Below are 56,738 nucleotides of genomic sequence, written 5' to 3'. Positions count from 1 at the left end.
AATCTTCTTTTTGGGGACAAAAGTTAAGTTTACCTCTAGTTGTATTTGCGCTAGCAATTGAAGGAATTGCCTCTTCGGTAATTTGTTCATTTATCTTAATGCAGTACTACAAAAACTATAAAGTTCCGAATAATAGCATGATTGTTTAATCACAGGGCAGTAGCCAAGGGTTTTATTCCATAAGGTCTTTGCCTCTAAAAACTTAAAATAGTTTTCTTTAAATATCTGGAAGGTTTATCTCGAAGTAACCTATTAGTTTTTTGGTAAAAATACCTCAGCCATCATGCAACGAGCACTTCCACCACCACAGGTTTCAATAGTTTGTAATGAACTATGTACTATTTTTGTGTGTTTTTCTAAGCTTTTTAATTGCTGATTTGTCAACGATTCGTAGGCAGAAGTGCTCATTATTAAATAACGTTCGTCATTATTTCCTCTAACTTGTAACATATTTCCTGCAAACCGAGTTACTTGTTGTTCTGAAATAGCAATAACTTCTTTTCCGTCTGACTTCAAATGTTTTAAAAGATTTTTCTTTTCCTTTTTATCATCTATCGAATCTAAACACACCACCGCAAAAGTTTCTGCCACACACATCATTACATTAGTGTGATAAATAGCTTCTCTTTGTCCATCAACCGTTTGGTTAGCTTCAAATAGTACAGGAGTAAATTCAAAATCTTCACAAAATTCAATAAATAGTTCTTCATCTGCACGAGGAGACAAAGCACAATAAGCTTTTCTGTTGTACCTATCTAAAATCATACTCCCAGTTCCTTCTAAGAAAATCCCTTCTTCTTCCGCTTCAGAGTAGTCTACAACATTTTCTATTACAAAGCCTTTTTCTTCCAATACCTCTAACACATCTTCTCTTCGCTCTAAACGGCGATTTTCTGCAAACATTGGATAAATAGCAACATCTCCATTCTCATGGAAAGAAATCCAGTTGTTAGGAAACAACGCATCAGGAGTGTCCGGTTCTTTGGTATCTTCAATAACCACAACTTCTACTCCAACGGATTGAAGTTTATGCACAAAAGCATCAAATTCTTCTTGAGCTTTCGCATTAATTGATGCAGGCAACATTCCTGACAATTTCTGCTGGTAATAATTATTTACTGCTGTTTGCTCATTCATCCTAAAACTTGCAGGACGAACCATTACTATCGTATTCGTTGTTTGTTGCATACTGCGAAGGTAAAGTAAAATCAGGTATCTTTTACAGCGTATTAATTTAACTCTGTTTTAACTAATCTAAACAAAAAAAATATAATCTCTCTAGTTAATTTTATAACAAAAAAATCATGTTAAAGAAAGCAATCATACTATTCTTATTTCCATTTGTTATTTATTCTCAAACAAAAGTTTCTCAAACTGAAAAATATAAACAAATAGGGTTGGTTTGGGGCTTGCTTAAGTATCATCATCCTGATATTAGTAGAGGAATGTATAATTGGGACTTAGAATTGATCTCTTTTTTAGACTCTATAAATCATATTGAAGAACAAGAAAAACTAAATACAAAATTAAATTCCTTTATTTCTAAATATAACAAAGCAACTACAAAACATAAAACCATCTCTCTTAAAATTGATTCTGAAAAAATTTTTAGAAAAAATTTCAATTATGATTGGATAGATGAGTTTGCATTTACACCAGAAATAAAAAGTAAGCTAACTAAACTAAAGAACAATGGTAACATTGGAGATTATTATGCTTCTTCTAGTAAATTAACTAAGATGATTTCATTCAGTAATGAAAAAGGATTCCCTAATTTTAATGCTAAATTAAAAAACCATAGACTATTAGAATTATATAGTTATTGGAACATTATTCAATATTGGAATGTAAATAAATATTTAACAGACATTAATTGGGTAGATGCCTTAGACGAATTAATTAAAAACTTTGTAAATGCTAATACTATTGAAGAATACGAAATTTCTAAACTCAACATGTTTGCCTTATTAAATGATTCTCATTCATATAAAACATCAACCTACTTTTACGAATCACTTTTTAAATATTCACCCGCATTTGGAATAAAAATAATTAATGATTCATTACTTGTAACATCAATATATAACAAAACATTAGCAGAAAACAACAATATTAACTTAGGTGAAATAATAGTAAAAATTAATAATCAGAACATACCCGATTATATTAAGACTAATTTTTCTAACCTTATATCTGTCTCAAATGAAACTTATTTAAAACACAGATTAAATAGACTTATATTAAGAAACAGTTCGGATTCTTTAAAAGTGCATAGTCTGGATAAAAATGGTAATTTAAAAGAAACGAAATTAAAACTATTCAAATCATTTAAAATAGATGGATATAAAACCCTGGCTAAACCCGAAAAAACGAATTGGAAAAAGGTTTCTTCTAAAATAACTTACATAAACTTAGCTAATATTAACTCTAAAGAGTTTTCTAAAGTTTTTAAAGAAAATGAAAACGATGATGGTATTATTTTAGACTTAAGAAATTATCCAAGAAATCTTAAACTTAAGGATTTTTCAAAGCATTTGTTCCCTGAAAAAAAAGAGTTTATTAAAATATTAACTCCTTTAGACAAAGCTCCCTCTTTAGGAGAATATCCTGCTTCGGCTCCTTTAAAATTTATTTCAAACCCATTTGAAATTGGGAAAAGGAACTCTAATTACTTTAAAGGTAAAATTATACTTCTTGTAAACAGACAAACAGGTAGTATGGCCGAATATTTTGGTATGGCAATACAACAATCTCCAAATTGTATTACTATTGGCGAACAAACCATGGGTGCAGTAATGAATATTACCTCCGCTATTTTACCAGACAAACAAGAGTTTTATTTTACTGGTATTGGTGCTTTTTACCCAAATGGTGATATGGTTCAAAGAAAGGGCTTGTATATAGATTATTACATAAAGGAAAGCATTAAAAACTATGATTCAAAACTATATATAGATAAAGCAATAAAAATTATTAAAGAAAATAAACACCTACAAAACTAGTAAACAAAAAAATTGCTACACCTCACAACTAATTAATTTTAGTCTTATTTCCTTTTATTCAAAAGTAATTTATGGCATAATAACTGCTAGTAAAAGCTTTATTAAAACTGTTTAAAATGAATAGAAAATCAATTAAAAAATCGGCTACTATTTTAGCCATGGCTTCGTTAGTATTTTTCTCTTGCGAAAACCAAAGCAATAGTAATACTGAAAAAAGAGTTGAGCAGCAACCTAAACAAGAGTTTGTTGATGAACACAATGCTAAAAACTCTTTAGATTGGGTTGGAACCTATGAAGGAACTCTACCTTGTGTTAGCTGTCCTGGAATTAATACTACGCTTAAATTAAACACTGATTTAACGTTTGAACTGACTGAAGTATATTTAGGTGAAGAGCATAATAGCTTTGTTGAAAAAGGGAGTTTTTCATGGGGCAAAAAAGAAACAAATATCATTTTAAACATTCCTGATAGAAACCCTCAGTACAAGTGTATTGAAGGTGCTTTAATTGCATTAGATACTGAAGGAAAAGTAATTGAAGGTGAACTTTCTAAATTCTATATTCTTTCTAAAACAATTTAAGAACACCTTATTTTATAATAAAACATCAGCTTAATAATTAAGCTGATGTTTTATTTATTTTAAACCTCCTTTTAAGTTTAAAAACGCGATTGTATTATAATGTTCTTCAAGAAATTCAATAGCTCGTTGGCTTCGTACTCCTGATTTACAATAAACCACTACAGGTTTGTCTGTTGCTATTTCTTGATATCTATTAGGAAGTTCTCCTAACGGAATATGTTGTCCACCAATATGATGTTGCTCTCGCTCCCAATCTTCACGAACATCTAATAGATTATATGCTGACTGATTATTTTGTAGTTCTTCCAAAGTTATTTCGTGGGTGGCTGCTTTAATTCCGCAAAAAAATTCATAATCTTTATCTAATTCAGTAATTTCAGCTTTGTCCATCTTTTCAAATTTCAATATCATTTGACGCATACTTAAGGTATCATACATCAATAATTTATTAGCTAACACTTCTCCTATTCCACAAATAATTTTAATAGTTTCATTAGCTTGTAAACTTCCTATAATTCCGGGTAACACCCCTATTACTCCAATTTCTGAGCAATTGGGTGATTCTTCTGGTTTGGGTGGAGTTGGATATAAACATCGATACGTAGCACTTCCTTGATAATTGAACACACTTACTTGTCCTTCAAATTTAAAAATGGCTCCATATACTAATGCTTTTTGAGTGAGTACCGCGGCATCGTTGGTTAAATAACGAGTAGCAAAATTATCGCTCCCATCTACAATTACATCATATTTCTCAAATAAAGAAATGGCGTTCTGATTGGTTAATTTCTCTTGATAGACATGAAACTGAACAAACGGATTTAATTTTGATAACCTATTTGCCGCTGTTTGCGCTTTTGACTTTCCTATATCATCTATCGTATATAAAACCTGACGCTGTAAATTACTTTGATCTACTACATCATCATCTATAATTCCAATCGTTCCGATACCAGCTGCTGTTAAATATTGTAGAACTGGACAGCCTAATCCGCCAGCTCCTATTACTAATACCTTAGCTTGTTTTAGTTTTAGTTGCCCTTCTTCTCCTATTTTATCGAGAATTAAATGACGATTGTATTGTTTTTGTTCTTTCTTGGTTAACATCTAAGCTACTATTTTCGTCTAATCATATATGAATTAAATGACTTTGTAGCTTTCATCTGCTCTTGCCAAAATATTAATGGTATTGCCACTACTATACTAGCTATTGCTCCATAAAAAAACCATAAAATACTTGTCACTATACCCCCTAAAACCAAGCCTATCAATAAAATAAATCTACTCGATTCTGCTTTTATATCATTTACATGTTTTTTATCTGTTCTTCCACAACTTAAACAGTTTACTACAAATTCTTCTCCTTTTTCCATTTGAAGATCAGGTCTCGTTTGAGCACTTGATTTAATTCTTATATCTTTCTTACAAGACTTGCAATTTGTATATAATTTCATTTTCCTTTTAATTTAATAATCAATACTGAAAATGCTCCCAATCTTTCCAAACTACTTCTAATCCTTGACCTTTTAGCATCTCTACAATTTCTTCGGTATTTCGTTCGTCTGAAATTTCAAATTGTTCTAACGACTGAGGTTCAACGCTATATCCCCCTGGGTTTGTTTTAGATTCTGCACTCATTGAGGTAGCCCCTAAATTAACAATATTATTTCTAAAAACTTCGCTTTCTCGGGTAGACATAGACAACTCTACATCTTCATCTAGCATTCTAAATGCACAGATTAATTGCACCAAATCTGCATCTGTCATTTCAACCTTAGGTTCTAATCCTTCTGAATGAGGTCTTAATCGTGGAAATGAAATTGAATACTTCGTTTTCCAGTAGGTTTTCTGCATATATTTTAAATGCAATGCTGTAAAAAAGCTATCTGCACGCCAGTCTTCCAATCCGAATAAAGCACCTAAACCAACTTTATGAATTCCTGCTTTACCTAATCTATCAGGAGTTTCCAAACGGTACTCAAAATTTGATTTTTTTCCCTTCGGGTGATGCTTTTTATATTCTTGCTGATGATAGGTTTCTTGATATACCAATACGGCATACAATCCGCTTTCGATTAACAATTCATACTCATGTTGATCTAAAGGTTGCACTTCTATGGTAATATTTGAAAATTGAGAACGAATCAATTCAATTGCATTTTTAATATAATCGACTCCAACTGTTCTATTGGCTTCACCTGTTACTAATAAAATATGATTGTACCCTTTCGCTTTTAAAAAAGCAACTTCTTTCAGTATTTCGGCATCGGTTAAAGTTCTCCTCGGAATTTTGTTTGTAAAACTGAATCCGCAATAGGTACATATATTCTGACATTCGTTACTCAAATACATCGGAGCATACATTTGAATGGTATTTCCAAAGCGCTTTTTAGTCAACATACGACTTTTTTGAGCCATCTGTTCTAAAAAAGGTTTTGCTGCGGGTGAAATAAGCGCTTTAAAATCTTCCAAATCAAGTTTATTCTTTGATAAAGCATTTTCTACATCTGCAGCTGTTTTATTAAAAATGCTTTGCAACGTATCATCCCAATTGTATTGATTGAATACTGTTTTGAAACTACTCATAATATATTGTTAGTTTTATTAGCTAACTTAAAAAACTCGTTAACGGACTACTTGCTTCTGCTTGTGTTCTTACAGGTGCTAATTTTGCTTCGTAAGCCATTCTTCCTGCTTCAACTGCCATCTTAAAAGCTTGTGCCATGGCTACTGGATTTTGTGATACAGCAATAGCGGTATTTACCAAAACAGCATCGGCACCTAATTCCATAGCATACGCTGCATGAGAAGGCGCTCCAATACCTGCATCTACTACTACTGGAACATTTGATTGCTCAATAATAATTTCTAAAAACTCCAACGTCTTCAATCCTTTGTTACTTCCAATAGGAGCTCCTAAAGGCATCACACATTGCGTTCCTACTTCTTCTAATCGCTTGCATAAAACTGGGTCAGCATGCATATAAGGCATTACAACAAATCCCTTTTTTACTAACTCTTCTGCCGCTTTTAAAGTTTCAATAGGATCAGGTAATAAATACCTTGGGTCTGGATGTATTTCTAACTTCACCCAATTTGTTTCCAAAGCTTCTCTAGATAACTCTGCGGCAAAAACAGCTTCCTTTGCAGTTCTTACTCCTGAGGTATTCGGTAGTAAGTTAATTCGAGAATGATTTAAATGTGATAAAATATCATCTTCTTCATCTTGAACATCTACTCTTTTTAAAGCAACTGTTATCAGTTCACTTTCTGAAGCTAACAAAGCTTCTCTCATTAATTCAGAAGAACTGAATTTTCCTGTTCCTGTAAATAATCGAGAGGTAAATATTTTATCGGCTATCGTTAATTTTGTGTTCATTTTTACTATTTGTTATCACCTAACTTATACACTTGTTCGTTGTTGCTAGGTGCTTTTAATATTTTATGAAATGTAGAAATCGAGTTAAAATTTTGAGTAATCGCTCCTGACACAGCAACACCATACACTCCTGTATTTATAATTTCAGGTACATTTTCTATAGTAATTCCCCCAATAGCTATGATGGGAGTAGTTGTATTTAACGCTTCTAAAATTACTTGATATCCAACAGCTCCTAAAACTGGACTCAAATTCTTTTTAGTTTCTGTAAATTGAAAAGGCCCCAAACCAATATAATCTACTTTTTTCTCTAATAGAATTTTACAATCTTCTAAAGTATTAGCAGTCCCACCAATGGAATACCATTTCCCTAAATACTCACGAGCTTTTAACGGACATGTATCGGTTTTTCCTAAATGAACTCCATCTGCATTGACTTCTTTAGCTACTTTGTAGTAATCGTTTATAATTAACCGTGTTTGAAAGTGACTCGTAATTTCTCTCGCTTTTTGTGCTGTTTCTAAAACAGTTTTCGGATCCAGATTCTTTAATCGAAGTTGTACCCACTCTGCTCCAGAAGCACATGCTTTTTGAATATTTTCTAAATGTTCTTCTGGAGTTTTCCCTTGAGTTATATAATGTAATTTACTTATCATTTATAGTTGTGCTCTCCTAAGAGCGTTTTATTAGAATTTAAAAATTGTTCTGTATACCATTTCGCATATATACATGCATCTTCTAAAGAAAGTTTTTTTGCTATGTTTGAAGCTAAAGCAGAAGACAACACACAACCACTTCCGTGTTTTTCAAAAACGGATGTAGCTTTCGGTGGAATATTTAACTGTACTATCTTATTGTGATATACTTCATCCCATCCTTTTTTGTCTTCTCTGTGTCCACCTTTTAAATAAACATTAGTCTTTTCTGAAATAAACTCAATGGTTTCTTCAATCGATTTATTAGAAAACATAGCTTTGATTTCATCATAATTTGGAGTGATAAAATCACAATGTTGCAATACTTCTTCAAACACTTTTGTATGCTTTTCAGAATGAAAATCAAATCCAGCACTCGCTTTTAAAATAGGGTCTACTACTATTTTTATGGATGGATTATGTTTTTTTAGAACCTGAACAATTTCTAGTAATATTTTCCAAGACTGGATGATTCCTATTTTTACTACTGATATCTTAAAGCGTTCAAATAAAGATGTAATTTGGTTGATGATTACTTCTTTTTCAATCCAAACACATTCTTTAAAGTCCACATCATTTTGGACTGTAACTGCTGTACATACCGAAAGTCCATATAAACCATGTGCTTCAAATGTTTTTATATCCGAAGTCAATCCTGCGCCTCCCGACGGGTCATGACCTGCAATGGTTAATATATATGTCTTATTTTTCAATTATGAATTATGAATTTCGTAATGCCGTTTAATATTTTTAAAACTTTCAACAGGATTTTCTGCATTCCAAACTCCACCTAAAACTCCTATTCCTTGAAAACCTAATGCTAACGTTTTTTCAATGGTATCGGTATTGATTCCTCCCATTCCTATAATCGTTTTATCTATATGATTTACATCAAAACCTCTTCCTTCATAGCCTTTCTTTGAAATAGATGAAAAAACAGGGCTTAATAAATGATAATCAAATTCAATATCACAATTTTCTAATGCCGAAGGCTCATGAAAGGAACTACTCATTGTTTTTCCTATCATATCTAACCCGATAAAATATTCATTTCCATTCTCTAAAGCATCAATTCTTTTTTGTTCTTGAAAATGAATGCCTTTTAAATTGAATTCATTGATGAGCTCATGAAAATAATGAGTGACTATTCTATTATGATATTCTTCATCTATCTGATTCAAATAAGCTACATGCTCTTCATAATTCTTGTCAGGTTTTCTGAAATGATAATATTCCAATCCTTCTTCAAATAATTGCTGAAGAATTTTAATTTCATTCGGGATGTCTTTTTCTGGAGCTATTAAAACAATCATATAATCGGTTTTAAATTATGAATTACGAATTTAGAAATTGTCAACTCGTAATTCATAATTCTATATTCAGAATTTATAGGTATACTTCTGATCCTTTATCTTTAAATTCTTTTGATTTCTCCTCCATTCCTTTTGCAAACACTTCATCTCCTTCTACTTTATTCTCAGCTGCAAAATCACGTACTTCTTGTGATATTTTCATAGAACAAAATTTTGGTCCACACATCGAGCAAAAGTGTGCAATTTTAGCTCCCTCAGCAGGTAAGGTTTCATCGTGATACTCTCTTGCTAGTTCTGGATCCAATCCTAAATTGAATTGATCTTCCCAACGGAATTCAAAACGTGCTTTACTTAAAGCATCATCTCTGTGTTGCGCTCCTGGGTGTCCTTTTGCTAAATCAGCTGCATGAGCTGCTAATTTATAAGTAACCACTCCTGTACGTACATCTTCTTTATTTGGTAACCCTAAATGTTCTTTTGGTGTAACATAACACAACATAGCACAACCAAACCATCCAATCATCGCTGCTCCAATACCTGAGGTAATATGATCGTATCCTGGTGCAATATCCGTAGTTAAAGGTCCTAAGGTATAAAACGGAGCTTCATCACAAGCTTCTAATTGTTTATCCATATTCGCTTTAATCATATGCATCGGCACGTGACCAGGCCCTTCAATAAAACATTGTACTTCATGTTTACGCGCTATTTTTGTTAACTCTCCTAAGGTTTCTAATTCAGCAAACTGCGCTTCGTCATTTGCATCTGCAATTGAGCCAGGACGTAAACCATCTCCTAATGAAAAAGCGACATCATAAGCTTTCATAATTTCACAAATTTCTTCAAAATGTGTATATAAAAAGCTCTCTTTATGATGTGCTAAACACCATTTTGCCATGATAGATCCTCCTCTTGATACAATTCCTGTAATACGTTTTGCCGTCATAGGTACATAACGCAAACGAACTCCTGCATGAATCGTAAAGTAATCTACTCCTTGCTCTGCTTGTTCTATTAATGTGTCTCTAAATATTTCCCAAGTTAAATCTTCAGCAACTCCATTTACTTTTTCTAAAGCTTGATAAATAGGTACGGTTCCTACTGGTACTGGTGAATTACGGATAATCCATTCACGAGTTTCATGAATATTTTTTCCTGTAGATAAATCCATGATATTATCTGCTCCCCAACGACATGCCCAAACTGCTTTTTCCACTTCTTCTTCTATTGATGAGGTTGTCGCTGAATTTCCTATGTTAGCATTAATTTTCACTAAAAAATTACGTCCTAAAATCATAGGTTCTGCTTCTGGGTGGTTTATATTCGAAGGAATTACCGCACGTCCTCTTGCTACTTCTTCTCTAACAAATTCAGGTGTAATTTTTGCAGGAATACTCGCTCCGAAATCTTGTCCTGGATGTTGCTCTGACAAACGTGTCATTTCATCTATTCGCTGATTTTCACGAATGGCAATATATTCCATTTCTGGAGTAATAATTCCTTTTTTTGCATAATGTAACTGTGTTACATTATGTCCTTTTTTAGCTCTTTTTGGTTTACTTTTTAAGTTGAAACGTAAATGGTCTAAGCTTTTATCATTTAATCGTTCGTTGCAATACTCCGAAGTAAATTCATTAAGCTCTTCTACATCACCTCTATCTAAAATCCACTGTTCACGAATACGCTCTAATCCATTATGAATATTAATTTCTTTCGTTGGATCTGTATATGGCCCAGAAGTATCATACACTGTTACGGGTTCGTTTGGTGTTCTTTTTTTAGTCATCGAATCCACAGTGTCGCTCAATTCAATTTCACGCATTGCTACTTTTATCTGCGGATGGATTTTTCCTTGAACATATATTTTTTTTGAATTCGGAAACGGTTGCCTTGTTACACCATCTTGTTTTGGTGCTGTATCTTTTTTCTTCATTTTAGGGTTGTTTGTTTATTCTTGTGAATTTTGTTTGCTGAAAATATTAACCTCCTTGTGTGGATTTAATGATTAAAATATTATCATTATTTTGGAGCATATGTGAAGTCCACTCTTCCTTTTTCACTACGTTACTATTAACTGCAATAGCAATACCATTAGTTTTAACTTTTAGCTCATTAACTAAATCTTGTAACGAAAGTGTTCTAGAAAATTCTTTTTGAGTGTCGTTTACTTTTAAGGTTATCATATAAAACTTATTTTAAAGTAAACTGTAGAAGAAGTTCAGAATCGTTTCTTTAAAAGAAAAACGACACCGAATAAAATGTTACAACTTTTCCCTACGCTGGTGTTAACCATATCAGGTTCTAAGGATGTTTCTCAAACTAGCGAACTAGCTACTCCTAAAGTTTACTGAAGCAAATATAAGTGTTTATTTTTCTAAACTACCTTTGTAAAATAAAAAAGCGAGTATGTACATACTCGCTTTTTTATTTTGTTTTATATTTTTTTATAAAGTCTTTACTTTTTTAGTTACTTCTTCAAGTACTTCAAAAGCAGTTTCAGCCATTTTATTTCCTTTGAAATCTAATAACGGATTTACTTCAACAAATTCTACACAAGCTACTTTTTTACTTGCTAATAATCCATTGATAATATTAATGATTTCATATTGATCAAATCCTTTAGGCACAGGTGTTCCTGTTCCATAAGAAATCATATCACAATCCATTGAATCTACATCAAACGACACATAAATAACATCACAATTAGAAAGTTTATCTAAAGCTTCGTTTACACAAACATCTAATCCTCTATAACGAACTTCAGCAACCATATAGTTTTTAATACCATACTTCTCCATTTGTTTATCCTCTGGTTCTTCTGTATCACGAACTCCAAAGAAGACAATATCTTCTGGCAATACTTTCTGCCCCGGAACACCGATGTTTTTCATACGTTCCCATAACTCTGACGTTTCTCTATCTACATCATTAATTTGGCAGTCTAAATTGTCATCTGAAATTGCAGCAGACAAAGGCATACCGTGAATATTCCCAGATGGCGATGTATAAGGTGAGTGTAAGTCACCATGAGCATCAATCCAAACCACACCTACTCTTTGTGTTGGGTAAGCTGCCTTAACACCACTAATGGTTCCTAATGCTGAAGAATGATCTCCTGACAAAACTATTGGAAACTTTCCTTCTTGCAAATTAACTTTCACATGGTTACTTAAACGTTTACATTGATTAAAAACGCTATCAATTCGTTTTGCAAATGAGTTGTTTACTTTATTGTAAATTGATTCGTTTTCTGTAATAACGTCTTCAAAATCATGCGAATCAAAATAATTACTTTTTTTATTTATGGCTGCTATTTCAATAGCATCAACTCCCATATCAGAACCGCGAGTTCCAGCTCCAATATCTGATCTATTTTTGATAATTTTAATTTCTTTCATCATCAATTATATTAAATAAAAAAATGTCATTTAAATTATTAAATGACACTTTTTTCATGTTTTATCTTTTGTCTATTTCTACGAACTCCCTTAAATTCTCTCCAACATATACTTGACGTGGACGACCGATTGGCTCTTTGCGTAAACGCATTTCTCTCCATTGAGCAATCCATCCTGGTAAACGCCCTAAGGCAAACATTACAGTAAACATTTCTACAGGAATTCCCATCGCACGGTAGATAATACCTGAGTAAAAATCTACGTTAGGGTATAATTTTCTATCAACAAAGTATTGATCTTCTAAAGCTTCTCTTTCTAAACCTTTAGCAACATCTAAAATTGGATCTTCAACTCCTAAATCTCCTAATACTTCGTCTGCTGCCTTCTTAATAATCTTTGCTCTTGGATCAAAGTTTTTATATACACGGTGTCCGAATCCCATTAAACGGAAAGGATCTTCTTTGTCTTTTGCTTTACCCATGTATTTTTTAGTATCTCCACCATCTTCTTTGATAGCTTCTAACATTTCAAGTACTGCTTGATTTGCTCCACCATGTAAAGGTCCCCATAACGCAGAGATACCTGCTGATAATGATGCAAATAAACCTGCATGAGAAGAACCTACGATACGTACTGTTGAAGTTGAACAGTTTTGCTCGTGGTCTGCGTGTAAGATTAATAACTTATCTAAAGCATTAATCATAATTGGGTTTAAATCATACTCATCATTAGGCTTTTGGAACATCATTGTTAAGATATTTTCTACATATCCTAATTTACGAGAGCCATAGTGTAATGGTAGGCCTTGTTTTTTACGTAATGTCCAAGCTACTAAAACAGGGAATTTACCCATAATTTTAACGATAGCCTTGTACATATCTTCTTCTGAATCAACATTTACAGAAGACGGATTAAAAGCTGTTAAAGCTGATGTTAACGAAGATAACACTCCCATTGGGTGTGCATTTTTAGGAAAAGCATCAATGATTTTCTTAATATCATCATCTACAATAGCTTCATCTAATATATCTGCATAAAACTTATCTAATTGCTCTTTTGTTGGTAACTCACCAAAAATTAACAAGTAAGCTACTTCTAAAAAGTCTGCTTTTTCCGCTAATTCTTCAATAGAATATCCTCTGTATCTTAAAATTCCTTGTTCACCATCTAAAAATGTTATAGCACTTTGGCATGAACCTGTATTTTTATACCCTGGATCAATGGTAATAACACCGTCCGTGGCTCCTCTTAAGGCTTTAATATCAATTGCGGTTTCATTTTCTGTTCCTTTTACTAAAGGAAACTCATACGTTTTTTCGCCAATTTGTAATTTTGCTATATCTGACATTTTAAATTTCTTAAATTTTAATGATTGAAGTGAGTTGCGAATATACCATTTTTTGAATTATTTTAAAAGACTCAACAAATAGATTTTTGATATAAATACATAACTTTTTTTTATTAAAAATCTATTTCAAAATGAGCTATTTTATTCTCTATAAATAAAACATTTAAAACTGCAATCCAATTCCAAAGCCGTAACCTGATCGAAAAACAATATCGCTTGGTATTTCAGTCCCTAAAAGAGGCTTTTTTAGCGCATAAGAATCATTGTCCCAAAAAATACTGAAAACAACTCTAAAATCATCAAAATCTGTTAACTCCTTTATAGGAAATTGTAAGCCTACTCGAATATTTCCTTCTCCTGCCTCGTTTTTTACATTATTTGAAACACCAATACTTCTTGCGGTCATTAAATACAGATTGACACCCTCATAATTTTTAAAATAATACCGAAAACTTGCTCCTAATTTTAGCCCTGTAATACTTCCTTGCGATTGATGTTGAATTCCTGCCACGGCTCCAAAAGTTAATTTCTTTAAAATAGGATAGCTTATATTGTAAAATAATTCGAATGATAAACGTCTTTTTAATTCTTGTGCTGAAAAATACTCATCAGTACTAAAACTATATTTTATTTCACTTGGGAGAGATGTTCCAAACTCTATCGTTTGAATAAGTTTTGGAGGTAACTCATTTGAGTTCTTTTCATCTTTAGCAATTTCTTTTCCTGTTTGTACAGTATCATAAATACTTATTTGAGCATTTGAAAAGACACTAATAAATAGCATTATTAGCAGCAATGCAACCATTTTATTCTTCATAAAAGCAATTTTAATAGGTTTGTTGTTAACAATATATTACAAATCAAACCCTAGGTTTAGTTGCAACATCAAAGGAAAAAAGCCGTGACCTCCATCAACATCAAAATAATAAATTGGCCCCATATCAAATAGTAGATGGAAATTTTTACCATACTTACGTTGAATACCCCAAGTTGGTCCTATAGCAAAATCTAATTTATCAGTAACTACATCATCTCCAAAAAGAGTTTTACCTCTTGTTAAGACACGAACTGACACAAAATTTCCTGAATTGTTGGTGGTATCCAATCCTTTTATTTTACGCTTATCAAAATTGTAAAACCATTTGTGCTGTATATCAACAAAAGGATTTATAGCATACACAAGTCCTGTATCTACATCAGAAGCTGAAGAATGCGGATAGCTTCCGCTATATCCAATACCTAAACCAACAGAAAGTGTTGATTTATTTCCTGTTGGCATTTCATATTCAATACCTGGATTTAAAAAATTAATTCTCCAAACACTTTCAGTTTGTTTTTCTTGAGAAAATAATGTCACAGTGATTAAGCTGCAAATAAATAGCATTGTTCTTTTCATAGCTTATTTTTTATTATTAAATAACTTTATAACAATATAAGAGGGCAATACCCTACTTTATTCAAACTTCTATCATATATAAGTACAAAAAAAACTCATACAGTAACTGTATGAGTTTTTATATATACTAATAAATGTTTTTTGTAATTACTTTACTTTAAACGCTTTTTCTTGCGGATAGTAAGCTACATCTGCTAATTGTTCCTCAATACGTAATAATTGATTATACTTTGCCATACGATCTGAACGTGAAGCTGAACCAGTTTTAATTTGTCCACAATTTAACGCTACCGCTAAATCAGCAATAGTATTATCTTCAGTTTCTCCTGAACGGTGACTCATTACAGAAGTATAACCTGCATTATGCGCCATATTTACCGCAGCAATCGTTTCTGTTAATGTACCTATCTGGTTTACTTTGATTAAGATTGAATTTGCAATGCCGTTTTCAATTCCTCTTGATAAACGCTCAACATTAGTAACAAATAAATCATCTCCTACTAATTGAACTTTATCCCCAACTTTTTCTGTTAGCATTTTCCATCCATCCCAATCATTTTCATCCATTCCATCTTCAATAGAAATAATAGGATACTTTTCACATAACTCAGCTAAATAAGCAGCTTGCTCTTCTGATGTTCTTACAGCTCCTTTATCTCCTTCAAACTTGGTATAATCATACTTTCCGTCTACATAAAACTCAGCTGAAGCACAATCTAAAGCTATCATTACTTCATCACCAAATTTATAACCAGCATTTTTAGTTGCTAAAGCAATTGTTTCGATAGCGTCCTCAGTTCCTTCTAACGTCGGAGCAAAACCTCCTTCATCACCTACGGCGGTAGACAAATTACGATCGTGTAATACTTTCTTTAAATGGTGAAAAATTTCAGATCCCACTTGCATCGCTTCTGTAAAGTTTTGAGCCTTTACTGGCATTACCATAAACTCTTGGAAGGCGATTGGTGCATCTGAATGAGAACCTCCATTAATGATGTTCATCATAGGAACAGGCAACGTATTAGCTGAAACACCACCTATATAACGGTATAATGGTAATCCTAATTCATTTGCGGCAGCTTTAGCTACTGCTAATGAAACACCCAAAATAGCATTTGCTCCTAATACTGATTTATTTGGAGTTCCGTCTAAATCAATCATCATTTGATCAATCATATTTTGTTCAAAAACAGATACTCCTAATAATTCTTGAGCAATTACAGTGTTTACATTTTCAACAGCTTTTAACACTCCTTTACCCATATAATCATTTCCTCCATCACGTAATTCAACAGCTTCGTGTTCTCCTGTAGAAGCCCCCGATGGCACTGCTGCTCTACCTACAACTCCGTTTTCAGTAGTTACATCTACTTCTACGGTAGGATTCCCTCTTGAATCAAAAATTTGACGTGCGTGAATGTTGATTATCATACTCATAGTTGTTTATTTTTAAGATACATTCCCGTGAGTTACGACCCACGGGAATGTATTATATTTTTTAAAGATTTTTATTAAGCTTTTACTTTTTTAATATTTTCGATAAACTGATCAAATAAGTACTCTGCATCATGTGGCCCAGGGCTCGCTTCTGGATGGTACTGTACAGAAAATACATTTTTAGATTTCATTCTGATACCTGCTACCGTATTGTCATTTAAATGTACATGTGTAATCTCTACATCTGGATGCGCTTCTGTTTCTTCTCTATTGATAGCAAACCCGTGGTTTTGAGAAGTAATTTCTCCTTTACCTGTCAACAAATTCTTTACTGGATGATTAATTCCTCTGTGACCATTGTGCATCTTATAAGTAGAAATTCCGTTAGCTAATGCAATTACTTGGTGTCCTAAACAAATTCCAAATAATGGTAAATCTTTTTCGATTATTTGCTTTGCTGTATTTTGAGCTTCTTCTAGAGGCTCTGGATCACCAGGTCCATTTGAAATAAAATATCCATCTGGATTGAAATCACTCATTTCCTCAAAACTTGCATTGTAAGGGTATACTTTAATATAAGCTCCTCTTTTTGCTAAATTTCTCAAAATGTTTTTCTTTATACCAATATCTAAAGCTGAAATTTTAATCGGTGCATTCTCATCTCCTACAAAATATGGCTCTTTCGTTGACACTTTAGAAGCTAACTCTAATCCTTCCATATTTGGAGTTTCAGCTAACTGCTTTTTTAATTCCTCTACATTATCTACCTCAGTAGAAATAATAGCGTTCATTGCTCCATTATCTCTAATATAAGATACTAATGCACGGGTATCTACATCAGAAATAGCTACTAAATTGTGTTTCTTAAACCAATCTAATAAATTTCCATCAGAATCTACACGAGAGTGTGTAAAACTGAAATTACGACAAATTAATCCAGAAATTTTAATTCCATCTGATTCTACTTCTTCATCGTTAACTCCATAATTACCAATATGTGCATTGGTTGTTACCATAAGTTGTCCGAAGTAAGAAGGGTCAGTAAAAATTTCTTGGTACCCTGTCATACCGGTATTAAAACAAATTTCTCCTGTTGCGGTTCCTTCTATCCCAATAGATTTACCGTAGAAAATAGTTCCGTCTGCTAATAAAACTAATGCTTTTTTACGTGTTTGATATTTCATTTAGTGGTGTTGTGTAATTTGTTTGCAAAAATATATAAAAAAAGGACAAACATTAAATGTTTGTCCTTTTAAGTTCTTTTATAATGAATTATAATATCTCATTATTTTAAATAAATCTCCTTCATCTTTAAATGACAAGGATTCTCGTTTAGAAAATTTATCTAGCTCTTTTCTTAATTCTCTTGGTAACTCATTTAAAATAGAAGATTTTTTAAGTTTTACTTCTATTAACTCATTTCCTTTTTTGAGAAAATATTTTCCTTTCTTTTTATACTCTCCTTTTTTTATAACCTGATATGTCATTTTATTGACTACTGGTTTAACTTTTTTTAACAAAATTTTCTTTAATAAAGACAAACCCTTTGGATTATAAAAAATTTCTTGATAAAAAACATCATTAATTTTTAAATACTTTTTTCCTTTTACTATGACCTCATTAATATTTTCAAAAACAAAAAGTTCTTTATCTGAAATTTTACTTACAAATTTCTTCCTATTGAGATCATAATTTATATTAGAAAGTTTATATATTTTCCCAGTGGTTAATGTTATAATGGAAGGATTATTCCAGCTATCAAACAAAAAAGGTGTTCCATTCATCTCATTATTTTCAGAAAACTCTGAAAATTCCCCATTATTATAAGTTCCAGTAATCTTTGTTAAATTTAACTGACTTTGTGAAAAAATCACATTAACAAATAACAATAAAGATAATACAGAGATTCTTTCCATAATTTAAATTAATTATAAGTTATCTATGTATCTAAATAAAGAAATTATTTCACCTTCATTTTTAAGAGACAAATTATTCTCTTCTATATAAGACAATGCTTTTTTCTTATTGTTGGTTGTTAAAATCTTTAAAACCTGTCTTTTATTTAAGTCAATACCTTTTAACTTATCTTCCTTTTTAATATAATAATTCTCTTTTTTAACAAACTCTGCTGGTTTAAGTTGTTGGTTTGTCATCTTATTCATTAATGGAGGATTTAACTTCCCAGAATATTTTTTAAAAAATGATATTTCATTACCTTTATAAAGCTCTAAGTAATAATCTCCTTTAATATTAATAAAAGATTTGTCTTCTACTTTTACTTCTTTTAAATCTTTATAAACATAAACACTATCTTTTGAAACTTTAGACAAAAACTTTCCTTCTTCTAAATCAAAATTCAAATTGTTAAGTTCATAAGTTTTCTCTGCCCGAGAAACAATAATACTTTTGTTATTCCAATTATCAAACAAATAAAAAGAGCCTTTAATTCCTTTTTCTGCAGCATTTTTAACTGTTGGTATTTCTCTTTTATATATATAACTTCCACCAAGCATGTTTGGATTAAAATTAGACAAACTTGCCACTTCAGATATAGGGTGCTGGATATTTATGTCATCTGGACTTCCTTTTTGAGAATGACAATACACTGCAAACAACAAACTAAAAACACCCAAAAAGCTTTTTTTAAAATCATTCATAACTTTTTTTTTAGATTAATCTTCTAAAGATATAAAAAAAGGGATAAACATTAAAATGTTCATCCCTTTGATTTAATTTATAAAAATTTTCATTTTTATTCTTCTTCTTGTGAAGTTTGAGTTTCAACAGCAGCAGCTTCAGTTTTCTTCGCTCCACCACGACGGCTACGACGAGTACTCTTTTTAGCTTTGTCACCTTTTGGGTTGTATAACTCGTTATAATCAACTAACTCAACCATAGCCATAGGAGCGTTATCTCCTTGACGGTTTCCTAACTTGATTATACGTACATATCCTCCAGGTCTGTCTGCAACTTTTACAGAAACTTCTTTGAATAATTCTGTAACAGCCTCTTTGTTACGTAAGTAACTAAATACTACACGACGGTTGTGAGTTGTATCATCTTTAGATTTTGTAATTAAAGGCTCAACAAACTTACGTAAAGCTTTTGCTTTAGCTTCTGTAGTATTGATTCGCTTGTGCTCGATTAAAGAACAAGCCATGTTAGATAACATCGCTTTTCTGTGCGCTGTCTTTCTACCTAAATGATTAAATTTCTTTCCGTGTCTCATGACATTTGGTTTTAGCTCTCATCTTGCTACTACCCTAGTTTAGGGGAGCAAAATATGAAAGGTTAATCTTTATCTAATTTGTATTTACTTAAATCCATCCCGAAATTTAATCCTTTGTTAGCCACTAACTCGTCTAATTCAGTTAATGATTTTTTACCAAAGTTTCTGAACTTCATTAAATCACTTTTGTTAAATGATACTAAGTCTCCTAAAGTATCAACTTCTGCAGCTTTTAAACAGTTTAAAGCACGAACTGATAAATCCATATCAACTAATTTCGTCTTTAATAACTGACGCATGTGTAATGATTCCTCATCATATGTTTCAGTCTGTGCGATTTCATCTGCCTCTAAAGTTATACGCTCATCAGAGAATAACATAAAGTGGTGGATTAAAATCTTAGCTGCTTCGGTTAAGGCATCTTTAGGATTGATAGAACCATCAGTATCGATATCGAAAACTAATTTTTCATAATCGGTCTTTTGCTCTACACGGAAATTTTCAATTGCATATTTTACATTCTTAATTGGAGTGTAAATAGAATCTGTGAAAATTGTTCCTAAAGGTGCACCAGCTCTTTTGTTTTCTTCTGCTGGTACAAAACCTCTACCTTTTTCAATGGTAATTTCAGCATTTAACGTTACTGATTTATCCATGTTACAAAGCACTAAATCTGGGTTTAATACTTGGAAACCTGAAATAAATTTTTGTAAATCTCCAGCGGTTAATTGCTCTTGTCCTGATATTGCGATAGAAACTGTTTCTCTGTCAGATTCTTCAATCTGTTTCTTAAAACGAACTTGTTTTAAGTTTAAGATGATTTCAGTTACGTCTTCTACAACACCTTGAATTGTTGAAAATTCGTGATCTACTCCATCGATACGTAATGATGTAATAGCGAATCCTTCTAATGAAGATAATAATACTCTTCTTAAAGCATTACCAACTGTTAATCCAAAACCTGGTTCAAGAGGTCTAAATTCAAATCTTCCTGAAAAATCAGTAGATTCAATCATAATTACCTTATCAGGTTTTTGAAAATTTAAAATTGCCATATTAATTTGTTTTCTTCGTTTTAATTGTTATTCAGTTGCGCGGTTTATAGGTTTGAAGAAGTACGAATAAACCCTTTGGCTAAATACCAATATAATTAATTTATTACTTAGAGTATAATTCTACGATTAATTGCTCTTTAATGTTCTCAGGAATTTGTAATCTTTCTGGAGCTTTTACAAAAGTTCCTGATTTCAAATCAGCATTCCAAGTTAACCACTCGTAAACAGAACTATTAGCAGCTAATGCATTTTCGATAGCTTCTAATGATTTAGATTTCTCTCTTACTGCAACAACATCTCCTGCTTGTAATCTGTAAGAAGGAATGTTTACGATATCTCCGTTAACTGTAATGTGACGGTGAGAAACTAATTGACGAGCAGCTCTACGAGAAGTAGCGATACCTAAACGGAACACAACATTATCTAAACGAGACTCACATAATTGTAATAACACCTCACCAGTAATTCCTCCTGATGCTTGTGCTTTCTTAAATATGTTACGGAATTGACGCTCTAAAATACCATAAGTATATTTTGCTTTTTGCTTCTCCATTAACTGGATAGCATATTCCGATTTTTTACCTCTACGTTTAGCAACACCATGTTGTCCTGGAGGGTAATTTCTTTTTTCGAAGTTTTTATCATCTCCGAAAATTGCTTCGCCAAACTTACGAGCAATCTTAGTTTTTGGTCCTGTATATCTTGCCATTTCTAATTAATTTAGTAGGGATTATGAATTAAGGCGTACTCCTTCGATAATCTTTTAATCCTACTGTTGTTAAAATACTTAATTTTTTGTGCACAAAGGTACACTAAATAAAGTATAAGTTGAATTACTTCAACTTATACTCTTCTTCTTTTAGGTGGACGACATCCGTTGTGTGGGATTGGAGTAACATCGATGATTTCAGTTACTTCGATACCAGCATTGTGGATAGATCTGATTGCAGATTCTCTACCGTTACCTGGTCCTTTAACATACACTTTTACTTTACGTAAACCAGCTTCTTTTGCAACTTCTGCACAATCTTCTGCTGCTAATTGAGCTGCGTAAGGAGTGTTCTTTTTAGAACCTCTGAAACCCATTTTACCTGCAGATGACCAAGAAATTACATCACCTTTTTTGTTTGTTAAAGAAATAATAATATTGTTAAATGATGCAGTTACGTGAGCTTCACCAACTGATTCAATTATAACTTTACGTTTTTTTGTTACTTTAGACTTTGCCATAATTCTTTACTATTAGTAAAAAATAATCAATGATTATTTTTTCTTGTTAGCTACAGTTTTTCTCTTACCTTTTCTTGTACGAGAGTTATTCTTCGTTCTTTGTCCTCTTAATGGTAAACCAAGTCTGTGACGAATACCTCTTTGACATCCGATGTCCATTAAACGTTTAATGTTTAATTGAACTTCAGAACGTAACTCACCTTCAATAGTGTAAGTTCCTACTTGCTCACGAATTGCTGCAATTTGATCATCAGTCCAATCTTGAACTTTGATGCTTTCGTCTATGTTAGCAGCTGCTAAAATCTCTTTAGCTCTGCTTCTTCCTACACCAAAGATATATGTTAAAGCGATAACACCTCTTTTATTCTTTGGAATATCTATACCTGCGATTCTTGCCATATAATTTAGTTTTTAGCTGTTAGCTTTTAGTTGTTAGAATCCTAAACATTTCTATTTCAAACAGATTCATCTAACTACTAATTACTAATGACTAGTGTCTTATTTATTATCCTTGTCTTTGTTTAAATCTAGGATTCTTTTTGTTAATTACGTATAAACGGCCTTTTCTGCGTACAATTTTGCAGTCAGCACTTCTTTTCTTTAATGATGCTCTTACTTTCATCAGTGTGTGTTTTTAATATCTGTAAGTAATTCTTGCCTTTGATAAATCATACGGACTCATTTCTAATTTCACCTTATCTCCAGGTAATAATTTGATATAATGCATACGCATTTTTCCCGAAATGTGCGCCGTAACAATATGTCCGTTTTCTAATTCTACACGGAACATAGCGTTTGATAAAGCTTCTGTAATAGTCCCGTCTTGTTGAATTGCTGATTGCTTAGCCATATTATTTTAATGATTTTCTGTTACTGTTTCCTGTTTTCATTAAACCGTCATAACGACTATTTAATAAATACGAGTTTATTTGCTGAATAGTGTCTATTGCAACTCCTACCATAATGATTAATGAAGTTCCACCGTAAAACATTGCCCAGTTTTGAGTAACTCCAAACTTTACAATGATTGCTGGTAAAATAGATAAAGCTGCTAAGAAGATTGATCCTGGTAATGTAATTTTTGACAATACTGAATCTAAAAAGTTAGCTGTTTCTTCACCTGGTTTATACCCTGGAACAAAACCATTACTTCTCTTTAAGTCTTCTGCCATTTTATTCGTTGGAATAGTAATAGCAGTATAAAAGTAACTAAAGACAATAATTAATAAAGCAAATATAACGTTATACCATAAACCGTTAATATCAGTTAAACTGTTTAATGCTGGGTATTTTTGCCCTAATGCAATTGGTAAAAACATAATTGCTTGAGCAAAGATAATTGGCATTACACCAGCAGCATTCAACTTTAATGGAATGTACTGTCTTGCACCATCAACATCTTTAATGTTTGTAACTGCTGTACGACGTGCATATTGAACTGCTACTTTACGTACTGCGGTAACTAATAATACGGTTAACAAGATTACCACAAACCAAACTATTAATTCGATTAAAATCATCATAATTCCTCCTGCTCCTGCAGTTTGCTTAGAAACTAATTCTTGAATAAATGCAGCTGGGAAGTTTGCGATAATACCTACAGTAATTAATAATGATATACCATTACCAACTCCTTTATCAGTAATACGCTCTCCTAACCACATTGCAAAAATTGTTCCTGCACTTAAAAGAATAATAGATGATACCCAAAATGTTGCTCCTGTTACTAAGAATGCTTCAGCTGGTAACCCCATTTGATTTTGGATAACTCCAATATAAGTAGGTGCTTGAAACAATGTAATAGCAATTGTAAGCCATCTTGTTATTTGCGTAATCTTCTTACGTCCACTTTCTCCATCTTTTTGTAGTTTTTGTAAATATGGTACCGCAATACCCATTAACTGAACTACAATAGAAGCAGAAATATAAGGCATTATACCAAGTGCCATTACTGACGCTCTAGCAAATGCCCCACCTGTAAATGCGTTTAATAAACCTAAAAGTCCATCAGAAGTACTGTCTTTTAATGCTGTTAATTGAGTTGGATCAATTCCTGGTAATGGAACAGCTGCCATAAAACGGTAAACAGCAATTAAACCTAAGGTTAAAAGTAATTTCTCTTTTAACTCTTCTATCTTCCAAATGTCTTTTAAAGTATTTATAAAATTCATCATTTACAATTATTATAAAGTTACTGCTTCACCTCCTGCTGCTTCGATAGCTGCTTTTGCTGATGCTGTATACTTATGTACAGTTATATTTAATTTAGCTTTTAACTCTCCACCACCTAATATTTTTACTAAGTCGTTTTTACGAGCTAATCTGTTTTCAACTAAAACATCTAAATTAACTGTATCTGTTATCTTTCCGTTATCTACTAATGATTGTAACTTGTCTAAATTTACACCAACATACTCTTTACGGTTAATGTTAGTGAATCCAAATTTAGGCACACGTCTTTGAAGTGGCATTTGTCCTCCTTCAAATCCTACTTTACGAGAATAACCAGAACGAGATTTAGCTCCTTTGTGTCCTCTTCCTGCAGTAGTAGCTTTACCAGAACCTTCTCCACGTCCTACACGCTTCCCTTTGTTCTTAGTTGCTCCAGCTGCTGGTTTTAAGTTGTGTAAACTCATCTTTTATTGTCTTATTTAATTTCTTCTACAGAAACTAAGTGTGAAACTTTATTTACCATACCCAAAATTGTAGCTGTTGCATCATGCTCTACAGTTTGGTTCATTTTACGTAAACCTAACGCCTCTAACGTTCTTTTTTGATTTTTAAGGCGACCGATTTGACTTTTTACTTGTGTAACTCTAATTTTACTCATCGTCTTAAATTTTAACCGTTAAAAACTTTCTCTAAAGAAATGCCTCTTTGCTTAGCAATAGTTGCTGCGCTACGTAATTGTAATAAAGCATCAAAAGTTGCTTTTACTACGTTGTGAGGGTTTGATGATCCTTGAGATTTTGATAATACGTCTTTTATTCCAACAGATTCTAATACCAAACGTACAGCACCCCCGGCGATAACCCCGGTACCGTGTGAAGCTGGCTTGATGAATACTTTAGCTCCACCAAATTTACCTTTTTGCTCGTGTGGTAATGTTCCATCTAAAATAGGAATACGCACTAAGTTTTTCTTTGCATCTTCTACTGCTTTTGCAATTGCAGAAGAAACATCTTTAGATTTCCCTAATCCGTGACCTACAACACCGTTACCATCTCCAACTACTACGATTGCAGAGAAACCAAATGCTCTACCTCCTTTAGTTACTTTAGTAACACGTTGTACTCCTACTAATTTATCTACAAGCTCTAATCCGCTTGGTTTTACTCTTTCTACGTTTTTATATCCTAACATAATATAATTTCTTAAAATTTTAAACCAGCTTCTCTAGCAGCGTCTGCTAATACTTTAACTCTACCGTGGTATAAATATCCGTTACGGTCAAAAGCAACAGTATCAACACCAGCTTTTACAGCTTTTTCAGCGATAGCTTTACCTACTGCTGTTGCTGCTTCTACCTTAGAACCAGATGTAATTTCTTTATCTCTTGAAGATGCAGATGCTAATGTTACACCAGCAACGTCATCAATTAACTGAGCATAGATTTCTTTGTTACTTCTAAAAACTGATAATCTTGGTTTAGCAGCTGTACCAGTAACTATTTTTCTAATTCTATGCTTAATTCGTTGTCTTCTTTCAAGCTTTGATAATGCCATAATAATTTCTCTTAATTTATTATGCAGATTTACCTGCTTTTCTTCTTAATACTTCTCCTACAAACTTAATTCCTTTTCCTTTGTAAGGCTCTGGCTTACGGAAAGAACGAATTTTTGCTGCAACTTGACCAACTAATTGCTTGTCATGTGAAGTTAATTTTACGATTGGGTTTTTACCTTTTTCAGATACTGTTTCAACCTTAACTTCTGGAGCTAAATCTAAAATAATGTTATGAGAGAAACCTAAGGCTAAATCTAATTTTTGTCCTTGGTTAGATGCTCTATATCCAACACCTACTAACTCTAACTCTTTAGTAAAACCTTTGCTTACACCTTCAACCATGTTATTGATTAAAGCACGGTATAAACCATGTGCAGCTCTATGATCTTTACTATCTGATGATCTTTCTAAAGTGATCGTACCATCTTCTACCTTTACAGTAATACCAGAAGTTAACTCTTGAGTTAATTCTCCTAATTTACCTTTTACTGTTACCACGTTTCCGTCTACTTTAACTTCAACACCTTGTGGCAATGCGATTGGATTTTTTCCTATTCTACTCATCTTACAAAATGTTTTTTAGTAAACGTAACATAATACCTCTCCACCAACGTTTTCTTGTCTTGCTTTTTTGTTTGTCATTACACCTTTAGATGTAGAAACAATAGCAATACCTAAACCGTTTAATACTCTTGGCATTTCTTTAGCGCCAACGTACTTACGTAAACCTGGTGTTGAAATTCTTTGAATCTTTCTGATTACTGATTCTTTCGTATCACGATCGTATTTTAAAGCTATCTTAATAGTTCCTTGTACTTTATCGTCATTGAACTGATAACTTAAAATGTAACCTTGATCGAACAAAATTTTCGTCATTTCCTTCTTCAATTTTGAAGCAGGAACTTCAACTACTCTGTGGTTAGCTGCAATAGCATTTCTCACACGAGTAAGAAAATCCGCGATTGGATCTGTATACATAGTTAATTAAATTGTGGTTTTGGTTTTTAGCAACCTTACTTTACTTGGTAAAATACTGATACTAAACCTGAAACCAGTTAATATTTATTTAGTTCGTTTTTTAGGTAAAATCTCATAGGTATTATACTTATAACAAGTATTTACTTACAAGGCACAATTTACCCTATAAAAACAGTGTGCAAATATACATAAACTTTTTAAAAATCAAACCATTTTAATAATTATCATTTTGAGCACTAATTTATTGCAGATATTTCAGTTTTAAAAAACTAAATTCCTTCCTTTAAAATAGTATGGTAATCATCTAAAATAACTTGCTTTTTTAAATACAAAAAGGCGTATAACGTTTTATCGTTATACACCTTTTGCTTGTATAGTAAAGAGCTGTTACCAGCTTGCTTTTTTTACTCCTGGAATTAATCCTTGGTTAGCCATTTCACGGAAAGTAACACGTGAAATTCCGAACTGACGCATATATCCTTTAGGACGTCCAGTTAGTTTACAACGGTTGTGCATTCTAATTGGTGATGCGTTTTTTGGTAACTTTTGTAATGCTTCGTAGTCTCCAGCTTCTTTTAAAGCTTTTCTCTTTTCTGCATACTTTGCAACCATTTTAGCTCTTTTGCGCTCACGCGCTTTCATTGATTCTTTAGCCATCTTATTAATTCTTTTTAAATGGTAATCCTAATTCTCCTAATAATGATTTAGCTTCTTTATCAGTGTTAGCAGATGTTACAAATGTAATATCCATACCACTAATTTTTTTCACTTGATCAATATTAATCTCTGGGTAGATGATTTGTTCAGTAATACCTAAGTTGTAATTACCTCTACCATCAAAACCATTTGCTTTGATACCGTTAAAGTCTCTTACACGTGGTAAAGAAGCTGTAACTAATCTATCTAAAAATTCGTACATTTTGTCTCCTCTTAACGTAACTTTTGCACCAATTGGCATTCCTTTACGTAATTTGAAGTTTGCAACGTCTTTCTTAGAGATTGTAGATACTGCTTTTTGACCTGTAATTGTAGTTAACTCGTCAATAGCGTATTCTATTAATTTCTTATCTGCTATAGCTGCACCTACACCTTTACTTACAACAATTTTTTGTAATTTAGGTACTTGCATTACATTGCTATAACCAAATTCATCAGTAAGAGCTTTGATAACTCTGCTCTTGTACTCTTCTTTTAATCTTGGTACGTAACTCATGGTTATATTGCTTTATCTGATTTTTTTGATACTCTTACTTTCTTATCTCCTTCTACTTTATAACCAACTCTTACTGCTTCACCGTTTTCAACTAAAGCAACGTTTGATATGTGTAATGGAGCTTCTTTTTTTACAATTCCTCCTTGTGGATTTGCAGCACTTGGTTTAGTGTGTTTAGACACCATGTTTACACCTTCTACTACAACTCTATCCTTATCTTTGATGATTTGTAAAACTTTACCTTCAGATCCTTTGTGATCTCCTGCTATAACTTTAACAGTATCTCCTGATTTAATTTTAAATTTTTTCATTTTAAAATCTGATTTTATAACACCTCAGGTGCTAATGATACTATTTTCATAAATTGTTTCTCACGTAATTCACGAGCCACAGGACCGAATACACGTGTTCCTCTCATTTCCTCTGAAGGATTTAAAAGTACACAAGCATTATCATCAAATCTGATATATGATCCGTCTTTACGTCTAACTTCTTTCTTAGTACGAACAACAACTGCACGAGATACTTGACCTTTCTTTACAGTTCCGTTTGGAGTTGCAGATTTAACCGTAACAACGATTTTGTCTCCAACGCTAGCGTAACGCTTTTTTGTTCCTCCTAAAACTCTAATCACTAAAACTTCTTTTGCTCCAGTGTTATCTGCGACTTTTAATCTTGATTCTGTCTGTAACATATTATTTAGCTCTTTCTAGGATTTCTACTAATCTCCAACGCTTAGATTTACTCATAGGACGTGTTTCCATGATCCTTACAGTATCACCTTCGTTGCAATCGTTATTCTCGTCATGTGCAACGTACTTCTTAGTCTTTAATACGAACTTTCCGTACATTGGGTGCTTTACTCTTTTTACCTCGCTAACTACGATAGATTTCTCCATTTTGTTGCTAGATACTACACCGATTCTCTCTTTTCTAAGATTTCTTTTTTCCATCTTTAAAACTGACTAGAATTATTGTAATTCTCTTTTAGTTAACTCTGTAGCAATTCTTGCCACAGTTTTTCTTAAGCTACGTAACTCTAATGGATTTTCCAATGGAGTTATGGCGTGAGCCATCTTAAGATCAGTATAATTTTTCTTCAACGCTCCAAGCTTTTCTTGTAAGTCAGCTGTTGATAATTCTTTAATTTCTGATTGTTTCATGATCTAAATAGAATTAAGCGTTATAATCAAAATCTCTTGCTATTACAAACTTCGTTTTTACAGGAAGTTTTTGAGCTGCTAAACGTAAAGCTTCTTTTGCTACTTCCATTGGTACACCACCAACTTCAAACAAAATTCTACCTGGTTTAATAACAGCAACAAAATGATCAGGTGCACCTTTACCTTTACCCATACGTACCTCTAATGGTTTCTTAGTGATAGGTTTGTCTGGGAAAATTTTAATCCAAAGTTGCCCCTCTCTTTTCATATAACGAGTTGCCGCAATACGAGCTGCCTCAATTTGACGAGAGGTAAGTAAGTTCTGGTCTAATGATTTAATACCAAACATTCCGTTAGAAAGTTGAGTACCTCTACCAGAGTTACCTTTCATATTTCCTTTCGCCTTCTGTACCTTACGGTATTTTACTCTTTTTGGCTGTAACATTTTTAATTTCTTTTAAAAATTATTTTCTTCTGCGAGGTTGACGTTTTGCATTACCACCACCTTTGTTAGAATTACCTTTTTGTTTAGATAATCCTACTAATGGAGATAATTCACGTTTTCCATAAACCTCACCTTTCATAATCCATACTTTCACACCGATTCTTCCGTATGTAGTATGTGCTTCAACAAGTGCATAATCGATATCTGCTCTGAAGGTAGAAAGAGGAATTCTTCCTTCTTTATAATGCTCAGAACGCGCCATTTCAGCTCCATTTAAACGACCTGATAATTGCACTTTAATTCCTTCTGCATTCATTCTCATTGCAGCAGCAATCGCCATCTTTGTAGCTCGCTTGTAAGAAATTCTGTTTTCGATTTGACGTGCGATACTAGCTGCAACTAAGTTTGCATCTAATTCTGGACGCTTAATTTCGAAAATGTTAATTTGAACTTCTTTTCCTGTAATTTTCTTAAGCTCTTCTTTTAACTTGTCTACCTCTTGACCTCCTTTACCAATAATGATACCTGGACGTGCAGTAGTGATAGTAACGGTTACAAGCTTTAAAGTACGCTCAATAATAATACGAGAAACACTTGCTTTTGATAAACGAGCGTTGATATACTTTCTGATCTTATCATCTTCAGCAATCTTATCTCCGTAGTCATTTCCACCATACCAGTTAGATTCCCATCCTCTGATAATTCCTAAACGATTTCCTATTGGATTTGTCTTTTGTCCCATTTCTACTTTGATTAATTACTGTTATTTTTAGTTCCTAACTCTAAAGTTACGTGATTAGAACGCTTACGAATTCTGTGTGCACGACCTTGTGGAGCTGGTCTTAACCTTTTTAACATACCTGCGCTATCAACACAAATTGATTTTACATATAATCCTGCATCTTCGATGCTTGCATCTTCGTTTTTAGCTTGCCAGTTAGCGATAGCTGATAACAATAACTTTTCTAAGTTACGTGATGCTTCTTTTGGACTGAATTTTAAGATTTGTAAAGCTTTTTCAACTTCAACTCCTCTTACTAAATCTGCTACCAAGCGCATTTTTCTTGGTGATGTAGGACAATTAGTTAATTTAGCAAAAGCTCTAGACTTTCTAGCTTCTTTTAACTGTGTTGCCATGTTATGTTTACGACTTCCCATAATTTCCTACTATTTTTTACCTTTATTTTTTGCACCAGCGTGCCCTCTAAAAGAACGTGTTGGTGAAAATTCGCCTAATTTATGACCTACCATGTTTTCAGTAACGTAAACTGGTACAAACTGACGTCCGTTGTGAACTGCAATTGTTTGCCCTACGAAATCTGGAGTAATCATACTTGCTCTTGACCAAGTTTTGATAACTGACTTACTTCCTGCTTCTACGTTAGCTAACACTTTTTTCTCTAACTTATAGTGAACGTAAGGTCCTTTTTTTAATGATCTTGCCATGGTTTATTATTTCTTTCTACGTTCTATAATATACTTGTTACTAGCTTTGGTCTTAGATCTAGTCTTAAATCCTTTCGCTGGGATACCGTTTCTAGATCTTGGATGTCCTCCAGAAGAACGTCCTTCACCACCACCCATTGGGTGATCAACTGGGTTCATACGAACAGCATTCGTTCTTGGTCTTCTACCTAACCATCTACTTCTACCTGCTTTACCAGATACTAATAATTGGTGGTCAGAGTTAGACACAACTCCGATAGTTGCCATACAAGTTAATAAGATTAATCTTGTTTCACCTGAAGGTAACTTTACTGTTGCATATTTACCATCTCTTGCCATTAATTGAGCAAATGAACCAGCTGAACGAGCCATAACAGCTCCTTGTCCTGGGTGTAACTCAATACAAGAAATTGTAGTACCTAATGGAATATCGCTTAAGAACATAGCGTTACCAACTTCTGGCGTAGCTTCTTTTCCTGATACGATTGTTTGACCTACTTTTAATCCGTTTTGTGCAATTACATAACGCTTTTCACCATCAGCATAACTAACTAATGCAATAAATGCAGTACGGTTTGGATCGTACTCGATAGTTTTTACTGTTGCAGGAACACCTTGCTTATCTCTTTTAAAATCGATAATACGGTATTTTTGTTTATGACCTCCACCAATGTTACGTGTAGTCATTCTACCCTGATTGTTTCGACCTCCAGATCGTTTTTTCGGAGCTAATAAAGATTTCTCCGGCTTATCAGTAGTAATGGTGTCGAACCCATTTACAACTCTAAAACGCTGACCTGGTGTTATTGGTTTTAATTTTCTAACTGACATTCTGTCTTTTCTTAAAGATTGTTATAAAAATCAATAGTTTCTCCTTCAGCTAACTGAACGATTGCTTTCTTGTATCCACTTGTTAATCCAGTAACTAAACCTTTTTTAGTGTATTTAGTTTTTCTTAATGCTGGATAGTTCATAGTTTTTACAGACTCGATCGCTACACCATAAGCAGCCTCAACAGCTCCTTTGATTTCTAACTTGTTAGCTTTTTTGTTTACAACAAATGTATAACGGTTGTTTAACTCGCTATCATTTGTAGCTTTTTCTGTAATAATAGGTTTAATTAAAATACTCATTTTCTTCCCTATTTACTTAAATTAGACTCAATTCCTTCTAAAGAGCTCTCAGCGATAACTACTTTGTTAGCATTTAAAACGCTATAAGTGTTAATTCCTGAAGCATCTACTACTTTAGAACCTTTTAAGTTACGAGATGATAAGTAAACATTTTTACTTTCTTCACCTAATACAAATAAAGACTTTTTAGCGTCTAATTCTAAAGCTTTTAATACATTGATAAACTCTTTAGTTTTTGGAGCTTCAAAATTGAAATCTTCAATAACAACTAAATTGTTTTCTTTTGCTTGAATACTTAAAGCAGACTTACGTGCTAAACGCTTTAAGTTTTTGTTTAACTTAAAAGAATAATTTCTTGGTCTTGGACCGAAAATACGTCCACCACCTCTAAAAACTGGAGACTTGATACTACCCGCACGAGCTGTACCAGTTCCTTTTTGTTTTTTAATCTTTCTTGTACTACCAGCAATCTCAGCTCTTTCTTTCGATTTATGAGTACCTTGTCTTTGATTAGCCAAATACTGCTTTACATCTAAATAAATTGCATGATCATTTGGCTCAATTCCGAATACCTCGTTAGAAAGTTCAACTTTTCTACCAGTATCTTTTCCTGTAATATCTAATACTGCTACTTTCATTATTTCTCGATAGTTACATAAGAGTTTTTGTGACCAGGAATAGCTCCTTTTACTACGATAAGATTCTTATCAGCAACCACTTTTAACACTCTTAAATTTTGAACTTTTACTTTGTCTCCACCCATACGACCTGCCATACGCATTCCTTTGAATACTCTTGCAGGGTACGATGCTGCACCAATTGAACCAGGAGCTCTTAAACGGTTATGTTGACCGTGAGTTGCTTGTCCAACTCCGCCAAACCCATGACGTTTAACAACACCTTGAAAACCTTTACCTTTAGAAATCCCTGATACATCAACGAATTCTCCTTCAGCAAATAATTCAACAGTAATTGAGTCACCTAATTTGTACTCACCATCAAACTCTTGGAATTCAACAACTTTTTTCTTAGCAGATGTACCAGCTTTTTTAAAGTGACCATCTAAAGCTTTATTAGAGCTTTTTGCTTTTTTGTCATCGAAACCAAGTTGTAAAGCGTTATAGCCGTCAACCTCTTCGGTTCTGACTTGGGTAACAACGCAAGGACCTGCTTCGATTACAGTACAAGGAATATTTTTCCCGTTCTCATCGAATAAGCTGGTCATTCCAATTTTTCTTCCTATTAACCCAGACATATTTGTTAATTTTCAGACGAATAGATTTAATTTATCCAGCGCGTCTATTAATAAATGATTTTTTGAAACGAATGTTTCTGTTTTTCCTTTGAATTTTTCAAAAAAAAAGAGCGAAAAACGCCTTCACTCTGAATTTGCTTTTACCATTTTTCCTTCGCGAAACCCTCAGGACATGTCATTTCTGCATACATTACAGAAATATTTACAATCCGAAACCTAAATTTCGGTGTGCAAAAGTATAAAAAACTTTCGGCTTAACAAAATTAAACCGAAAGTTATTGATTTACTTATACTTTGATCTCAACTTCAACTCCACTTGGTAACTCAAGTTTCATTAAAGCATCAATAGTTTTTGAAGAAGAACTATAGATATCTAATAATCTTTTGTAAGCAGATAATTGAAATTGCTCTCTTGATTTTTTGTTTACGTGTGGTGAACGTAATACTGTAAAAATCTTTTTATTTGTTGGTAAAGGAATTGGTCCGTTTACTACAGCACCAGTACTCTTTACTGTCTTTACGATTTTCTCAGCAGACTTGTCTACTAAATTATAATCGTAAGATTTTAACTTTATTCTAATTTTTTGACTCATCTTAATTAACCTTTAGCGTTAGCGATTACTTCTTCAGCAATGTTACTAGGAGTTTCTGCATAGTGAGAGAATTCCATAGTAGAAGTTGCTCTACCTGAAGATAATGTTCTTAATGAAGTAACATATCCAAACATTTCTGATAATGGAACGATAGCTTTTACTACTTTAGATCCAGCACGGTCGCTCATATCATTAACTTGTCCACGTCTTCTATTTAAATCTCCAACGATGTCACCCATATTTTCTTCTGGAGTTAACACCTCTAACTTCATCATTGGCTCCATGATTACAGCTCTTGCAGCTTTAGCAGCAGCTTTATAACCCATTTTAGCAGCTAATTCGAATGATAATTGATCAGAATCTACAGGGTGGAAAGATCCATCCTTTAAAGTAATCTTCATCGAATCCATCTCGTATCCTGCTAATGGACCATTTTTCATTGCTTCTTTAAATCCTTTCTCTACAGAAGGAACAAATTCTTTAGGAACGTTACCACCTTTAATGATAGACTCAAATTGTAATCCTGTTACACCTTCATCAGCTGGCTCCATAGTAAATACAATATCAGCAAACTTACCACGTCCACCTGATTGTTTCTTATAAACCTCTCTGTGATCTGCAGTAGCTGTAATAGCTTCTTTGTACTCTACTTGTGGTTGTCCTTGATTTACTTCAACCTTAAACTCACGCTTTAAACGGTCTACAATAATATCTAAATGTAACTCACCCATTCCTGAAATTACAGTTTGCCCTGAAGCTTCATCTGTTTTTACAGTAAATGTTGGATCTTCTTCAGCTAGCTTTGCTAAAGACATTCCTAATTTATCTACATCAGCCTTAGTTTTTGGCTCAACAGCAATACCGATTACAGGATCTGGAAAATCCATAGATTCTAAAACAATTGGATGTTTTTCATCAGATAACGTATCCCCTGTTTTAATATCTTTAAATCCTACTGCAGCTCCAATATCTCCTGCTTCGATATAATCGATTGCATTTTGCTTGTTAGAGTGCATTTGATAAATACGTGAAATACGCTCTTTTTTACCTGAACGATTATTTAACACATAAGAACCAGCATCTAAACGACCAGAATATGCACGGAAGAATGCTAAACGACCTACGAAAGGATCGGTAGCAATTTTAAATGCTAAAGCTGAAAATGGTGCTTTTGCATCTGGCTTACGAGTTTCCTCTTCACCTGTATCAGGATTAGTACCGATGATATTTTCTCTATCTACCGGAGAAGGTAAATAACGACATACAGCATCTAATAAGAACTGAACACCTTTATTTTTAAATGAAGAACCACAAACCATAGGAATGATAGACATATCCATTACAGCAGCTCTTAATGCAGCGTGCACTTCTTCTTCTGTAATTGAGTCTTCATCTTCCATGTATTTCTCTAATAAGTTTTCGTCATAAGCAGCAACCTCTTCGATTAACTTACCACGTAACTCACGAGCTTCTTCTTTTAATTCTTCTGGAATATCTACAATATCAAAAGTTGATCCATGATTTTCATCATGCCATACAATAGCACGGTTCTTAACTAAATCAACAATCCCTTTAAAATCTGCTTCATCACCAATATTTAATACGATTGGCACTGCATTAGATTTTAACATATCTTTTACTTGCTGACAAACTGCTAAAAAGTTTGCTCCTTGACGGTCCATTTTGTTAACGAAACCGATACGAGGCACTTTATAGTTATCAGCCAATCTCCAGTTAGTTTCAGACTGAGGCTCTACTCCGTCTACTGCAGAGAATAAGAACACTAATCCATCTAATACACGTAATGAACGGTTTACCTCTACGGTAAAGTCAACGTGACCTGGAGTATCAATAATATTAAAATGGTATCCTTTAGCATCTGCGGTAGGCTTTCCATTTTCTGTAGGGAATTGCCATGTACAAGTTGTAGCTGCAGAAGTAATTGTAATACCTCTTTCTGCCTCTTGTTCCATCCAGTCCATTGTAGAAGCTCCATCATGAACTTCTCCAATTTTATGAGACACCCCTGTATAGAAAAGGATACGCTCAGTTGTTGTTGTTTTACCAGCATCAATATGAGCAGCAATACCAATGTTTCTTGTATATTTTAAATCTCTTGCCATTTCTTATTAAAATCTAAAGTGTGAGAATGCTTTATTCGCTTCAGCCATCTTATGAGTATCAACTCTTTTCTTAACAGCAGCACCTTCTTCTTTAGCAGCAGCTAAAATCTCAGCAGCTAAACGTTGTGCCATTGTTTTTTCATTACGCTTACGCGCATAAGAGATCATCCATTTAATCGCCATAGAAACCTTACGGTCTGGACGAATTTGCATTGGAATTTGGAATGTAGCTCCACCTACACGGCGAGAACGTACTTCTACGTGAGGCATCACGTTAGATAAACCATCTTTCCACACTTCTAAAGCCGACTTTTCTTCGTCAGTTTTCTTTTCATTTACGATATCCATTGCATCGTAAAACACTTTGAACGCTACAGATTTTTTACCGTCCCACATTAAGTTATTCACAAAACGTGTAACTAATTGATCGTTAAATCTTGGATCCGGTAACAAAACTCTTTTTTTAGCTCTTCTTTTCCTCATGTCTTTACATTAAAAAAGTTACTAATTATTTTTACTTTTTGTCTTTAGGGCGTTTTGCACCGTACTTAGATCTACGTTGGGTTCTACCCTCAACTCCTGCAGTATCTAATGCTCCACGTACCACGTGATATTTAACACCTGGTAAATCTTTTACCCTTCCACCTCTAACTAATACTATCGAGTGCTCTTGCAAGTTGTGCCCCTCACCTGGAATATACGCGTTGATTTCGTTACCATTTGTTAAACGAACCCTTGCCACCTTACGCATTGCTGAGTTAGGTTTCTTAGGAGTAGTGGTATACACACGCGTACAAACTCCACGTCTTTGTGGACATGCTTGTAAAGCAGCCGATTTACTCTTCTTAGTTATTTTGGCTCTTCCTTTACGAACTAATTGTTGAATAGTTGGCATACTAAATTATTACTTATTTTTAATTTGTACTTAAATTACTCTAATTTTTAGAGGCTGCAAATGTACGATAATTTTCTAATTATTCAAATATCAAGAAGTTATTTTTAACAAAACACCTCAAACCCTACCCCTTACCTTGTAATTATTTCAAGAAACACAACCAAACCATATAATCTAAACTTTACACCTATTAAAAAAAAGAAACCAAACCAATAAAAACAATAACTACTTCTCATTTATTTAACACAACAACCTAAATAAACCTCGTTTTTTTTAGATTTAATTAACAAATACCTTGTTTTTTTAAGATTTATTTATGATTTTTGGCTCAATTAATTCAAATAATTACATAATGAAAACAAAGTTTAATGGAATTTTGACGCTACTTCTAGCGTTGGTTGTGCAGATTTCCTTTGCACAAGACAGAACGATTTCAGGTACAGTTTCTGATGAAACAGGACCATTACCTGGAGTTAATGTTTTAAAAAAGGGAACAACTTCAGGTGTAGAAACTGATTTTGACGGAAAGTTTTCTATTCAAGCTAAGAACGGAGATATACTAATCTTTAGTTTTGTCGGAATGAAAACTATTGAAAAAACCGTAGGGACTTCAAACACAATGTCAGTTGTTATGACTAGTGACAACGTTTTAGACGAAGTAGTTGTTACAGCATTAGGTATCAAAAGAGAAGCTAAAAGTTTAGGTTTTGCTCAACAATCAGTAAAAGGAGAACAACTTACTCAAACTAGAGAAGTTGATATTAACAACTCCATAGCTGGTAAAGTTGCTGGTGTTCAAATGCTAGGAGCTCCTAGTTCAGGGTTTGGAAATGCCTTGATTCGTTTAAGAGGAGAAAGTGACTTACTATATGTTGTTGATGGTGTTAAAGTAGAAAGCTCTTCAGACATAAACGTTGACGACATAGAAACTTTAAACGTTTTAAAAGGTAGTGGAGCCACAGCATTATATGGACCAATTGGTAGAAATGGTGTTGTTGTTATTACTTCTAAAAGAGCTAAAACTGGAAAATCTTCATTTGTCATAGATCAAGCTTTACAGGTATCTAATGTTTATATCATGCCAGAATATCAGAATGAATATGGTGGTGGATACTCTCAATCTTTTAGTACCTTAAATGGTCAAAACATCCCTAACTATGCTGCAGACGAGTCTTGGGGTCCAAGATTAGACGGTACATTAGTTAGACACTGGGACAGCTGGATACCTGGCACTCCAGAATATGGAGAATTAAGACCGTGGTCTCCTAACCCAGACAACGTTAAAAACTTCTTTGAAACTGGTATTACAAACAACACTACATTTACTTTCTCAAAAGGTGGAGAAGGATATAATGTAAAAGCAGTTTTAAGAAATGTAGATATTGAAGGTATTTTACCAAACACTCAGAGAAACTTAAAACAAGTTAACACAAGTGCTAAGTTTAATATTTCAGATAAATTTGAAGTTTACACAAACTTTAATTATCAATACAGAAAAACCCTTAACAATCCTATTGATGGTTATGGCAGTATTGCTTCTAACTTCAACCAATGGTTCCAAAGACAATTGGACATGGACAGATTAAGAGATCATTACTACCAAAACGGTATTTTTTACACATGGAACATGAAAGCTGCTGGTGACACAAGACCTCAGTACTGGGACTCTCCTTATTTCGAAACAAATCAAAACCTTAAGACACAAATTAAAAATGGTACTTATGGTAACTTTGGTTTAAATTATGAAATAACTGACAATTTAACATTCAATACAGAACTCAGAAGAACTGTTAATGTTTATAAAAGTAATTCACGAGTTGCTTTTGGTGGTTTAAACCAAACTGGATTTAGAGAGACAGATGAAACTATTAGTTCTACAGAATTATTTGCTATGGCAACATACAACAAAGATTTAAGTGATAAATTAGACTTAACTGCCTCTGTTGGTACTGAATTAAGACAATGGAACAGAAGATATGTAGACGCAGAATCAAGCGGTGGTTTAACAATTCCAGGAATCTACAGTGTTGCTTCTTCAAAAGACAGACCTTTATACACTAACAGAGAATGGAATCGAAAAAACAGAGGTTTATTTGCTACTGCTTCTTTTGGTTATGACGATATGTTATATTTAGATGGAACAATTAGATCAGACTGGAACTCTACCGCTAACCCTGATAGCAACCGAGTACTTACTTATGGAGGATCTTTAAGTTTCTTATTTGACAAAGTCATCAACTTAGACGCATTAAGCTTTGGTAAATTACGTGTAGGATACGCAGAAGCTCCTAGTTTCCCAGGGATCAACGAATTAGTTCCTGCTTATGACACAGGCGCTTCAAACAATGGAAATGTTCCTTTCTTCCCTCAATCTAATGAAGCTAACCCTACTTTAGAAGGCGGTGTAAGACAGGAGTTTGAGATAGGAACAGAATTAAAGTTCTTTGGTAATAGATTAGGATTAGACTTTACTTATTTTGACAGAAAAGATGTAAACCTACCTATTAATGTACCTTTATCTGGTGCTACAGGATACACTTCTTCAAGTATTAACTCTGGTAAGTTTACTTCTAAAGGTATTGAAGTTGCTTTAACAGGTACCCCTATCAAAAACGAGAACTTAACTTGGGACATCGGTCTTAACTTCTCTACTTTAAAAAGAACAGTAGATGAATTATACCCTGGTGTTGATACAGACGTTTTAGCTTCTTCTTGGAGAGGCTTAACTCTTGAAGCTAGAGTTGGTGAAGAATGGGGAGCATTTTACGGTCGTAAAATTAGAAGAGACGATGAAGGTAATATGCTTATAGATAATAGAGGAGACTATGCTTATGATCAAAACCAATATTTAGGTAATTTATTACCTGACTTTACAGGAGGTTTAACTAACTCTTTTACTTACAAAGGGGTTAACCTATCTTTCAATATCGATTTCCAAAAGGGAGGGAAATATTTCTCAGTTACTCAAATGTTTAACAACTATTCTGGTTTAGGTATAGCTACTGTAGGAAACAACGCCTTAGGTAACCCTGTAAGAGACAATGTTTCCGGTACTCATCCTTTAGATGATGATAATCAACCTATTGAACATTTAGTTTATGCTAATACAGCTAATTCTAACTCAGGAGGTGTTTTAGTAAGCGGTGTAGATTCAACAACTGGAGCTCCTGTTTCTTACTATGTTAACGCAGACACGTATTGGCCAAATAAATTTGCCTTACATGAAATGTGGTTATATGATGCTTCTTATGTTAAATTAAGACAACTTTCTCTTGGATATACTTTTCCTTCAAAATTATTCAAAAATGGTCCTATTGAAAGCATAAGCGTAAATGCATTTGCTAACAATTTATGGTTAATTTATTCAGAAGTTGCAGGTGTAGACCCTTCAGAACTTGAAAACACAAATGGTGGTTCTGGAACAGGACAAGGATTTAGATGGGCTGAAGGAGGACAATTACCAAGTAGCAGAACTTTTGGTATGAATGTAAAAGTGAAATTTTAATTAAACTACAGAAAAAATGAAAAAAACAATATATAAAGCTTTAGCCTTAGCTGCTTTAATAGCTTTTGGATATAGTTGTGAGTCTTATGACTTTGGAGGTACTAACGATAATTTAAACGACCCTTCACAACCTTTACCTCCATCGCTTTTAACAGCTTCTCAAGCTAAACTAGTAGGAGCTCTTAGTTTATCAGGTACAGCTACGCCATCTCTCTATGTACAACATTTATCTCAAACACAGTACACAGAAGAGTCTAGATACCAAACGATAAATTTTGGATGGAACATTGTTGGTAGTGGAGACAATACAACAGGTAATCAGCAAGGAGCGGTAAATATATATAACGCACCTCTAAAAGCATTAAACGATATAATTATAGCAAATACCGAGCAAGCAGAATCAATGGCTACTTACGGTTCAAACAATAACCAAATAGCGGTTGCTCGTATTTTAAAAGCTTATTATTTTCAATGGATGACTGATAGATGGGGTATGTTACCTTATACAGAAGCATTTGGAGGAGTTGCTAATCCTAACCCTGCTTATGATACACAAGAATTCATTTATAAAGATTTATTTAATGAAATTGATGCTGCGTTAGCTCAAATAGACGGTGGAGATGGACCTTCTGGTGATACATTTTTTGGAGGTGACATGAGTATGTGGAGAAAGTTTGCAAACACCCTAAAAATGAATATGGCTATTCGTTTATCAAAAGTATATCCTGCACCTGGAGACTTTGCTTCTACTAAATTTAATGAAGCTATGCCTGGAGCAATATCTTCAGTGTCTGAAAACATTATGTTTGCTTGTCTTGCAGATGACCAATATGACAACCCATACCAAGATGACTATGGGGATGATGGAAGAACTGACGAATGTTTAAGCGATGTTTTAGTTAACAACATGACTGCAAACAATGACCCTCGCTTACCTATGTTTGGAGAGCCAGCTGTATCAACAGGTACTTTTGTAGGATTACAATATGGTTGGGCAGATGCTGGTACTGTTGCTAATGATGCTGTATCATTCATGAATGATAATTTAATCTTCAACGGAACTACTCCATTACCAATGTTTACTTACGCACAAATTTCTTTTAACAAAGCAGAAGCTGCTCTTTTAGGATGGCTACCTGTTGCTGATGCACCTACTTATTACAATGAAGCTATTAAAGCTTCTATGGAACAATGGGGTGTATCATCTACTGATGCTGATGCTTATTTATTAGAACCCAATGTAGTATACAATCCTGCTAATGCAATGAATCAAGTTGCTGAACAAAAATGGCTTGCTTTATTCTACCAACCCTATGAGGCTTGGGCTGAATGGAGAAAATTTGATTACCCTATACTAACACCTGCTGTTGATGCTATTAATGGTAATTCAATACCTGTAAGACATGGGTATCCTTCTTCGGAACCTGCTCAAAATAAGGAAAGTTATGACGCTGCTGTAGCTGCTCAAGGAAGTGATGATTTATTTACTCCATTATGGTGGGATAAATAAAACAAAAACTTAATACTATCAAGCCCCATAGAGAATTCTCTATGGGCTTTTTTATTTAATAAAACTCCTGCTAAACAAACAAATCTAAAAGGTTAACTAAATCTTTTAATGTTAAAAAATTGTTTATTTAAGATATATTTATGATTTTAGCGCCTAATTAATTCAAATAATTACATCAATGAGAACAAAGTTTAATGGAATTTTAACGCTATTCCTAGCGTTGATTGTGCAAATATCATTTGCGCAAGAAAGAACAATTTCAGGTACTGTTGCGGACGAATCGGGTCCATTACCTGGGGTTACAATCTTAAAAAAAGGTACTACTCAAGGTACTGAAACAGATTTTGATGGAAACTATTCTATCAAGGCTAAAACTGGCGATATTTTAGTTTTCAGTTTTGTTGGTATGAAAACAGCTGAAAGAACAGTTGGTTCTAGCAATTCAATAAACATAACTATGGAAGGTGACAATTTACTTGAAGAAGTTGTTGTTGTTGGTTATGGTACTACTACTAAACAATCATTTACTGGTACGGCTAAAGTTGTTAAAACTGAAGATATTGAAGCTAAATCTGTTTCTAACGTATCACAAGCTCTTGCCGGTGAGGTTGCGGGTGTTACAGTAATTAATACTTCGGGACAACCTGGTAGTGTTTCTACTATTAGAATTAGAGGTATTGGATCTGTAAATGGTAACAGTGCTCCTTTATATGTTGTTGATGGTGTTCCTTTTGGTAATACTCTTAACTCAATTAACCCATCTGATATAGAAAGTACAACTGTATTAAAAGATGCTACTGCAACTGCTATCTATGGATCTAGAGGTGCGAATGGGGTAATCTTAATCACTACTAAAAAAGGTAAGGCAGGTAAAACAAATTTCGAAGTAGATATAAAAACTGGTGTAAATACTCGTTTATTACCTACTTATGAATCTTTAAAAAATACTGGAGAATATTTAGGGTCGGCTGATCCTAATGCATATGCTGCTGCTAACTTATTTAGTGGTGGTGGTATTCACCCTGATTATAACATGTGGAATGTAAATAACGGAGGTGAATTAATCGATCCTACTACAGGTAAAGTAAGAGCAGGTGTAACAAGAAGATACACTCCTGAAGACTGGTCTGATTATGGATACCAAACTTCTATTAGAAAAGAAGCTAACGTAAAAATGAGTGGTGGTACAGACAAGACAACTTATTTTTCTTCTTTTGGTTTCTTAGATGATCAAGGATACTTAATAAACTCTGACTACAAACGTTATTCTACTAGGTTAAACTTAACTCATAAGCCTACTGATTGGATTAAAGCTAACGCTAATATCGATTACTCTTATGGTGTTCAAACAACAAATGGTCAATCTGAAGATTCTGGATCTATTTTTTGGTTTGCAGATAACATCCCTAGCATTTACCCTTTATTTTTAAGAAACCCTGATGGTAGTATTACACAAGATCCTATTTATGGTGGTAATCAATACGATTACGGTTTAAATAGAGGTTTTGGTGGATTAACTAACGCTATTGCTGATGCTCATTATGATTTAGACAGAAATCATCGTCATGCAATGAACGGTAATTTCTCATTTATTTTTGATATTACTGAAGGTTTATCTTTTGAAACAAAATATGCTGCTTCTTTTTACTCTTATGAAAGAAACGCTGTAACGAATCCTTTTTATGGATCTATTGCAGGTGGTGGTTTATACAAAGAACAGTTTAGAGGTATAACTCAAAACTTCTTAAACATGTTAAGATATAACAAGTCATTTGGAGATCACTCTTTCTCTCTTTTAGCGGCTCACGAAACAAACCAGTGGGAACGTGATAGAAACTTTGTTAGTAAAAGAACTGTTGTTAACTTAAACAATGGATTAACAGATTTAGATAACTATATTAATGATAGTGGACCTGCAGGTGGTAATACTGATGAAGTAAACTTAGAAAGTTATTTTGGTCAGTTAAATTACGACTATAAAGACAAATATTACTTATCAGGAGCTATAAGAAGAGATGGTTCTTCAAGATTCTTCCAAGATAAATGGGGTACTTTTTGGTCTGTAGGAGCATCTTGGATTGTTTCTAAAGAAGATTTTATGGCAGGTAGTTTCTTTGATTTCTTAAAGGTTAAAGCTAGTTATGGTGTTTTAGGTGACCAAGCGGGTGTAGCTTTTTATGCTGGTCAAGATGGTTACGATATTGATAACTTAAATGGTAACATTTCTTTAATTGTAAGACCTATACAAGATAGAAATATTACTTGGGAATCTAGTAATCAATTCCAAACAGGTTTAGAATTTGGTATTTTAAACAGTAAAATTGAAGGTTCATTCGACTACTATAGAAAAAACACAACTGACTTAATCTTTGAAAAACGTTTACCACCTTCAAGTGGAGATGCTTTAATAACAGTTAATGATGGTGAGTTAATTAATAATGGTTATGAATTTGATGTTACTGCTCATTTAATTGAAAAAGAAAATTTCAAGTTAGATTTTACTATTAATGGAGAAATTTTAGATACAGAAATTACTAAAATGCCTTATGATGAATCAATAGGTGGGCCTAAGGTAATTGATATTGATGGTAACTTTGGTAGATCTGAAGGTCATGGAATTTATGACTATTATATGTCTGAATGGGCCGGAGTTGATCCTGCTACTGGTGATGCTTTATGGTTCCAAAACTGGTCTGATGCTAATTCTAATGGTGTTTATGACTCTGGTGAGGAGGTATTAGACTTAGCTACTTTTGAATCTCAAAATCCAGACGCAGTAATTGGGGAAAGAGTTACTAAAACTTACGCTGAATCTACACAAAGATATGTTGGAAAATCTGCTATTCCAGATGTAAGAGGTGCATTTAGATTATCTGCTGAATCACATGGTATTAGCTTAAGCGCTCAATTTGCTTATGGTATTGGTGGTTATTCTTACGATGGTGCTTATGCCGGATTATTCCAAAACAGACAAGCTGGAAGCTCTTCTTATCACGTAGATATTGAAAATAGATGGCAAAAACCTGGAGACATTACTAATGTTCCTAGAATTTACAGTAACCAAAACGTAAGAGTTACTTCTGCTTCTACAAGATTTTTAACTAAATCTGATTATTTAGCTTTAAATAACATAAGATTAGGGTATAATGTACCTTCTAAATTTCTTGAAAAGTCTGGTATTTCTGGTTTAAACTTATGGTTATCTGGAGACAATTTATTCTTAGCTTCTGCTAGAAAAGGATTTAACCCTACAACAAATATAACTGGTGGATCGAGTGTTTATAGATACTCTCCTTTATCTACTTTTGCTTTAGGTGTACGTGTTAAATTATAATTTTTAAAAAGTAAAAAAATGAAAAAAACAATTATAAAATCAATATGTGTGTTTGCTGTTTCTCTCACACTATTTAATTGTAACAAAGATTTCTTAGAAACATCTCCTACAGAATTTATTTCTGTAGACGATGTTGGATATACAGCTCAATATAACCCAGTAATTTTGGAAGGTACCTTAAATGGTATTTATTCTACAATGGTTAATGCTTTTACCGGTGGTACAGGAACTCACGAAGATTTCGGTCAAAAAGGTTTTGATATTTTTAGTGACTTCTTATCAGGTGATATGGCTTTAACTGCCAATAACTATAACAGATATGGTGCTTTTGTAAACTTATTAGCTACCGTAGATTATACAGATGGAGATAATTACATGGCTTGGAGATATTACTATAAAATTGTACGTAGTTCAAATCTTGTAATTAAATCATTAGGAGGTAACGATGCAGTTCCAGAAAAAGTTGAAAATAAATGGGCTCTAGGTCAAGCTAAAGCTTTAAGAGCGTATGCTTATTTTTACTTAGCTCAATACTATGTTAAAGGATATGATGCTTCAGCCACTATTTTACCTTTATATGACACATCTGATCTTTCTGTAGCAGCTCCAGTTGAAACTAGTGTTATTTATGACTTCATTATTAGCGACTTAACAAGTGCTATTACTTTACTTGATGGGTTTAACAGAACTGGAATTACACCTATAAATCAAGATGTTGCTAGAGGATTATTAGCTTATACTTATGCCGCTATAGGTACTAGTGAAGCTAACATCGAAGCTAAGAGGTTGGCTGATCAAGTTATCGCTGCTGGATATCCAATCATGTCTTCTAGTGAAGTAACTGGTGGATTTAACTCTGCAAATACTCCTGGTTGGGTATGGGGATTTGATATCACATTAGCTAATGACTTAGATTTAGTTTCTTGGTGGGGTCAAATGGATGTTTTCACATATAGTTACCAATGGGCAGGTGATAAAAAAGGGATAGACTCTGATTTATATGCTTCTATTGATGCTAATGATATCAGAAAAACACAATTTGATGTAAATAATGCTTTACAACCTAGAAATAAGTTTTACAATGCTAATAGAGTAATTGGAGGTCAAAGATATATTGAAGATGATTATGTTTTCATGAGAATTTCTGAAATGTATTTACTTTCTGCTGAGATGGCAGCTAAAGAAGGAGAAGATGGTTTAGCTAGAACTAATTTAAAAGAAATTCTTTCTAGAAGATTTTCTGACCCAGCTGACTATGCTTATGTTGATGGTCTTTCTGGTCAAGCTTTAGTAGACGAAATCATTTTACAAACAAGAATCGAGTTATGGGGAGAAGGAAAGAGTTACTTATCAATGAAAAGAAATAAGTATAATGCTAAAAGAGGGTCAAACCACGTTTTTCATCCTAACTCTTCAATTTCTTATGATGATGACAGATTAAGTTGGGTTGTACCAATTCAAGAAGTACAAAACAATCCTTTTATTAACTAATTATTAATTACGCTACTCTCATATATAATTATGAGAGTAGTTTAATTACAACTAAACTCAACTAATAATGAAAAAAATTTCAAAATATTTAGCTATATTATTTATAGCATTGTCTTTTTCTAATTGTGAAGACAATATAGAAACTTCAGATTTAAACTATATTAATTTTGGTAAAGCTTTGTATTCAACTGGAGTTGATGTTGGAGCTACTACTACTTTTGATGTTTTTGTATATACATCTACTACATCTAATTCAGATAGAACTTTTGGTGTTTCTATAGATGAAGATGCTACAAATGCTGCTGCTGGTTCTTATAGTGTACCTACTTCAGTAACCATTCCTGCAAACTCAAATGAAGGAGTACTTAGTGTTCAATTATCTGATGTTAACTTAGGAATAGGCGTTAATAAATTAGCTTTAAAGTTTGATGCTACTGAAGGACTTTTTATTGGTGGTGAAACTGCTATTAATTACATACAAAATTGTAATGAAGTTACAGGAACTTTAGATATTGTTTTTGATGGATATGGTAGTGAAACCAGCTGGGAATTACTGGATTCTGAAGGAGGAGTTGTTGCTTCTGCAGATAAAGGAACTTATGCTGATGGTCAAGCATCTGCTTCTATACCTGTAACATTATGTGGAGGTAGAACTTTTACTTTTACTATTTATGATGTTTATGGAGATGGTTTAAGTTATCCTGCAGATGGTACTTATACCCTTACCATAGGAGGTACTGTTAAAGCTTCTGGAGGAGGAGATTTTGGATCTTCTGAATCTACTAATTTTGACACTAACTAATTTAAGAATGACTTTCTTAATAGAATATAAAAACCACCTTTAACCAGGTGGTTTTTTTATACCATAAAATGAACTACATTTGCAGCATGGAACAAAACACAAACATTTTTGGTATTAGAGCTATTATTGAAGCTATAGAAAGTGGAGCTTCAATAAATAAAGTATACCTTCAGAAGGGCTTACGAGGAGACTTGTTTTTTCAATTAGACAAATTGTTGAAAAAAAACAAAATATCAACCAGTGTAGTTCCTACTGAAAAATTAGATCGTTTATCTAAACACAATAATCACCAAGGAGCGGTTGCCAAAATTTCTCCTATTGAATTTGAAGATTTAGATACTTTGATAGAAGAAACTTTAGAATCTAATAGCACTCCCCTGTTTCTATTATTAGATCAGGTTTCTGATGTAAGAAACTTTGGAGCTATTATTAGAACTGCCGAATGTACTGGTGTTAACGGAATTATCATCCAAAAAAGTGGTAGCGCCCCTGTAAATGCAGAAACAATAAAAACTTCAGCTGGTGCTGCTTTTAAAGTACCAATTTGTAAAGTAGATCATATTAAAGATGCTATTTTTCAATTAAAAGCTGCTGATATTAAATTAGTTGCTGCTACTGAAAAAACTGACGATTCTGTTTTCGACATCAATTTTAATCAACCAATAGCTATTGTTATGGGGTCTGAACACAAAGGAGTAAGTACATCTGTTTTAAAGCTGGTGGATTATAAAGCCAAACTACCATTATTAGGTGAAATCGAATCATTAAATGTATCGGTTGCCTGTGGTGCTTTTTTATATGAATCCGTAAGACAACGTCTATAAAAAATTAAATCCTGCTTTATCGCAGGATTTTTTATTCTTACTCTTCATCATTTTCTTTATAAATGTACTTGTAATTAATTTCTTTTAGTTCATTTTCTTCTATAATTTCTGGTGGAATGTAATTTCCATCCTCATCAAACATCTTATCAAATTCTGTTTTAGAAAACTCAAACTTTTCTTTTACAATCCCTCTTTTTCTATATAAGAGGGCGAAAATAAATCCAGTCATTAGACCTGATAGATGCCCTTCCCAAGACATGCCTTCTTTAATTGGCAATACATACCAAACCATGCTTCCATATAAAAAAATAGTAATGAAAGAAACCGCTACAAGACGGTAGTTCTTTCTTATAATACCACTAAAAAGAACGAAACTAAAAAGTAGATACACAATCCCACTGGCTCCTATGTGATACGATTCACGAGCTATTAACCATGTTAATAATCCGGTTATCATTCCCCCATAAATCAAAACTTTCACTGAAATCTCCTTATAAAAGTAAAAAAGACATGCAGAGAGCACAAATAAAGGAACAGAATTATTAAAAAGATGATTTGTATCACTATGAATAAAAGGAGAGCAAAAAACCCCTTTTAAACCACTAAAATTTCTAGGATACACCCCAAATTTATTAAAATTCCATCCAAATTTAATTTCTAACCAATACACAAACCATATTGCAAAAACAAAAATAAGGGGAATTGTAAAAACCGTTGAAGAAAATTTTAATTGTGGCTCTGTTTTCATAAACATGAAAATAACAAAAATAAATCCAAAATAGTATTTCTGAAGTTCTGTCATAAATCTTTGCTATTTTTACAAAATGAATCAACCTTTGGCAGAAAGAATTCGTCCACAAAGTTTAGGTGACTATATTAGTCAACAACATTTGGTGGGTGAAAATGGTATTTTAACTAATCATATTAAACAAGGAATTATTCCTTCTTTAATTTTATGGGGACCTCCAGGAATTGGTAAAACTACTTTAGCAAATATTATCGCAAATGAATCAGGACGTCCTTTTTATACTTTAAGCGCTATTAGCTCAGGAGTAAAAGATGTTCGTGAAGTTATTGAAAAAGCTAAAAAAAGTGGAGGACTATTTACTCAGAAAAATCCAATTTTATTTATTGATGAAATTCACCGATTTAGTAAATCACAACAAGATTCATTATTAGGTGCTGTTGAAAAAGGTTGGGTAACTTTGGTTGGTGCTACTACAGAAAATCCAAGTTTTGAAGTTATACCTGCCCTACTCTCTCGATGCCAAGTCTATATTTTAAATTCTTTTGATAAAAATGACTTGATTGCTCTTTTACATAGAGCTATGGAAAAAGATGAAATCATTTCTCAAAAAAAAATCAATTTAAAAGAAACCGACGCTCTGCTTCAGGTTTCTGGTGGTGATGCCAGAAAACTTTTGAATATTTTTGAGTTATTGGTCGCTGCTGGTGATGAAATTGAGGTTACTAATGAATTAGTGTTATCTAAAATTCAAAAAAATACTGTTCGTTATGATAAGACTGGAGAACAACATTACGACATTGTTTCTGCCTTTATAAAATCTATAAGAGGTAGTGACCCCAATGCTGCTTTATACTGGTTAGCACGAATGATTGAAGGAGGTGAAGATGTGAAATTTATTGCTAGAAGAATGTTAATTGCAGCTTCTGAAGATATTGGCAATGCAAATCCTACGGCTTTGATTCTAGCTAATAATACTTTTCAAGCTGTTTCAGTTATTGGTTATCCAGAATCTAGGATTATTTTAAGTCAATGTGCTGTTTATCTAGCGAATTCAGCTAAAAGTAATGCTTCTTATATGGCGATTGGCGAAGCTCAAAACTTGGTAAAAACTACAGGAGATTTGTCCGTTCCTCTTCACTTAAGAAATGCTCCTACTAAACTAATGAAAGATTTAGAGTACGGAAAAGAGTATCAGTACTCGCACAACTATGCGGGGAATTTTGTGAACCAAGAATTTTTACCTGATGAAATAAAAAACACTAAATTGTACGAACCTGGAAATAATGCTCGTGAAAATCAATTTAGAGAATTGTTAAAACAACGTTGGAAGGATAAATACAACTATTAAAACCTATGGATTTAATAAAAATTAAACCTGTTTATTTGTATTTATTATCTGGAATAATACTCCCTTCTTCAATAGTCTTTAAAGAAGAAAGGAGCTATTTATATTATACTTGTTTAGTAATTGGTTTTAGCCTTTTTCTCTTAGCAGTTATTAAATATTTAAGAGAAAAATAATTAAAACTTCACTTGGTATTCTTCCGTTATTTTACCATCATTATTATAGTATTCAGCAAACCAAGAATTTCCATTTTTATATAAGATTCCGTTTTTATCTTTTATCACAAAAACATCTTTTACATTAGTTTTTAACACTTGAAAAACAACCTTTGGTTTCATGTTTACTAATTGAAATCCATTAGCTACAGGCTGTGCGAATAATTGTTCTTTAGCCTTAGCCGGCTTTTCAACAACCTCATCTGGTGTGCTTTCAACTACCTTTGATATGACAGTTACGGCTGGTACTTCTTTGTTTTTAGTTACAACATCTTCTTGTAACGGAACATATGTATATTTTAAAGCTTCAATCGATTTAAAAGCATTACGAATTGCTTCTTGATACGCTTTTTTATATTCCTTTTCTTTACTTCTACCTTCTTTTGACGTGAATACAACTTTGTTGTAACAATCAGTTAGTTCAATAACACTTTTAGTGGTAAACATACTTGATTCATCTTTTACAGTTCCTGTTAAGGCTAAACATCTATTATTAGCAATTTCTGCAGGTAACTCTTCATCATCTAAAAAAGCAGTGAATCCATATTTATTAAATAAGAATTTAGTTAATGAACTTGTTTGATATTTATCTTTTCCTTTAACAAAATCAAACTTGCTTGGTACGATTACATATTTGTAATTATTGATGGATTTCTGTGCAAAACTTGCTGTTGAAATAAACAATGCTACTAAAAGTATTCTTTTCATTTTATGTCTTATTAGTTATGATTTCTTTATTATTGATAAACTTATAAATAATTTTTTAATTCTATTAATGAGGCCACTCTCTGTACTCCATTATTTTTTGCTTCTTCTGAAAAATGGATTGCCATCATTCCTGAATTTAAAGCTCCCATTATATCTGCTTCATAACTATCTCCTATCATAATCGATTCGTGAGCTTCTGCTTCTGCCTTGCTTAAAGCAAATTCAAAAACTTTTGGATTAGGCTTTTTTACTCCAACACATTCCGAAGTAATTACTTGCTTAAAATATTTATCAATCCCTGATTTTTGAAGTTTTAAATTCTGTACCTCTTCAAAACCATTGGTTATAATATGTAAATGATATTTATTTTCTAAATATTCTAAAACTTCTACAGCATCAGAAAAAAGATAATTATAACTAGGCAAATAACGAATGTAATCTTCAGAAATTACATCAATCATATCATCAGAAACCTTATAGTTTAAAGCATCAAATGTTTCTTTTAATCTATGATACCTTAACGCTTCTTTTTCTATTTTATCTTCTCTATACAATCTCCAATATTTTAGATTTATAGGCATATATACTTCTAAAAAATCATCGATAGAAATTGCAATATTTTGCTCTTGGAAAATTTTTTGAAAAGTTAGTTTTGAATTTTTATCAAAATCCCAAAGTGTATGATCTAAATCAAAAAACAAGTGTTTTATTTCCATATTTTTTATCCTTCTTTAACTATTTTAAGCATTGAATTATACAACCTACTCCAACCTCTCCATCTCAAATAGTTGCTCAAACTTTCGTTATGGAAAACCGTAATAAAAGTACCACTGACTGCTTTTACCTCATTTTTTAAATCTCTAATTTTTCCCAGTGACTGCTTGGGTGTAAACCTCATATAGTCATTAAGCGTTGCATCCATCAACGCAAATGGAAATATTTTTAACGGCGTTTGAATTTCAAAATCTAAATCATAAAAATAAAAAGGAGTGCATGTACTTGCTCTAAAACCGACATGACTAGCATATCCCATTGAATAATCTTCTTCTATTTCTAAATCGATTAATTGCTGATAAGTTTCAGGCAACGAAACTCGTAAATAATGTTGTTTCGATCGTTTAATAGGAATATTGGTAATAGCCTCTAAACGTTCTTTTTCTTTCTTTAACAAAGAAACATCGTTCATGCTATAATATGACGGGTGCAAAGCTACCCGAGCATAATCTACCATATCTTTTATCAACAACTTGAATTTTCTTTTTGAAGCAGAAACATTGGTATCAAATGTTGTGTAATCTCCTATTAAAAAGAAAAAAATAGTTCTTACGTTATACGTTTTCTTTAATTCTATAATCTTTTCAAAAGTGTCAAACGGATCTTTTTTTAGATTGAAAAGTACCGCAAACCTATCCCAAATTGTAAAAATTTTAAATTGTGAAGCATCTTTTAAAAACCCTCCTATAGTTCTTATAAAACTTTTGTGTTTGTATGCATAGGCATTATCAACATCTATAGTTGAAATATATTGATATGCTCTTGCTTCGTTTTCAAAATCAGGAAATTTATGTTTTAAAACCTCTAAAAACTTGTATGCCCAAACATCAACTAAAGGTTTTTCTAAAAATCCGTTCTGATAAGCAATACTTTGATTTGCCGAAAAACGCCCATGTTTATCTTTAATATGTGGTAAATATTCTTCATACCTAGTAATTAAATAAAAACTAGCAGCAAAAATATCAAATGGAATTTCTGAAGCTTCAATTGCAGAAAAAAAGCAAGGTACATCATCCCATTCTTGTATATTGATTTCAACATCTTTTATACCTTGTTGAAATAACAATTCATTACTCTGAACAAAAAATTCTTTACCTAAAGGAACGTTAGTATATGAAAATTTTGGTCCGTTAAAAGCAACAAACTCTTCTACTTTACCTGTAAAATCTATTTCAACCTGTAAAATGCGTGTAAAAATTTGTTTGAAAACATAACGAACTCGAGGAGTAACTTTATGGGTGTAAATCAGTATCATACTCATTAGATATTAGTTGTAAAACCTACAACTACAAAATACTTTCATCTGCAAAGCTAAAATACGCTTTTTCAGTAATAATTAAATGATCTAACAATTTAATATCTAAAGTCTCCCCTGCTCTTTTTATTTTATGAGTTAGCTCTATATCCGACTTACTAGGCTCTAACTTTCCTGATGGATGATTATGGCATACTATAATTCCTATAGAAGATAACTCGAGTCCTCTTTTATACAATAAGCGTATATCTACCAATGTAGCCGTAAATCCGCCCTTACTTAATTGATGTTTTGCTAAAACTTTGTTCGAATTGTTTAGGTACAACACCCAAAACTCCTCATGCTGTAAATCTCCTATTAATGGTAGCATAATTTTTGCAACATCTTTAGAGCTACTTATTTTTGGTGTTACTACTTTTTCTTCAAACTGTCTTCTTTTTCCAAATTCTAAAGCAGTAACTATTGATATTGCTTTAGCCTCACCTATTCCTTTAAACTTCATTAATTCTTCTACAGATAGCTTAGCCAACGAACTTAAATCATTATTTACTGACACTAAAATTCTTTTAGCCAATCCAACAGCACTTTCATCTCTATTGCCTGACCCTATTAAAATTGCTATTAACTCTGCATCCGACAAAGTTGATTTTCCTTTTAACAATAGCTTTTCTCTTGGCCTATCATCTAAAGCCCATGATTTAATTGAAATCTTTTTCATCTTTTTTCTTGGTAGATTTATAAAGATAACATTTTTTGCACAACCAAAAGAAGCACAGTATCTTTGCAGTCAGTCTTTTTTTAAATTTTACTATGAAGATTATAATAGCCGGGGCTGGAGACGTTGGTTTTCATTTGGCTAAACTCCTTTCTTACGAAGCTCAAGACACCTATGTAATAGATTTTGACGGTGAAAAATTAGAGTACCTAAACAATCACCTAGATGTTATCACTAAAAAAGGTGACGCTACCTCAATTAAACTTCTAAAAGAAATAGGAGTTAGTTCGGCTGACCTATTATTAGCTGTTACTGAGAGCCCTAATACAAATTTCACTATTTCAGTAATAGGAAAAGCACTAGGCGTAAAAAAAACTATTGCTAGAATTAGTAATCCTGAGTTTTTAGATAATCCTTGTATTAATTTTAAAGATTATGGGGTAGATTTTATGATTTCTCCTGAAGAATTAGCTGCAGAAGAAATTAAATCACTCCTACATCAGTCTTCATTTAACGATACCGTTGCCTTTGAAAATGGTGTTTTTAACATTATGGGGACAACTTTAGGATATAAATCACCTATTCTTGATCTTACAGTAAAAGAGACGAAAGAAAAATATTGTTTAGTAGATTTTATTACTATAGCTATAAAGCGTGAAGGTACCTCTCAAACAATAATTCCAAGAGGAGATACCGAATATAAAATAAACGATCAAGTTTATTTTTCTGTCCCTAAATATAGTATTGATAAGCTTTACCCTATTATTGGTAAAGATCATATAGATATTACTAACGTAATGATTTTAGGAGGGAGTCGTGTTGGGCGAAAAACAGCTAGAAAACTCTGTAACGATAACTTTAAAGTCAAGCTTATTGAAAAAGACAAAGACAAAGCTTTACAACTAGCAGAAGATCTTCGCAACACTCTGGTTATTTATGGAGATGGTAGAGATTTGGAATTGTTAGAAGAAGAAAGCATTAGAGAAATGGATGCTTTTGTAGCTGTAACAGGTGATTCTGAAACAAACATTATGTCTTGCCTCGTAGCAAAATCTAAAGGAGTTAAAAAAACAGTTGCTTTGGTTGAAAATATGGATTATATAAATATTTCTCAAACCATAGGAATTGATACTCTAATTAATAAAAAACTAATCGCTGCTAGTAATATTTTCCGCCATATTAGAAAAGGAGAAATTGTTGCCTTAGCTAACTTACATAATGTTGACGCTGAAGTTTTTGAATTTGAAGTAAAACCTAACGCAAAAGTTACCAAAAAAATAATTCGTGAATTACGCTTTCCCAGAGAAGCTATTATTGGAGGTGTTATTAGAAATGGCGAGCCTTTAATGTCTTTTGGAGATTTTCAATTACAAAGTGGAGACAAGGCTATTGTTTTTTGTTTACCTGAAGCAATAACAATTGTAGAAGATTTATTTAACTAATGGGAAATCTTAATCTAAAATTAGTTTATCGCTTTTTAGGAGTTACAGCTATCCTTAACGGGTTATTTATGTGGCTAGCACTTCCTGTTAGTATTTATTATAATGAAACTGCTAAATTAGGGATTTTAAACGCAGGAATAATTACAATTACCCTTGGTGCTTTACTCTACTTTTTTAATAAACCAGACAACAATAATATTCATAAAAAAGAAGGGTACCTTATTGTAACTCTTGGATGGTTAACATTATCTTTTACAGGAATGTTACCTTATTTACTTACTGAAACTATTCCAAGTGTTACCAATGCATTTTTTGAAACAATATCTGGGTATTCAACAACTGGTTCTTCTATTTTAACTGATATTGAATCAATGCCAAAAGGAATTTTATTTTGGCGTAGTGCTACTCACTGGATTGGTGGTATGGGAATTATTGTTCTTACTATTGCTATTTTACCTTTATTAGGTATTGGGGGAATGCAGCTTTTTATGGCAGAGGCTCCTGGGCCTTCAGCTGATAAATTACATCCAAGAATTACCGATACAGCTAAACGTTTATGGTTAATTTATGTTTTATTAACTGCTGTTGAGTTTTTACTATTAAAGGTAGCTGGAATGACTTGGTTCGATGCTATAAACCATGCAATGGCTACGGTAAGCACTGGTGGATTTTCAACCAAAAATGCAAGTGTTGCCCATTGGAATGATACTCCTTTAATTCAATACATCATCATCTTTTTTATGTTTATAGCTGGTACTAATTTTGTACTTACCTATTTTGCATTAAAAGGTAAAGTGAGAAAAGTTATACAAAGCGAAGAGTTTAAATATTATTTATTTGGAATTATTGGTATTTCTGCTATTGTTGCTGTAATGATTATATTTTTTCAAGATCCTAATTTACAAACAACCATAGCGCACCCAAAAGTATGGGGAGAAGTAGAAAGTGCTATTCGCCATTCATTATTCTCTGTAATTTCAGTAGTTACAACTACAGGTTTTGTTACTGCCGATTTTACCATGTGGAGCTTTTTTGTT

Annotated in this window: 67 protein-coding genes and 1 riboswitch (2 of these 68 only partly in view); of the genes, 12 read left to right on the top strand and 55 right to left on the bottom strand. The window is 32.9% G+C overall.

Annotated elements, in window-relative coordinates; genetic code table 11:
* Window positions 1-149 carry the 3' end of a hypothetical protein gene (locus N534_RS0101395; RefSeq protein WP_028890771.1) on the top strand. It extends 307 nt beyond the left edge of the window, so 149 of the gene's 456 nt are visible here — the last part of the coding sequence; the start codon falls outside the window, past its left edge; it ends in the stop codon at window positions 147-149.
* 103 nt (window positions 150-252) lie between these two features.
* Here the strand turns inward: N534_RS0101395 and ctlX are convergent, their stop codons facing one another.
* Window positions 253-1,188, bottom strand: a complete 936-nt coding sequence (gene ctlX, locus N534_RS0101390) for a citrulline utilization hydrolase CtlX (protein WP_028890770.1) — start codon at window positions 1,186-1,188, stop codon at window positions 253-255.
* Window positions 1,189-1,304: 116 nt separating this feature from the next.
* Here ctlX and N534_RS0101385 point away from each other — a divergent pair, with 116 nt between their 5' ends.
* Entirely contained in the window at window positions 1,305-3,002 is a 1,698-nt protein-coding gene (locus N534_RS0101385) for a S41 family peptidase (protein ID WP_028890769.1), read from the top strand.
* 116 nt (window positions 3,003-3,118) lie between these two features.
* Window positions 3,119-3,583, top strand: coding sequence for a copper resistance protein NlpE (locus N534_RS0101380; protein WP_051435810.1), 465 nt, complete (start codon window positions 3,119-3,121; stop codon window positions 3,581-3,583).
* A gap of 54 nt (window positions 3,584-3,637) precedes the next feature.
* On the opposite strand, the gene moeB is transcribed toward N534_RS0101380, so the two are convergent.
* The 49 genes from moeB to rpsL form a co-directional block, all read right to left on the bottom strand.
* Window positions 3,638-4,690, bottom strand: coding sequence for a molybdopterin-synthase adenylyltransferase MoeB (gene moeB, locus N534_RS0101375; RefSeq protein WP_028890767.1), 1,053 nt, complete (start codon window positions 4,688-4,690; stop codon window positions 3,638-3,640).
* An 8-nt stretch (window positions 4,691-4,698) separates the two neighbouring features.
* Window positions 4,699-5,037 (bottom strand): hypothetical protein, encoded by a 339-nt coding sequence (locus N534_RS0101370; protein WP_028890766.1) that lies wholly within the window; start codon window positions 5,035-5,037, stop codon window positions 4,699-4,701.
* A gap of 19 nt (window positions 5,038-5,056) precedes the next feature.
* Complete coding sequence (gene thiH, locus N534_RS0101365; RefSeq protein WP_028890765.1) at window positions 5,057-6,169, bottom strand: 2-iminoacetate synthase ThiH; 1,113 nt, start codon at window positions 6,167-6,169, stop codon at window positions 5,057-5,059.
* Between the two features lie 22 nt (window positions 6,170-6,191).
* Complete coding sequence (locus N534_RS0101360) at window positions 6,192-6,962, bottom strand: thiazole synthase (RefSeq protein ID WP_028890764.1); 771 nt, start codon at window positions 6,960-6,962, stop codon at window positions 6,192-6,194.
* Window positions 6,963-6,967: 5 nt separating this feature from the next.
* Window positions 6,968-7,618: a thiamine phosphate synthase gene (thiE, locus tag N534_RS0101355; protein ID WP_028890763.1), complete on the bottom strand. Its 651-nt coding sequence runs from the start codon at window positions 7,616-7,618 to the stop codon at window positions 6,968-6,970.
* The gene (locus N534_RS0101350) at window positions 7,615-8,370 is read right to left on the bottom strand and encodes a hydroxymethylpyrimidine/phosphomethylpyrimidine kinase (RefSeq protein WP_028890762.1); all 756 of its coding nucleotides are present in this window, start codon (window positions 8,368-8,370) and stop codon (window positions 7,615-7,617) included. The genes thiE and N534_RS0101350 overlap by 4 nt, the downstream gene beginning before the upstream one ends.
* Window positions 8,371-8,970, bottom strand: coding sequence for a thiamine phosphate synthase (locus N534_RS0101345; RefSeq protein ID WP_028890761.1), 600 nt, complete (start codon window positions 8,968-8,970; stop codon window positions 8,371-8,373).
* A gap of 73 nt (window positions 8,971-9,043) precedes the next feature.
* On the bottom strand, window positions 9,044-10,903 hold the full coding sequence (gene thiC / locus N534_RS0101340) for a phosphomethylpyrimidine synthase ThiC (protein WP_028890760.1): 1,860 nt from the start codon (window positions 10,901-10,903) through the stop codon (window positions 9,044-9,046).
* A 46-nt stretch (window positions 10,904-10,949) separates the two neighbouring features.
* Window positions 10,950-11,153: a sulfur carrier protein ThiS gene (gene thiS, locus N534_RS0101335; RefSeq protein WP_028890759.1), complete on the bottom strand. Its 204-nt coding sequence runs from the start codon at window positions 11,151-11,153 to the stop codon at window positions 10,950-10,952.
* A gap of 71 nt (window positions 11,154-11,224) precedes the next feature.
* A riboswitch (TPP riboswitch) is annotated at window positions 11,225-11,319 on the bottom strand.
* A gap of 95 nt (window positions 11,320-11,414) precedes the next feature.
* Window positions 11,415-12,371 carry an arginase gene (locus tag N534_RS0101330; protein ID WP_028890758.1) on the bottom strand — a complete coding sequence of 319 codons (957 nt, stop codon included), beginning with the start codon at window positions 12,369-12,371 and terminating at the stop codon, window positions 11,415-11,417.
* A 58-nt stretch (window positions 12,372-12,429) separates the two neighbouring features.
* Window positions 12,430-13,716: a citrate synthase gene (locus N534_RS0101325; protein ID WP_028890757.1), complete on the bottom strand. Its 1,287-nt coding sequence runs from the start codon at window positions 13,714-13,716 to the stop codon at window positions 12,430-12,432.
* A gap of 163 nt (window positions 13,717-13,879) precedes the next feature.
* On the bottom strand, window positions 13,880-14,533 hold the full coding sequence (locus N534_RS0101320; protein ID WP_156025517.1) for a hypothetical protein: 654 nt from the start codon (window positions 14,531-14,533) through the stop codon (window positions 13,880-13,882).
* 36 nt (window positions 14,534-14,569) lie between these two features.
* A complete protein-coding gene (locus N534_RS0101315) occupies window positions 14,570-15,112 on the bottom strand; it encodes a hypothetical protein (RefSeq protein ID WP_028890755.1) in 543 nt (180 codons plus the stop codon).
* A gap of 147 nt (window positions 15,113-15,259) precedes the next feature.
* Entirely contained in the window at window positions 15,260-16,549 is a 1,290-nt protein-coding gene (gene eno, locus N534_RS0101310; RefSeq protein WP_028890754.1) for a phosphopyruvate hydratase, read from the bottom strand.
* Between the two features lie 74 nt (window positions 16,550-16,623).
* Complete coding sequence (carA, locus tag N534_RS0101305; protein WP_028890753.1) at window positions 16,624-17,733, bottom strand: glutamine-hydrolyzing carbamoyl-phosphate synthase small subunit; 1,110 nt, start codon at window positions 17,731-17,733, stop codon at window positions 16,624-16,626.
* Between the two features lie 78 nt (window positions 17,734-17,811).
* Window positions 17,812-18,465 (bottom strand): hypothetical protein, encoded by a 654-nt coding sequence (locus tag N534_RS0101300; RefSeq protein WP_028890752.1) that lies wholly within the window; start codon window positions 18,463-18,465, stop codon window positions 17,812-17,814.
* A 12-nt stretch (window positions 18,466-18,477) separates the two neighbouring features.
* Window positions 18,478-19,206 (bottom strand): hypothetical protein, encoded by a 729-nt coding sequence (locus tag N534_RS0101295; RefSeq protein ID WP_028890751.1) that lies wholly within the window; start codon window positions 19,204-19,206, stop codon window positions 18,478-18,480.
* Window positions 19,207-19,301: 95 nt separating this feature from the next.
* Window positions 19,302-19,778 (bottom strand): 50S ribosomal protein L17, encoded by a 477-nt coding sequence (gene rplQ, locus N534_RS0101290; RefSeq protein ID WP_028890750.1) that lies wholly within the window; start codon window positions 19,776-19,778, stop codon window positions 19,302-19,304.
* A 62-nt stretch (window positions 19,779-19,840) separates the two neighbouring features.
* Complete coding sequence (locus N534_RS0101285; RefSeq protein WP_028890749.1) at window positions 19,841-20,833, bottom strand: DNA-directed RNA polymerase subunit alpha; 993 nt, start codon at window positions 20,831-20,833, stop codon at window positions 19,841-19,843.
* 103 nt (window positions 20,834-20,936) lie between these two features.
* Window positions 20,937-21,542 carry a 30S ribosomal protein S4 gene (gene rpsD, locus N534_RS0101280; protein WP_028890748.1) on the bottom strand — a complete coding sequence of 202 codons (606 nt, stop codon included), beginning with the start codon at window positions 21,540-21,542 and terminating at the stop codon, window positions 20,937-20,939.
* Between the two features lie 134 nt (window positions 21,543-21,676).
* The gene (rpsK, locus tag N534_RS0101275; RefSeq protein WP_028890747.1) at window positions 21,677-22,063 is read right to left on the bottom strand and encodes a 30S ribosomal protein S11; all 387 of its coding nucleotides are present in this window, start codon (window positions 22,061-22,063) and stop codon (window positions 21,677-21,679) included.
* 33 nt (window positions 22,064-22,096) lie between these two features.
* Window positions 22,097-22,462 carry a 30S ribosomal protein S13 gene (gene rpsM / locus N534_RS0101270; protein ID WP_028890746.1) on the bottom strand — a complete coding sequence of 122 codons (366 nt, stop codon included), beginning with the start codon at window positions 22,460-22,462 and terminating at the stop codon, window positions 22,097-22,099.
* Window positions 22,463-22,568: 106 nt separating this feature from the next.
* On the bottom strand, window positions 22,569-22,685 hold the full coding sequence (gene ykgO / locus N534_RS15170; RefSeq protein ID WP_010181906.1) for a type B 50S ribosomal protein L36: 117 nt from the start codon (window positions 22,683-22,685) through the stop codon (window positions 22,569-22,571).
* A 12-nt stretch (window positions 22,686-22,697) separates the two neighbouring features.
* A complete protein-coding gene (infA, locus tag N534_RS0101265) occupies window positions 22,698-22,913 on the bottom strand; it encodes a translation initiation factor IF-1 (RefSeq protein ID WP_004568721.1) in 216 nt (71 codons plus the stop codon).
* Between the two features lies 1 nt (window position 22,914).
* Window positions 22,915-24,234, bottom strand: a complete 1,320-nt coding sequence (gene secY, locus N534_RS0101260; RefSeq protein ID WP_028890745.1) for a preprotein translocase subunit SecY — start codon at window positions 24,232-24,234, stop codon at window positions 22,915-22,917.
* Between the two features lie 12 nt (window positions 24,235-24,246).
* Window positions 24,247-24,699, bottom strand: a complete 453-nt coding sequence (gene rplO / locus N534_RS0101255; protein WP_028890744.1) for a 50S ribosomal protein L15 — start codon at window positions 24,697-24,699, stop codon at window positions 24,247-24,249.
* Window positions 24,700-24,710: 11 nt separating this feature from the next.
* Window positions 24,711-24,893, bottom strand: a complete 183-nt coding sequence (gene rpmD / locus N534_RS0101250; protein ID WP_028890743.1) for a 50S ribosomal protein L30 — start codon at window positions 24,891-24,893, stop codon at window positions 24,711-24,713.
* An 11-nt stretch (window positions 24,894-24,904) separates the two neighbouring features.
* A complete protein-coding gene (gene rpsE, locus N534_RS0101245) occupies window positions 24,905-25,426 on the bottom strand; it encodes a 30S ribosomal protein S5 (protein ID WP_028890742.1) in 522 nt (173 codons plus the stop codon).
* 11 nt (window positions 25,427-25,437) lie between these two features.
* Entirely contained in the window at window positions 25,438-25,788 is a 351-nt protein-coding gene (gene rplR / locus N534_RS0101240) for a 50S ribosomal protein L18 (RefSeq protein ID WP_028890741.1), read from the bottom strand.
* Between the two features lie 19 nt (window positions 25,789-25,807).
* A complete protein-coding gene (gene rplF, locus N534_RS0101235) occupies window positions 25,808-26,353 on the bottom strand; it encodes a 50S ribosomal protein L6 (RefSeq protein ID WP_028890740.1) in 546 nt (181 codons plus the stop codon).
* Window positions 26,354-26,368: 15 nt separating this feature from the next.
* On the bottom strand, window positions 26,369-26,767 hold the full coding sequence (gene rpsH, locus N534_RS0101230; RefSeq protein WP_028890739.1) for a 30S ribosomal protein S8: 399 nt from the start codon (window positions 26,765-26,767) through the stop codon (window positions 26,369-26,371).
* 387 nt (window positions 26,768-27,154) lie between these two features.
* Window positions 27,155-27,424 (bottom strand): 30S ribosomal protein S14, encoded by a 270-nt coding sequence (rpsN, locus tag N534_RS0101225; RefSeq protein ID WP_028890738.1) that lies wholly within the window; start codon window positions 27,422-27,424, stop codon window positions 27,155-27,157.
* 4 nt (window positions 27,425-27,428) lie between these two features.
* On the bottom strand, window positions 27,429-27,980 hold the full coding sequence (gene rplE, locus N534_RS0101220) for a 50S ribosomal protein L5 (RefSeq protein WP_028890737.1): 552 nt from the start codon (window positions 27,978-27,980) through the stop codon (window positions 27,429-27,431).
* Between the two features lie 2 nt (window positions 27,981-27,982).
* Window positions 27,983-28,291: a 50S ribosomal protein L24 gene (gene rplX, locus N534_RS0101215; protein WP_028890736.1), complete on the bottom strand. Its 309-nt coding sequence runs from the start codon at window positions 28,289-28,291 to the stop codon at window positions 27,983-27,985.
* A 14-nt stretch (window positions 28,292-28,305) separates the two neighbouring features.
* Window positions 28,306-28,674, bottom strand: coding sequence for a 50S ribosomal protein L14 (gene rplN, locus N534_RS0101210; protein ID WP_028890735.1), 369 nt, complete (start codon window positions 28,672-28,674; stop codon window positions 28,306-28,308).
* A 1-nt stretch (window position 28,675) separates the two neighbouring features.
* Window positions 28,676-28,933 carry a 30S ribosomal protein S17 gene (gene rpsQ / locus N534_RS0101205; protein ID WP_028890734.1) on the bottom strand — a complete coding sequence of 86 codons (258 nt, stop codon included), beginning with the start codon at window positions 28,931-28,933 and terminating at the stop codon, window positions 28,676-28,678.
* 18 nt (window positions 28,934-28,951) lie between these two features.
* Window positions 28,952-29,143: a 50S ribosomal protein L29 gene (rpmC, locus tag N534_RS0101200; protein WP_028890733.1), complete on the bottom strand. Its 192-nt coding sequence runs from the start codon at window positions 29,141-29,143 to the stop codon at window positions 28,952-28,954.
* Between the two features lie 13 nt (window positions 29,144-29,156).
* Window positions 29,157-29,588, bottom strand: coding sequence for a 50S ribosomal protein L16 (gene rplP, locus N534_RS0101195; RefSeq protein WP_028890732.1), 432 nt, complete (start codon window positions 29,586-29,588; stop codon window positions 29,157-29,159).
* A 19-nt stretch (window positions 29,589-29,607) separates the two neighbouring features.
* Window positions 29,608-30,330 carry a 30S ribosomal protein S3 gene (gene rpsC, locus N534_RS0101190; RefSeq protein ID WP_028890731.1) on the bottom strand — a complete coding sequence of 241 codons (723 nt, stop codon included), beginning with the start codon at window positions 30,328-30,330 and terminating at the stop codon, window positions 29,608-29,610.
* Window positions 30,331-30,341: 11 nt separating this feature from the next.
* Window positions 30,342-30,746, bottom strand: coding sequence for a 50S ribosomal protein L22 (gene rplV / locus N534_RS0101185; RefSeq protein WP_028890730.1), 405 nt, complete (start codon window positions 30,744-30,746; stop codon window positions 30,342-30,344).
* A 9-nt stretch (window positions 30,747-30,755) separates the two neighbouring features.
* Complete coding sequence (gene rpsS / locus N534_RS0101180; RefSeq protein ID WP_028890729.1) at window positions 30,756-31,034, bottom strand: 30S ribosomal protein S19; 279 nt, start codon at window positions 31,032-31,034, stop codon at window positions 30,756-30,758.
* Between the two features lie 6 nt (window positions 31,035-31,040).
* On the bottom strand, window positions 31,041-31,865 hold the full coding sequence (rplB, locus tag N534_RS0101175; protein ID WP_028890728.1) for a 50S ribosomal protein L2: 825 nt from the start codon (window positions 31,863-31,865) through the stop codon (window positions 31,041-31,043).
* Window positions 31,866-31,876: 11 nt separating this feature from the next.
* Complete coding sequence (gene rplW, locus N534_RS0101170; protein ID WP_028890727.1) at window positions 31,877-32,167, bottom strand: 50S ribosomal protein L23; 291 nt, start codon at window positions 32,165-32,167, stop codon at window positions 31,877-31,879.
* An 8-nt stretch (window positions 32,168-32,175) separates the two neighbouring features.
* Entirely contained in the window at window positions 32,176-32,805 is a 630-nt protein-coding gene (rplD, locus tag N534_RS0101165; RefSeq protein ID WP_028890726.1) for a 50S ribosomal protein L4, read from the bottom strand.
* The gene (gene rplC / locus N534_RS0101160) at window positions 32,805-33,422 is read right to left on the bottom strand and encodes a 50S ribosomal protein L3 (RefSeq protein WP_028890725.1); all 618 of its coding nucleotides are present in this window, start codon (window positions 33,420-33,422) and stop codon (window positions 32,805-32,807) included. Before rplC ends, rplD begins: the two co-directional genes overlap by 1 nt.
* 287 nt (window positions 33,423-33,709) lie before the next feature.
* Window positions 33,710-34,015 carry a 30S ribosomal protein S10 gene (gene rpsJ, locus N534_RS0101155; protein WP_024740605.1) on the bottom strand — a complete coding sequence of 102 codons (306 nt, stop codon included), beginning with the start codon at window positions 34,013-34,015 and terminating at the stop codon, window positions 33,710-33,712.
* 5 nt (window positions 34,016-34,020) lie between these two features.
* A complete protein-coding gene (fusA, locus tag N534_RS0101150; RefSeq protein ID WP_028890724.1) occupies window positions 34,021-36,138 on the bottom strand; it encodes an elongation factor G in 2,118 nt (705 codons plus the stop codon).
* Window positions 36,139-36,144: 6 nt separating this feature from the next.
* Window positions 36,145-36,621 carry a 30S ribosomal protein S7 gene (gene rpsG / locus N534_RS0101145; protein WP_028890723.1) on the bottom strand — a complete coding sequence of 159 codons (477 nt, stop codon included), beginning with the start codon at window positions 36,619-36,621 and terminating at the stop codon, window positions 36,145-36,147.
* Between the two features lie 31 nt (window positions 36,622-36,652).
* The gene (gene rpsL, locus N534_RS0101140; RefSeq protein ID WP_028890722.1) at window positions 36,653-37,033 is read right to left on the bottom strand and encodes a 30S ribosomal protein S12; all 381 of its coding nucleotides are present in this window, start codon (window positions 37,031-37,033) and stop codon (window positions 36,653-36,655) included.
* 352 nt (window positions 37,034-37,385) lie between these two features.
* Between rpsL and N534_RS0101135 the strand changes: the two genes are divergently transcribed.
* The 6 genes from N534_RS0101135 (at window position 37,386) to rlmB (ending at window position 48,499) form a co-directional block, all read left to right on the top strand.
* Entirely contained in the window at window positions 37,386-40,538 is a 3,153-nt protein-coding gene (locus N534_RS0101135; RefSeq protein ID WP_028890721.1) for a SusC/RagA family TonB-linked outer membrane protein, read from the top strand.
* A gap of 16 nt (window positions 40,539-40,554) precedes the next feature.
* Window positions 40,555-42,048: a SusD/RagB family nutrient-binding outer membrane lipoprotein gene (locus tag N534_RS0101130; protein WP_028890720.1), complete on the top strand. Its 1,494-nt coding sequence runs from the start codon at window positions 40,555-40,557 to the stop codon at window positions 42,046-42,048.
* 178 nt (window positions 42,049-42,226) lie between these two features.
* Window positions 42,227-45,382, top strand: coding sequence for a SusC/RagA family TonB-linked outer membrane protein (locus tag N534_RS0101125; RefSeq protein ID WP_028890719.1), 3,156 nt, complete (start codon window positions 42,227-42,229; stop codon window positions 45,380-45,382).
* A gap of 18 nt (window positions 45,383-45,400) precedes the next feature.
* Complete coding sequence (locus tag N534_RS0101120) at window positions 45,401-46,873, top strand: RagB/SusD family nutrient uptake outer membrane protein (RefSeq protein ID WP_028890718.1); 1,473 nt, start codon at window positions 45,401-45,403, stop codon at window positions 46,871-46,873.
* Between the two features lie 67 nt (window positions 46,874-46,940).
* Window positions 46,941-47,675: a DUF1735 domain-containing protein gene (locus N534_RS0101115; protein ID WP_028890717.1), complete on the top strand. Its 735-nt coding sequence runs from the start codon at window positions 46,941-46,943 to the stop codon at window positions 47,673-47,675.
* Window positions 47,676-47,761: 86 nt separating this feature from the next.
* Window positions 47,762-48,499: a 23S rRNA (guanosine(2251)-2'-O)-methyltransferase RlmB gene (gene rlmB, locus N534_RS0101110; protein ID WP_028890716.1), complete on the top strand. Its 738-nt coding sequence runs from the start codon at window positions 47,762-47,764 to the stop codon at window positions 48,497-48,499.
* A gap of 37 nt (window positions 48,500-48,536) precedes the next feature.
* Here the strand turns inward: rlmB and N534_RS0101105 are convergent, their stop codons facing one another.
* On the bottom strand, window positions 48,537-49,301 hold the full coding sequence (locus N534_RS0101105; protein WP_369791950.1) for a rhomboid family intramembrane serine protease: 765 nt from the start codon (window positions 49,299-49,301) through the stop codon (window positions 48,537-48,539).
* A 22-nt stretch (window positions 49,302-49,323) separates the two neighbouring features.
* Here N534_RS0101105 and N534_RS0101100 point away from each other — a divergent pair, with 22 nt between their 5' ends.
* On the top strand, window positions 49,324-50,595 hold the full coding sequence (locus N534_RS0101100; protein ID WP_028890714.1) for a replication-associated recombination protein A: 1,272 nt from the start codon (window positions 49,324-49,326) through the stop codon (window positions 50,593-50,595).
* 173 nt (window positions 50,596-50,768) lie between these two features.
* Here the strand turns inward: N534_RS0101100 and N534_RS0101095 are convergent, their stop codons facing one another.
* The 4 genes from N534_RS0101095 to radC are packed head-to-tail and all read right to left on the bottom strand — an operon-like array spanning window position 50,769 to window position 54,262.
* The gene (locus N534_RS0101095) at window positions 50,769-51,515 is read right to left on the bottom strand and encodes a hypothetical protein (RefSeq protein ID WP_028890713.1); all 747 of its coding nucleotides are present in this window, start codon (window positions 51,513-51,515) and stop codon (window positions 50,769-50,771) included.
* A 41-nt stretch (window positions 51,516-51,556) separates the two neighbouring features.
* Entirely contained in the window at window positions 51,557-52,231 is a 675-nt protein-coding gene (locus N534_RS0101090; protein WP_038005176.1) for a YjjG family noncanonical pyrimidine nucleotidase, read from the bottom strand.
* Window positions 52,232-52,236: 5 nt separating this feature from the next.
* The gene (locus N534_RS0101085; protein WP_231517291.1) at window positions 52,237-53,550 is read right to left on the bottom strand and encodes a polysaccharide deacetylase family protein; all 1,314 of its coding nucleotides are present in this window, start codon (window positions 53,548-53,550) and stop codon (window positions 52,237-52,239) included.
* A gap of 25 nt (window positions 53,551-53,575) precedes the next feature.
* The gene (radC, locus tag N534_RS0101080; RefSeq protein WP_028890710.1) at window positions 53,576-54,262 is read right to left on the bottom strand and encodes a DNA repair protein RadC; all 687 of its coding nucleotides are present in this window, start codon (window positions 54,260-54,262) and stop codon (window positions 53,576-53,578) included.
* Window positions 54,263-54,354: 92 nt separating this feature from the next.
* Here radC and trkA point away from each other — a divergent pair, with 92 nt between their 5' ends.
* On the top strand, window positions 54,355-55,701 hold the full coding sequence (gene trkA, locus N534_RS0101075) for a Trk system potassium transporter TrkA (protein ID WP_028890709.1): 1,347 nt from the start codon (window positions 54,355-54,357) through the stop codon (window positions 55,699-55,701).
* Window positions 55,701-56,738: the 5' portion of a TrkH family potassium uptake protein gene (locus N534_RS0101070; protein WP_028890708.1), read on the top strand. Its footprint extends 462 nt past the window's final position; the window shows 1,038 of its 1,500 coding nt (coding positions 1-1,038); it begins with the start codon at window positions 55,701-55,703; the stop codon falls past the right edge of the window. The genes trkA and N534_RS0101070 overlap by 1 nt, the downstream gene beginning before the upstream one ends.

The organism is Tenacibaculum sp. 47A_GOM-205m (assembly GCF_000518405.1).
GTDB lineage: Bacteria > Bacteroidota > Bacteroidia > Flavobacteriales > Flavobacteriaceae > Polaribacter > Polaribacter lutimaris.
The sequence above is the reverse complement of the archived record's forward strand: the minus strand, read 5'-3'. Positions and strand labels throughout refer to the sequence as shown.

What these genes read in the sequence shown, in the direction of transcription:
- rpsQ (WP_028890734.1), bottom strand. Translation starts at nt 28,933, where the DNA reads ATGGAAAAAAGAAATCTTAGAAAAGAGAGAATCGGTGTAGTATCTAGC.
- N534_RS0101120 (WP_028890718.1), top strand. Translation starts at nt 45,401, where the DNA reads ATGAAAAAAACAATTATAAAATCAATATGTGTGTTTGCTGTTTCTCTC.
- rpsK (WP_028890747.1), bottom strand. Translation starts at nt 22,063, where the DNA reads ATGGCAAAGTCTAAAGTAACAAAAAAACGTAAAGTTATAATTGAATCA.
- rpsL (WP_028890722.1), bottom strand. Translation starts at nt 37,033, where the DNA reads ATGCCAACTATTCAACAATTAGTTCGTAAAGGAAGAGCCAAAATAACT.
- N534_RS0101345 (WP_028890761.1), bottom strand. Translation starts at nt 8,970, where the DNA reads ATGATTGTTTTAATAGCTCCAGAAAAAGACATCCCGAATGAAATTAAA.
- rplE (WP_028890737.1), bottom strand. Translation starts at nt 27,980, where the DNA reads ATGAGTTACGTACCAAGATTAAAAGAAGAGTACAAGAGCAGAGTTATC.
- rpsS (WP_028890729.1), bottom strand. Translation starts at nt 31,034, where the DNA reads ATGGCAAGATCATTAAAAAAAGGACCTTACGTTCACTATAAGTTAGAG.
- N534_RS0101125 (WP_028890719.1), top strand. Translation starts at nt 42,227, where the DNA reads ATGAGAACAAAGTTTAATGGAATTTTAACGCTATTCCTAGCGTTGATT.
- rplN (WP_028890735.1), bottom strand. Translation starts at nt 28,674, where the DNA reads ATGTTACAGACAGAATCAAGATTAAAAGTCGCAGATAACACTGGAGCA.
- rpsJ (WP_024740605.1), bottom strand. Translation starts at nt 34,015, where the DNA reads ATGAGTCAAAAAATTAGAATAAAGTTAAAATCTTACGATTATAATTTA.
- rpsD (WP_028890748.1), bottom strand. Translation starts at nt 21,542, where the DNA reads ATGGCAAGATATACAGGACCAAAAACTAAGATTGCTCGTAAGTTTGGC.
- N534_RS0101330 (WP_028890758.1), bottom strand. Translation starts at nt 12,371, where the DNA reads ATGATGAAAGAAATTAAAATTATCAAAAATAGATCAGATATTGGAGCT.
- moeB (WP_028890767.1), bottom strand. Translation starts at nt 4,690, where the DNA reads ATGTTAACCAAGAAAGAACAAAAACAATACAATCGTCATTTAATTCTC.
- N534_RS0101105 (WP_369791950.1), bottom strand. Translation starts at nt 49,301, where the DNA reads ATGACAGAACTTCAGAAATACTATTTTGGATTTATTTTTGTTATTTTC.
- rpsM (WP_028890746.1), bottom strand. Translation starts at nt 22,462, where the DNA reads ATGGCAAGAATCGCAGGTATAGATATTCCAAAGAATAAAAGAGGTGTT.
- rplV (WP_028890730.1), bottom strand. Translation starts at nt 30,746, where the DNA reads ATGGGAAGTCGTAAACATAACATGGCAACACAGTTAAAAGAAGCTAGA.
- ykgO (WP_010181906.1), bottom strand. Translation starts at nt 22,685, where the DNA reads ATGAAAGTAAGAGCATCATTAAAGAAAAGAAGTGCTGACTGCAAAATT.
- rplC (WP_028890725.1), bottom strand. Translation starts at nt 33,422, where the DNA reads ATGTCTGGGTTAATAGGAAGAAAAATTGGAATGACCAGCTTATTCGAT.
- eno (WP_028890754.1), bottom strand. Translation starts at nt 16,549, where the DNA reads ATGAGTATGATAATCAACATTCACGCACGTCAAATTTTTGATTCAAGA.
- radC (WP_028890710.1), bottom strand. Translation starts at nt 54,262, where the DNA reads ATGAAAAAGATTTCAATTAAATCATGGGCTTTAGATGATAGGCCAAGA.
- thiH (WP_028890765.1), bottom strand. Translation starts at nt 6,169, where the DNA reads ATGAGTAGTTTCAAAACAGTATTCAATCAATACAATTGGGATGATACG.
- rpsC (WP_028890731.1), bottom strand. Translation starts at nt 30,330, where the DNA reads ATGGGACAAAAGACAAATCCAATAGGAAATCGTTTAGGAATTATCAGA.
- rplO (WP_028890744.1), bottom strand. Translation starts at nt 24,699, where the DNA reads ATGAGTTTACACAACTTAAAACCAGCAGCTGGAGCAACTAAGAACAAA.
- rpsG (WP_028890723.1), bottom strand. Translation starts at nt 36,621, where the DNA reads ATGAGGAAAAGAAGAGCTAAAAAAAGAGTTTTGTTACCGGATCCAAGA.
- rplX (WP_028890736.1), bottom strand. Translation starts at nt 28,291, where the DNA reads ATGAAAAAATTTAAAATTAAATCAGGAGATACTGTTAAAGTTATAGCA.
- rpsE (WP_028890742.1), bottom strand. Translation starts at nt 25,426, where the DNA reads ATGTTAGGATATAAAAACGTAGAAAGAGTAAAACCAAGCGGATTAGAG.
- ctlX (WP_028890770.1), bottom strand. Translation starts at nt 1,188, where the DNA reads ATGCAACAAACAACGAATACGATAGTAATGGTTCGTCCTGCAAGTTTT.
- rplR (WP_028890741.1), bottom strand. Translation starts at nt 25,788, where the DNA reads ATGGCATTATCAAAGCTTGAAAGAAGACAACGAATTAAGCATAGAATT.
- rplP (WP_028890732.1), bottom strand. Translation starts at nt 29,588, where the DNA reads ATGTTACAGCCAAAAAGAGTAAAATACCGTAAGGTACAGAAGGCGAAA.
- N534_RS0101090 (WP_038005176.1), bottom strand. Translation starts at nt 52,231, where the DNA reads ATGGAAATAAAACACTTGTTTTTTGATTTAGATCATACACTTTGGGAT.
- carA (WP_028890753.1), bottom strand. Translation starts at nt 17,733, where the DNA reads ATGAAATATCAAACACGTAAAAAAGCATTAGTTTTATTAGCAGACGGA.
- N534_RS0101095 (WP_028890713.1), bottom strand. Translation starts at nt 51,515, where the DNA reads ATGAAAAGAATACTTTTAGTAGCATTGTTTATTTCAACAGCAAGTTTT.
- rplW (WP_028890727.1), bottom strand. Translation starts at nt 32,167, where the DNA reads ATGAGTATTTTAATTAAACCTATTATTACAGAAAAAGCTACAAATGAT.
- N534_RS0101360 (WP_028890764.1), bottom strand. Translation starts at nt 6,962, where the DNA reads ATGAACACAAAATTAACGATAGCCGATAAAATATTTACCTCTCGATTA.
- N534_RS0101300 (WP_028890752.1), bottom strand. Translation starts at nt 18,465, where the DNA reads ATGGAAAGAATCTCTGTATTATCTTTATTGTTATTTGTTAATGTGATT.
- fusA (WP_028890724.1), bottom strand. Translation starts at nt 36,138, where the DNA reads ATGGCAAGAGATTTAAAATATACAAGAAACATTGGTATTGCTGCTCAT.
- N534_RS0101325 (WP_028890757.1), bottom strand. Translation starts at nt 13,716, where the DNA reads ATGTCAGATATAGCAAAATTACAAATTGGCGAAAAAACGTATGAGTTT.
- N534_RS0101100 (WP_028890714.1), top strand. Translation starts at nt 49,324, where the DNA reads ATGAATCAACCTTTGGCAGAAAGAATTCGTCCACAAAGTTTAGGTGAC.
- rpsH (WP_028890739.1), bottom strand. Translation starts at nt 26,767, where the DNA reads ATGTATACAGATCCAATCGCGGATTTTCTTACTCGTGTGAGAAATGCT.
- N534_RS0101135 (WP_028890721.1), top strand. Translation starts at nt 37,386, where the DNA reads ATGAAAACAAAGTTTAATGGAATTTTGACGCTACTTCTAGCGTTGGTT.
- N534_RS0101285 (WP_028890749.1), bottom strand. Translation starts at nt 20,833, where the DNA reads ATGGCAATTTTAAATTTTCAAAAACCTGATAAGGTAATTATGATTGAA.
- secY (WP_028890745.1), bottom strand. Translation starts at nt 24,234, where the DNA reads ATGAATTTTATAAATACTTTAAAAGACATTTGGAAGATAGAAGAGTTA.
- rplD (WP_028890726.1), bottom strand. Translation starts at nt 32,805, where the DNA reads ATGAAAGTAGCAGTATTAGATATTACAGGAAAAGATACTGGTAGAAAA.
- rpmC (WP_028890733.1), bottom strand. Translation starts at nt 29,143, where the DNA reads ATGAAACAATCAGAAATTAAAGAATTATCAACAGCTGACTTACAAGAA.
- rlmB (WP_028890716.1), top strand. Translation starts at nt 47,762, where the DNA reads ATGGAACAAAACACAAACATTTTTGGTATTAGAGCTATTATTGAAGCT.
- N534_RS0101295 (WP_028890751.1), bottom strand. Translation starts at nt 19,206, where the DNA reads ATGAATGATTTTAAAAAAAGCTTTTTGGGTGTTTTTAGTTTGTTGTTT.
- N534_RS0101315 (WP_028890755.1), bottom strand. Translation starts at nt 15,112, where the DNA reads ATGAAAAGAACAATGCTATTTATTTGCAGCTTAATCACTGTGACATTA.
- thiC (WP_028890760.1), bottom strand. Translation starts at nt 10,903, where the DNA reads ATGAAGAAAAAAGATACAGCACCAAAACAAGATGGTGTAACAAGGCAA.
- N534_RS0101380 (WP_051435810.1), top strand. Translation starts at nt 3,119, where the DNA reads ATGAATAGAAAATCAATTAAAAAATCGGCTACTATTTTAGCCATGGCT.
- thiE (WP_028890763.1), bottom strand. Translation starts at nt 7,618, where the DNA reads ATGATAAGTAAATTACATTATATAACTCAAGGGAAAACTCCAGAAGAA.
- N534_RS0101130 (WP_028890720.1), top strand. Translation starts at nt 40,555, where the DNA reads ATGAAAAAAACAATATATAAAGCTTTAGCCTTAGCTGCTTTAATAGCT.
- rplQ (WP_028890750.1), bottom strand. Translation starts at nt 19,778, where the DNA reads ATGAGACACGGAAAGAAATTTAATCATTTAGGTAGAAAGACAGCGCAC.
- thiS (WP_028890759.1), bottom strand. Translation starts at nt 11,153, where the DNA reads ATGATAACCTTAAAAGTAAACGACACTCAAAAAGAATTTTCTAGAACA.
- N534_RS0101320 (WP_156025517.1), bottom strand. Translation starts at nt 14,533, where the DNA reads ATGAAGAATAAAATGGTTGCATTGCTGCTAATAATGCTATTTATTAGT.
- rplB (WP_028890728.1), bottom strand. Translation starts at nt 31,865, where the DNA reads ATGTCAGTTAGAAAATTAAAACCAATAACACCAGGTCAGCGTTTTAGA.
- N534_RS0101370 (WP_028890766.1), bottom strand. Translation starts at nt 5,037, where the DNA reads ATGAAATTATATACAAATTGCAAGTCTTGTAAGAAAGATATAAGAATT.
- N534_RS0101385 (WP_028890769.1), top strand. Translation starts at nt 1,305, where the DNA reads ATGTTAAAGAAAGCAATCATACTATTCTTATTTCCATTTGTTATTTAT.
- N534_RS0101085 (WP_231517291.1), bottom strand. Translation starts at nt 53,550, where the DNA reads ATGAGTATGATACTGATTTACACCCATAAAGTTACTCCTCGAGTTCGT.
- N534_RS0101115 (WP_028890717.1), top strand. Translation starts at nt 46,941, where the DNA reads ATGAAAAAAATTTCAAAATATTTAGCTATATTATTTATAGCATTGTCT.
- rpmD (WP_028890743.1), bottom strand. Translation starts at nt 24,893, where the DNA reads ATGAGTAAAATTAGAGTTACACAAGTAAAAAGTCAAATCGGTCGCCTT.
- rpsN (WP_028890738.1), bottom strand. Translation starts at nt 27,424, where the DNA reads ATGGCTAAAGAATCAATGAAAGCGCGTGAGCGCAAAAGAGCTAAAATG.
- rplF (WP_028890740.1), bottom strand. Translation starts at nt 26,353, where the DNA reads ATGAGTAGAATAGGAAAAAATCCAATCGCATTGCCACAAGGTGTTGAA.
- trkA (WP_028890709.1), top strand. Translation starts at nt 54,355, where the DNA reads ATGAAGATTATAATAGCCGGGGCTGGAGACGTTGGTTTTCATTTGGCT.
- infA (WP_004568721.1), bottom strand. Translation starts at nt 22,913, where the DNA reads ATGGCTAAGCAATCAGCAATTCAACAAGACGGGACTATTACAGAAGCT.